The sequence below is a fragment of the Lactobacillus sp. ESL0261 genome (assembly GCF_003693025.1).
GTDB classification, from domain to species: Bacteria; Bacillota; Bacilli; order Lactobacillales; family Lactobacillaceae; genus Lactobacillus; species Lactobacillus kullabergensis.
The window spans coordinates 1-57671 of record NZ_REHN01000006.1; the positions used below are offsets into that span (position 1 = coordinate 1).

Annotated in this window: 63 protein-coding genes, 1 other RNA gene and 1 pseudogene (1 of these 65 running past the window's edge); 47 read left to right on the forward strand and 18 right to left on the reverse strand. The window is 34.0% G+C overall.

The features are described from left to right. Positions 1 to 619 (reverse strand): annotated as a pseudogene (locus tag F5ESL0261_RS03535) (helix-turn-helix domain-containing protein); the annotation flags it as partial. Between the two features lie 618 nt (positions 620 to 1237). On the opposite strand from F5ESL0261_RS03535, the gene F5ESL0261_RS03540 reads away from it, so the two are divergent. The 7 genes from F5ESL0261_RS03540 to F5ESL0261_RS03570 all read left to right on the forward strand — a co-directional run bounded on the left by F5ESL0261_RS03540 (position 1238) and on the right by F5ESL0261_RS03570 (position 7076). Continuing rightward, positions 1238 to 1816 (forward strand): hypothetical protein, encoded by a 579-nt coding sequence (locus tag F5ESL0261_RS03540; protein ID WP_122052184.1) that lies wholly within the window; start codon positions 1238 to 1240, stop codon positions 1814 to 1816. Positions 1817 to 1967: 151 nt separating this feature from the next. Then, complete coding sequence (locus F5ESL0261_RS03545; protein WP_122052185.1) at positions 1968 to 2606, forward strand: hypothetical protein; 639 nt, start codon at positions 1968 to 1970, stop codon at positions 2604 to 2606. Between the two features lie 129 nt (positions 2607 to 2735). After that, a complete protein-coding gene (locus F5ESL0261_RS03550) occupies positions 2736 to 3341 on the forward strand; it encodes a hypothetical protein (RefSeq protein ID WP_122052186.1) in 606 nt (201 codons plus the stop codon). Between the two features lie 65 nt (positions 3342 to 3406). Further along, on the forward strand, positions 3407 to 3976 hold the full coding sequence (locus tag F5ESL0261_RS03555) for a GDSL-type esterase/lipase family protein (RefSeq protein WP_122052187.1): 570 nt from the start codon (positions 3407 to 3409) through the stop codon (positions 3974 to 3976). A gap of 82 nt (positions 3977 to 4058) precedes the next feature. Further along, positions 4059 to 4913: an aldo/keto reductase gene (locus F5ESL0261_RS03560; RefSeq protein ID WP_122052188.1), complete on the forward strand. Its 855-nt coding sequence runs from the start codon at positions 4059 to 4061 to the stop codon at positions 4911 to 4913. A gap of 12 nt (positions 4914 to 4925) precedes the next feature. Continuing rightward, complete coding sequence (locus tag F5ESL0261_RS03565) at positions 4926 to 5321, forward strand: MerR family transcriptional regulator (protein ID WP_122052189.1); 396 nt, start codon at positions 4926 to 4928, stop codon at positions 5319 to 5321. Between the two features lie 186 nt (positions 5322 to 5507). Then, positions 5508 to 7076: an ABC transporter ATP-binding protein gene (locus F5ESL0261_RS03570; protein ID WP_122052190.1), complete on the forward strand. Its 1569-nt coding sequence runs from the start codon at positions 5508 to 5510 to the stop codon at positions 7074 to 7076. Positions 7077 to 7133: 57 nt separating this feature from the next. Here the strand turns inward: F5ESL0261_RS03570 and F5ESL0261_RS10090 are convergent, their stop codons facing one another. Together F5ESL0261_RS10090 and F5ESL0261_RS03575 are read right to left on the reverse strand one after the other, a co-directional pair. After that, positions 7134 to 7655, reverse strand: coding sequence for a hypothetical protein (locus tag F5ESL0261_RS10090; protein WP_147446227.1), 522 nt, complete (start codon positions 7653 to 7655; stop codon positions 7134 to 7136). 10 nt (positions 7656 to 7665) lie between these two features. Next, positions 7666 to 8541, reverse strand: coding sequence for a Cof-type HAD-IIB family hydrolase (locus F5ESL0261_RS03575; protein WP_045928916.1), 876 nt, complete (start codon positions 8539 to 8541; stop codon positions 7666 to 7668). Between the two features lie 196 nt (positions 8542 to 8737). Between F5ESL0261_RS03575 and F5ESL0261_RS03580 the strand changes: the two genes are divergently transcribed. From F5ESL0261_RS03580 to tsaE, 3 genes are read left to right on the forward strand one after another with little or no spacing between them, the layout of a single operon-like run. Continuing rightward, positions 8738 to 9433 (forward strand): uracil-DNA glycosylase, encoded by a 696-nt coding sequence (locus tag F5ESL0261_RS03580; protein WP_045927832.1) that lies wholly within the window; start codon positions 8738 to 8740, stop codon positions 9431 to 9433. A gap of 11 nt (positions 9434 to 9444) precedes the next feature. Further along, a complete protein-coding gene (pta, locus tag F5ESL0261_RS03585; protein WP_122052191.1) occupies positions 9445 to 10443 on the forward strand; it encodes a phosphate acetyltransferase in 999 nt (332 codons plus the stop codon). After that, positions 10433 to 10906, forward strand: coding sequence for a tRNA (adenosine(37)-N6)-threonylcarbamoyltransferase complex ATPase subunit type 1 TsaE (gene tsaE, locus F5ESL0261_RS03590; RefSeq protein ID WP_045927834.1), 474 nt, complete (start codon positions 10433 to 10435; stop codon positions 10904 to 10906). The genes pta and tsaE overlap by 11 nt, the downstream gene beginning before the upstream one ends. A gap of 75 nt (positions 10907 to 10981) precedes the next feature. On the opposite strand, the gene F5ESL0261_RS03595 is transcribed toward tsaE, so the two are convergent. Next, on the reverse strand, positions 10982 to 11515 hold the full coding sequence (locus F5ESL0261_RS03595; RefSeq protein ID WP_122052192.1) for a 3'-5' exonuclease: 534 nt from the start codon (positions 11513 to 11515) through the stop codon (positions 10982 to 10984). Positions 11516 to 11613: 98 nt separating this feature from the next. Here F5ESL0261_RS03595 and murB point away from each other — a divergent pair, with 98 nt between their 5' ends. The 4 genes from murB to glmM are packed head-to-tail and all read left to right on the forward strand — an operon-like array spanning position 11614 to position 15749. After that, complete coding sequence (gene murB / locus F5ESL0261_RS03600; RefSeq protein ID WP_122052193.1) at positions 11614 to 12513, forward strand: UDP-N-acetylmuramate dehydrogenase; 900 nt, start codon at positions 11614 to 11616, stop codon at positions 12511 to 12513. A gap of 43 nt (positions 12514 to 12556) precedes the next feature. Continuing rightward, entirely contained in the window at positions 12557 to 13402 is an 846-nt protein-coding gene (gene cdaA, locus F5ESL0261_RS03605; protein WP_122052194.1) for a diadenylate cyclase CdaA, read from the forward strand. After that, positions 13399 to 14376 (forward strand): YbbR-like domain-containing protein, encoded by a 978-nt coding sequence (locus F5ESL0261_RS03610; protein ID WP_122052195.1) that lies wholly within the window; start codon positions 13399 to 13401, stop codon positions 14374 to 14376. The genes cdaA and F5ESL0261_RS03610 overlap by 4 nt, the downstream gene beginning before the upstream one ends. A 20-nt stretch (positions 14377 to 14396) precedes the next feature. Further along, entirely contained in the window at positions 14397 to 15749 is a 1353-nt protein-coding gene (gene glmM / locus F5ESL0261_RS03615) for a phosphoglucosamine mutase (protein WP_122052196.1), read from the forward strand. Between the two features lie 98 nt (positions 15750 to 15847). Here the strand turns inward: glmM and F5ESL0261_RS03620 are convergent, their stop codons facing one another. Further along, complete coding sequence (locus F5ESL0261_RS03620) at positions 15848 to 16306, reverse strand: hypothetical protein (protein ID WP_122052197.1); 459 nt, start codon at positions 16304 to 16306, stop codon at positions 15848 to 15850. 540 nt (positions 16307 to 16846) lie between these two features. On the opposite strand from F5ESL0261_RS03620, the gene glmS reads away from it, so the two are divergent. The 7 genes from glmS (at position 16847) to F5ESL0261_RS03655 (ending at position 24456) form a co-directional block, all read left to right on the forward strand. After that, positions 16847 to 18658 (forward strand): glutamine--fructose-6-phosphate transaminase (isomerizing), encoded by a 1812-nt coding sequence (glmS, locus tag F5ESL0261_RS03625; protein ID WP_122052198.1) that lies wholly within the window; start codon positions 16847 to 16849, stop codon positions 18656 to 18658. 124 nt (positions 18659 to 18782) lie between these two features. Then, entirely contained in the window at positions 18783 to 19598 is an 816-nt protein-coding gene (locus F5ESL0261_RS03630) for a Cof-type HAD-IIB family hydrolase (RefSeq protein WP_122052199.1), read from the forward strand. A 24-nt stretch (positions 19599 to 19622) separates the two neighbouring features. Beyond that, positions 19623 to 20060, forward strand: a complete 438-nt coding sequence (locus F5ESL0261_RS03635; protein ID WP_045927842.1) for a CopY/TcrY family copper transport repressor — start codon at positions 19623 to 19625, stop codon at positions 20058 to 20060. A 36-nt stretch (positions 20061 to 20096) separates the two neighbouring features. Then, on the forward strand, positions 20097 to 20810 hold the full coding sequence (locus tag F5ESL0261_RS03640; protein WP_045927843.1) for a hypothetical protein: 714 nt from the start codon (positions 20097 to 20099) through the stop codon (positions 20808 to 20810). Positions 20811 to 20964: 154 nt separating this feature from the next. Then, complete coding sequence (locus F5ESL0261_RS03645; protein ID WP_122052200.1) at positions 20965 to 22488, forward strand: glycosyltransferase; 1524 nt, start codon at positions 20965 to 20967, stop codon at positions 22486 to 22488. Between the two features lie 134 nt (positions 22489 to 22622). After that, on the forward strand, positions 22623 to 24020 hold the full coding sequence (locus tag F5ESL0261_RS03650) for a DHA2 family efflux MFS transporter permease subunit (protein WP_122052201.1): 1398 nt from the start codon (positions 22623 to 22625) through the stop codon (positions 24018 to 24020). Positions 24021 to 24030: 10 nt separating this feature from the next. Continuing rightward, on the forward strand, positions 24031 to 24456 hold the full coding sequence (locus F5ESL0261_RS03655) for a MarR family winged helix-turn-helix transcriptional regulator (RefSeq protein ID WP_045927845.1): 426 nt from the start codon (positions 24031 to 24033) through the stop codon (positions 24454 to 24456). A gap of 53 nt (positions 24457 to 24509) precedes the next feature. Here the strand turns inward: F5ESL0261_RS03655 and F5ESL0261_RS03660 are convergent, their stop codons facing one another. Continuing rightward, the gene (locus F5ESL0261_RS03660; protein ID WP_122052202.1) at positions 24510 to 25655 is read right to left on the reverse strand and encodes an IMP dehydrogenase; all 1146 of its coding nucleotides are present in this window, start codon (positions 25653 to 25655) and stop codon (positions 24510 to 24512) included. Between the two features lie 300 nt (positions 25656 to 25955). Here F5ESL0261_RS03660 and add point away from each other — a divergent pair, with 300 nt between their 5' ends. The 7 genes from add (at position 25956) to F5ESL0261_RS03695 (ending at position 32517) form a co-directional block, all read left to right on the forward strand. After that, complete coding sequence (gene add / locus F5ESL0261_RS03665) at positions 25956 to 26981, forward strand: adenosine deaminase (protein ID WP_122052203.1); 1026 nt, start codon at positions 25956 to 25958, stop codon at positions 26979 to 26981. Between the two features lie 242 nt (positions 26982 to 27223). Beyond that, on the forward strand, positions 27224 to 28207 hold the full coding sequence (locus F5ESL0261_RS03670; RefSeq protein WP_122052204.1) for an ATP-binding cassette domain-containing protein: 984 nt from the start codon (positions 27224 to 27226) through the stop codon (positions 28205 to 28207). Then, a complete protein-coding gene (locus F5ESL0261_RS03675; protein ID WP_122052205.1) occupies positions 28204 to 29001 on the forward strand; it encodes an ABC-2 family transporter protein in 798 nt (265 codons plus the stop codon). Before F5ESL0261_RS03670 ends, F5ESL0261_RS03675 begins: the two co-directional genes overlap by 4 nt. Before the next feature lie 2 nt (positions 29002 to 29003). Next, positions 29004 to 29786 (forward strand): ABC transporter permease, encoded by a 783-nt coding sequence (locus tag F5ESL0261_RS03680; protein WP_122052206.1) that lies wholly within the window; start codon positions 29004 to 29006, stop codon positions 29784 to 29786. A gap of 99 nt (positions 29787 to 29885) precedes the next feature. Continuing rightward, on the forward strand, positions 29886 to 30089 hold the full coding sequence (locus F5ESL0261_RS03685; RefSeq protein WP_109586121.1) for a hypothetical protein: 204 nt from the start codon (positions 29886 to 29888) through the stop codon (positions 30087 to 30089). 135 nt (positions 30090 to 30224) lie between these two features. Continuing rightward, positions 30225 to 30596, forward strand: a complete 372-nt coding sequence (locus F5ESL0261_RS03690; protein ID WP_084600327.1) for a cupredoxin domain-containing protein — start codon at positions 30225 to 30227, stop codon at positions 30594 to 30596. A gap of 13 nt (positions 30597 to 30609) precedes the next feature. Then, positions 30610 to 32517 (forward strand): copper-translocating P-type ATPase, encoded by a 1908-nt coding sequence (locus tag F5ESL0261_RS03695; protein ID WP_122052207.1) that lies wholly within the window; start codon positions 30610 to 30612, stop codon positions 32515 to 32517. Positions 32518 to 32569: 52 nt separating this feature from the next. On the opposite strand, the gene F5ESL0261_RS03700 is transcribed toward F5ESL0261_RS03695, so the two are convergent. From F5ESL0261_RS03700 to F5ESL0261_RS03730, 7 genes are all read right to left on the reverse strand, one after another. Further along, a complete protein-coding gene (locus F5ESL0261_RS03700; RefSeq protein WP_122052208.1) occupies positions 32570 to 33289 on the reverse strand; it encodes an antibiotic transporter permease in 720 nt (239 codons plus the stop codon). Next, a complete protein-coding gene (locus F5ESL0261_RS03705) occupies positions 33289 to 34020 on the reverse strand; it encodes a hypothetical protein (RefSeq protein ID WP_034977608.1) in 732 nt (243 codons plus the stop codon). The genes F5ESL0261_RS03700 and F5ESL0261_RS03705 overlap by 1 nt, the downstream gene beginning before the upstream one ends. Positions 34021 to 34022: 2 nt before the next feature. Next, positions 34023 to 34787, reverse strand: coding sequence for an ABC transporter ATP-binding protein (locus tag F5ESL0261_RS03710; protein ID WP_122052209.1), 765 nt, complete (start codon positions 34785 to 34787; stop codon positions 34023 to 34025). Between the two features lie 193 nt (positions 34788 to 34980). Continuing rightward, entirely contained in the window at positions 34981 to 37773 is a 2793-nt protein-coding gene (locus tag F5ESL0261_RS03715) for an FtsX-like permease family protein (RefSeq protein ID WP_122052210.1), read from the reverse strand. Between the two features lie 12 nt (positions 37774 to 37785). After that, entirely contained in the window at positions 37786 to 38487 is a 702-nt protein-coding gene (locus F5ESL0261_RS03720) for an ABC transporter ATP-binding protein (RefSeq protein ID WP_122052211.1), read from the reverse strand. A gap of 46 nt (positions 38488 to 38533) precedes the next feature. Further along, positions 38534 to 39346, reverse strand: coding sequence for a Cof-type HAD-IIB family hydrolase (locus tag F5ESL0261_RS03725; protein WP_045927857.1), 813 nt, complete (start codon positions 39344 to 39346; stop codon positions 38534 to 38536). 140 nt (positions 39347 to 39486) lie between these two features. Further along, complete coding sequence (locus F5ESL0261_RS03730; protein ID WP_370448899.1) at positions 39487 to 41091, reverse strand: APC family permease; 1605 nt, start codon at positions 41089 to 41091, stop codon at positions 39487 to 39489. 263 nt (positions 41092 to 41354) lie between these two features. On the opposite strand from F5ESL0261_RS03730, the gene F5ESL0261_RS03735 reads away from it, so the two are divergent. Next, positions 41355 to 42083, forward strand: a complete 729-nt coding sequence (locus F5ESL0261_RS03735) for a YebC/PmpR family DNA-binding transcriptional regulator (RefSeq protein ID WP_038522068.1) — start codon at positions 41355 to 41357, stop codon at positions 42081 to 42083. Between the two features lie 61 nt (positions 42084 to 42144). Here the strand turns inward: F5ESL0261_RS03735 and F5ESL0261_RS03740 are convergent, their stop codons facing one another. Next, positions 42145 to 42486, reverse strand: a complete 342-nt coding sequence (locus tag F5ESL0261_RS03740; protein WP_122052213.1) for a helix-turn-helix domain-containing protein — start codon at positions 42484 to 42486, stop codon at positions 42145 to 42147. 646 nt (positions 42487 to 43132) lie between these two features. Between F5ESL0261_RS03740 and F5ESL0261_RS03745 the strand changes: the two genes are divergently transcribed. The 15 genes from F5ESL0261_RS03745 to ssrA all read left to right on the forward strand — a co-directional run bounded on the left by F5ESL0261_RS03745 (position 43133) and on the right by ssrA (position 53527). Next, a complete protein-coding gene (locus F5ESL0261_RS03745; protein ID WP_109586130.1) occupies positions 43133 to 43399 on the forward strand; it encodes a hypothetical protein in 267 nt (88 codons plus the stop codon). A 172-nt stretch (positions 43400 to 43571) separates the two neighbouring features. Then, positions 43572 to 43862 carry an LPXTG cell wall anchor domain-containing protein gene (locus F5ESL0261_RS03755; protein WP_109586131.1) on the forward strand — a complete coding sequence of 97 codons (291 nt, stop codon included), beginning with the start codon at positions 43572 to 43574 and terminating at the stop codon, positions 43860 to 43862. 260 nt (positions 43863 to 44122) lie between these two features. Next, positions 44123 to 44503: a VOC family protein gene (locus F5ESL0261_RS03760; protein WP_109586132.1), complete on the forward strand. Its 381-nt coding sequence runs from the start codon at positions 44123 to 44125 to the stop codon at positions 44501 to 44503. A 286-nt stretch (positions 44504 to 44789) separates the two neighbouring features. Beyond that, a complete protein-coding gene (locus tag F5ESL0261_RS03765; RefSeq protein WP_109586133.1) occupies positions 44790 to 45467 on the forward strand; it encodes a flavodoxin in 678 nt (225 codons plus the stop codon). Positions 45468 to 45489: 22 nt separating this feature from the next. Then, positions 45490 to 46023: an NAD(P)H-dependent oxidoreductase gene (locus F5ESL0261_RS03770; RefSeq protein WP_109586134.1), complete on the forward strand. Its 534-nt coding sequence runs from the start codon at positions 45490 to 45492 to the stop codon at positions 46021 to 46023. A gap of 119 nt (positions 46024 to 46142) precedes the next feature. Then, a complete protein-coding gene (gene comGA / locus F5ESL0261_RS03775) occupies positions 46143 to 47117 on the forward strand; it encodes a competence type IV pilus ATPase ComGA (RefSeq protein ID WP_045927861.1) in 975 nt (324 codons plus the stop codon). Continuing rightward, a complete protein-coding gene (locus F5ESL0261_RS03780; protein ID WP_109586135.1) occupies positions 47083 to 48087 on the forward strand; it encodes a type II secretion system F family protein in 1005 nt (334 codons plus the stop codon). The genes comGA and F5ESL0261_RS03780 overlap by 35 nt, the downstream gene beginning before the upstream one ends. 9 nt (positions 48088 to 48096) lie before the next feature. After that, on the forward strand, positions 48097 to 48435 hold the full coding sequence (gene comGC / locus F5ESL0261_RS03785) for a competence type IV pilus major pilin ComGC (protein WP_233560891.1): 339 nt from the start codon (positions 48097 to 48099) through the stop codon (positions 48433 to 48435). Next, positions 48416 to 48847, forward strand: coding sequence for a Tfp pilus assembly protein FimT/FimU (locus F5ESL0261_RS03790; protein WP_122052214.1), 432 nt, complete (start codon positions 48416 to 48418; stop codon positions 48845 to 48847). The genes comGC and F5ESL0261_RS03790 overlap by 20 nt, the downstream gene beginning before the upstream one ends. A 19-nt stretch (positions 48848 to 48866) precedes the next feature. Continuing rightward, the gene (locus F5ESL0261_RS03795; protein WP_045927864.1) at positions 48867 to 49112 is read left to right on the forward strand and encodes a hypothetical protein; all 246 of its coding nucleotides are present in this window, start codon (positions 48867 to 48869) and stop codon (positions 49110 to 49112) included. Positions 49113 to 49122: 10 nt separating this feature from the next. Further along, complete coding sequence (locus tag F5ESL0261_RS03800; protein ID WP_158595194.1) at positions 49123 to 49611, forward strand: ComGF family competence protein; 489 nt, start codon at positions 49123 to 49125, stop codon at positions 49609 to 49611. Between the two features lie 184 nt (positions 49612 to 49795). Further along, positions 49796 to 50797: a class I SAM-dependent methyltransferase gene (locus F5ESL0261_RS03805; RefSeq protein WP_034977650.1), complete on the forward strand. Its 1002-nt coding sequence runs from the start codon at positions 49796 to 49798 to the stop codon at positions 50795 to 50797. 43 nt (positions 50798 to 50840) lie between these two features. Further along, the gene (locus tag F5ESL0261_RS03810) at positions 50841 to 52025 is read left to right on the forward strand and encodes an acetate/propionate family kinase (RefSeq protein ID WP_122052216.1); all 1185 of its coding nucleotides are present in this window, start codon (positions 50841 to 50843) and stop codon (positions 52023 to 52025) included. A gap of 261 nt (positions 52026 to 52286) precedes the next feature. Beyond that, positions 52287 to 53063, forward strand: coding sequence for a Cof-type HAD-IIB family hydrolase (locus F5ESL0261_RS03815; RefSeq protein ID WP_233560892.1), 777 nt, complete (start codon positions 52287 to 52289; stop codon positions 53061 to 53063). A 98-nt stretch (positions 53064 to 53161) separates the two neighbouring features. Then, positions 53162 to 53527, forward strand: a transfer-messenger RNA (tmRNA) gene (ssrA, locus tag F5ESL0261_RS03820). 70 nt (positions 53528 to 53597) lie between these two features. Here ssrA and F5ESL0261_RS03825 read toward each other — a convergent pair. The 4 genes from F5ESL0261_RS03825 to F5ESL0261_RS03840 all read right to left on the reverse strand — a co-directional run bounded on the left by F5ESL0261_RS03825 (position 53598) and on the right by F5ESL0261_RS03840 (position 56424). Beyond that, on the reverse strand, positions 53598 to 54710 hold the full coding sequence (locus F5ESL0261_RS03825; RefSeq protein ID WP_122052217.1) for a site-specific integrase: 1113 nt from the start codon (positions 54708 to 54710) through the stop codon (positions 53598 to 53600). Positions 54711 to 54906: 196 nt separating this feature from the next. Then, entirely contained in the window at positions 54907 to 55617 is a 711-nt protein-coding gene (locus F5ESL0261_RS10195; protein WP_233560893.1) for a hypothetical protein, read from the reverse strand. A gap of 49 nt (positions 55618 to 55666) precedes the next feature. Then, positions 55667 to 56074: a hypothetical protein gene (locus F5ESL0261_RS03835; protein ID WP_122052218.1), complete on the reverse strand. Its 408-nt coding sequence runs from the start codon at positions 56072 to 56074 to the stop codon at positions 55667 to 55669. Next, positions 56074 to 56424 (reverse strand): helix-turn-helix domain-containing protein, encoded by a 351-nt coding sequence (locus F5ESL0261_RS03840; RefSeq protein WP_199699940.1) that lies wholly within the window; start codon positions 56422 to 56424, stop codon positions 56074 to 56076. Before F5ESL0261_RS03840 ends, F5ESL0261_RS03835 begins: the two co-directional genes overlap by 1 nt. 273 nt (positions 56425 to 56697) lie before the next feature. On the opposite strand from F5ESL0261_RS03840, the gene F5ESL0261_RS03845 reads away from it, so the two are divergent. From F5ESL0261_RS03845 to F5ESL0261_RS03855, 3 genes are all read left to right on the forward strand, one after another. Then, the gene (locus tag F5ESL0261_RS03845) at positions 56698 to 56910 is read left to right on the forward strand and encodes a transcriptional regulator (protein WP_147446228.1); all 213 of its coding nucleotides are present in this window, start codon (positions 56698 to 56700) and stop codon (positions 56908 to 56910) included. Between the two features lie 20 nt (positions 56911 to 56930). Next, entirely contained in the window at positions 56931 to 57272 is a 342-nt protein-coding gene (locus F5ESL0261_RS03850; protein WP_122052221.1) for a DUF771 domain-containing protein, read from the forward strand. Positions 57273 to 57491: 219 nt separating this feature from the next. Continuing rightward, on the forward strand, positions 57492 to 57671 hold the 5' portion of the coding sequence (locus F5ESL0261_RS03855; RefSeq protein ID WP_122052222.1) for a hypothetical protein. The gene runs 171 nt beyond the window's last position; 180 of the gene's 351 nt are visible here — the first part of the coding sequence; its start codon is at positions 57492 to 57494; the stop codon falls past the right edge of the window.

Genomic DNA, 57671 nt, shown 5'->3' on the forward strand with positions numbered 1-57671 from the left:
AATTACTGCGGGATAGATGGGGCAGGTCAGGATTGGCATTAATGGCATCAAGAATAAAAGTTACGCTGACTTTAAGCTCGCGCCTTAGTTGGGTAACTGCCTGGGCTATTTCCGCGGCTTGCGGTTCTTGGTCCGCTGGTCGACTAAGGCGCTCAATTTTTTTACGAATTCGTTCTCGATTTTCAGCTTCAAGTTCTGCTGGCGTAAGCGTTCGTTCTCTTGCTTGAGCCGCTGATTTTCCTGTTTGATCAGCTGTTCTCTTTTGGTCATGGGGCGGTCGTCCTCTCTGCTTGTTAACGATATTATACCCATTTTTACGGTATTCGCGCAGCCAGTTGTACAACATGCCACTACTTTTTAAGCCCAAGTCAATAGATACTCGACGGGCAGGCTCATGTTCAACTATGATTCGCCTAAGGGCCTGCTCCTTAAAATTACTTGTATAAGCAGTGAAAGGCTGATCTAAAATAGCTAGACCGTGACGGCCAATTAAAGCTAACAAGTAATTAATATTAGTCTTGCCAACCCGATAACGCTGACTTAGCTCAGCAGGGCTGATTTGATAATCGTGCCAAAGATGATAGATTTCAACTTTATCTTGTTTAGATAATTTAGACATAAAAATAACCCCCAAATTTGTCCTAAATTTGGGGGTCACTTCATTTTCAGAGACTTTTTTTGTTTATATATGTTTAATACCGATAACATTACTAAAAATAAACAAGTTACAAGTTGTTAATTATATAGTCATGTATTAAAATTTAATATATTAATTAAACTATTTCATTTAATTAATGATAATCTCGAAAAGAATAATGAAAAAATAAGTCAATTTTAAGTTTGTTGTTAAACACCTTACTTTTATTCTGTATAAATCTTGGATCAACAACTAGAATTTCTCGTTAGAAAATAATAATACATCTGTTGTTGCAAAAAGTTCACGGTATACGATACGTGCCAAATAAAAAGTTAGCTGCACATGTGCCTACATATGAAATAGTAGCAAAGGGAGCGAGAGTAAGTCTGCTTTTTTACAATTTCAAATGATTGTAGTTTTGATGGAATATCAAGTAGTAAGTTTATTTTGGCTACTAACCTAAAAGGGAAAAAGCGCATGAGAGTATTGACATATGCACTACCGGTCTCAGATTACATAGGTAAAAAGTACTATACTGTAAAATATGAGAAGGTTTGCTAAAAAATCAGCTTTTATTAACTCAGAAGGGGGAAAAGAAAATTGAATAAACAGGTAAAAAATAGCAAAATAAAGATGCTTATTGCTATAACTATGTCTTTAGCACTTGGATTGTTGGCAGGAAAAGCCAGTGATAGTAGCTTGTTAAATACAAATATGGTTGTTCAGGCAGCTCATGTAAAAGGCAATTTAGGGATACTGACCACACCGAAAAAGATGCGTGGCACCTGGTATGGCAAAGCTTTTGATTTAAACTATAAATCTAAAGTACTTAATAAATTAAGGGTAAAAGCTCATAAAATCGATTCTAATGAATTACATAGACAAGACACTAATGCCAAGGGGATCAAAAATACTAGGCAAACTAGAAATTGGGTAAAGGCTTTTTACCCTGTAACTTTTAAAAAAGACAAAAATATAAAGTATATCTTAATGTTTCCTTGGTTTAGTCCTGCTGCATCAGGTTGGAGCTTGGGTATATATCATTACAAAGGACACCGCGTTTTAATTGAAAGAACCACTTCTTCTTATAGAATAACTAATGTTTATTGGCGATCAGCTAAGCTAGCTAGAATGTATGGTGGTAAAAAACCAAAGGAGTTAAAAACATACGCTCAATGATAAAAACATTTTAACGAATTTTGTTATAGTCGATGCAAATGTCTCTGATTTTTCAGAGGCTTTTTTGTTTAATATTTTTACTATCACTTGCTTTTATCATAGTGCGTGTCCATAATAGGATGAAATAATTCCAATATGGGAGGTAAAGACTATGAAATTACGTAAAACAATTACTTGGTCAGTTATTGTGGCTGCCTTAGCTGCAGCAAGTGGAATTAGTGTTAATCAAACAAATTTGGTTCAAGCGGCTACTTCAAAAAAAGCCCAAAATACTGTCAACAAAACCAAATATGGCTTTAAGAGAGACTTTAATTTTTCTAAATCTTGGCAGGGCAAATGGTATAGTAATACTCATGATAAGTTAAGTAAAATGACCATTAAAAAGAATGGTTTCATAACACCTTGGACCGGAGAGTATGTTGAACTGGTTTCAGCAGGTAAAGTAAAAGGCACCAATAAATACTTGTGGCAAATGCCTCAAAGTTGGTTTACCAAGCATGATAAAATTTTCAAACATTTGGGTCGAGTAACAACTAATAAGATTAGCAACAAAAAATGGATTGTCTTTAGCCCAATAGATGAAAATAATATCAAAATCGGATATGCTTTCAGTTTACAAAATAAAAAAATTGACGGTAAAACCCAGAAAGTAATGTTTGAAGCTAATCCTAAGACTGGCGAAATCTATGATCAATTTTACCGTTCACCAAAATTAGCACAGAAATATCAGAATTATCATTTTAAGAATGAGACATATGCTCCTGTTTTTAATCAATATCAGAAAAAGTAAATATATATTTTAGAATTAAAAACTGGTTTTAAATGGAACCAGTTTTTTTCATAAAAAATGTATTTCTTAAATTGAGCAGCCAGTTTATAATTATTACTATATAATAAAAAGTATTTTAGGAGAAAATAAATGTCTAAAAAAATCACTGCGTTAATTGCCATAGCATCTCTCACTCTATCACTTGGTGTACCAATTAAAGCAAACGAGCCGCTAACGGTGAAAGCTGCGCAAAATCAGAAGAGCCAGCTTAGACTGGGACAGCAATTTAAATTTCCCAAGACTTGGCGGGGTAAGTGGTTTAGCAACAATAATCTCACACCGAGCCCCATGTTTATTCACAAAACTGCGTTTAATACTCCTTGGGCAAATGATTATGTTAAAGTTGTGAAAACAAGTTTTGTTAAAGGAACAAGAAAATATCCTTGGCAAATGCCTAATGCCTGGAAACAAAGTAACAAAGATGAACTTGCTAAATACATGCGTGTTACAAGTAAGAAAATAAATGGTAACAAATGGATTATTCTAAGCCCAGTCCAAGAAAAATCCTTAAAAAATGGCTATGCTTTTATAGTTAAAAAAGAATCAATTGCAGGTAAAAATCATAAAGTACTATTTCAAGGTAATCCTGAAAATGGTCTAGTAATAAATCAATATTTTAAATCTAAAACTTTAACTAATAAATATAGTGCATATGAATTTAAAAATATGAAGTATAGTAAAATTAATCCTCGTTAAGATATTAAACTGTAGTCTCAGCTATTTGTGATTACAGTTTTTTTATGAAAAGTTAGGGGGAAATCGTGAAATTACTGCTAACAGGGGATAGCATTATTGCACGCAAAGAAGGCTTAAAAGTGCCTCATATTAACGTAGCAATAAAAGAAAAAATACCAGGAAGCAAATTAGTTAATACGGCAGTTTCTGGTATTAATTCTGGCGCATTTTACGCTTTATTGCCAGATTTAGTGTTAAAAGTTGAACGTTGTGACAAATTGATTTTACTCTTAGGAACAAATGACCTGGCTATGCATAAAAAAGTTCCCGTCACCCAATTTAAGAAAAATATGTCACTCATAATTTCGAGCGTAATTTGTTTATATTATCCGCAAAATGTAATTTTGATTTCACCGCCTGCAGTTGATGAAACCAGACAAAAAAATAGAATCAATCGTGAAATAGCTATTTATACTGCAGAATTAATAAAACTAGCCGAAACTTATAATTTGCATTTTATTAACCTATTTCAAGCTATGATTAAACGTGGTGACTTAAAAACTCTTTGTCAGGGACAATTGAATGATGGCTTGCATTTTGGAACAGAAGGATACAAGTTATTGTCAGATTTACTGGTAAAAGAATTACAAAGTTAAAAAATACTCTTTTATTTTGTTTGCTATAGAGTTAACTCTAAGGTTTACAATTTGTTTGTAATCTTATAAAGGAGCAATAATAATGAAAGAAATCAAACTAAATAATGGTATTACAATGCCTATATTGGGCTTTGGAGTTTTTCAAATAACTGATTTGGGTATTGCTGAACGTGTGGTTGAGGATGCAATTAGATCTGGTTATCGTTTAATTGACACAGCTGCTTCTTATGGCAATGAAGAAGCGGTAGGAAAAGCTGTTAAAAATAGTGGAGTTAATCGACAAGATTTGTTTATTACTACAAAATTGTGGGTATCTGATACTGGATATGAAGCGACCAAACGCGCAATTAAAACTTCATTAAAAAAATTACAGCTTAGTTATTTAGATCTTTATCTTATTCATCAACCATATGGAGATGTATATGGCTCTTGGCGAGCAATGGAAGAAGCTTATAAAGCGGGAACTATCAGAGCAATAGGTGTTTCTAATTTCACTTCTGACCGTGTACTTGATTTAAGTTTGTATAATGATGTTCTTCCTGCTGTTGATCAAATTGAAACTAACCTTTGGATGCAGGAGACAAATGAAGTTTCTTTCCTAAAAAATCATCATATTCAGCCAGAAGCTTGGGCTCCATTTGCAGAAGGTAAACACCAAGTTTTTACTAATCCTTTGTTGTCAAAAATAGCTGCTAAACATCATAAAACTAGCGGACAAGTTATTTTACGCTGGTTAATACAAAGAGGAATAGTAGTGATTCCAAAGTCAGTTCATCATGAACGAATTATTGAAAACAGTAAAATTTTTGATTTCGAGTTAAGTCATGAAGAAATGGATCAAATCAGAACATTAGATAGAAATGAAAGTCAGTTTTTTGACCATCGTGACCCAGTTGCAGTTCAAAATATTCATGATTTAATTAGAAATGTAGATTGAAGGAAAATAACGTTGACAATTAAAGAAATAAGTCAGGAATTTGATTTAACAAAAGATACAATAAGATATTGGGAAAAGGAAAAGTTAATTCCTCCTGTTAAACGAGACGAGAACGGCTATCGTGTCTATGATCAGTATGAAGAGAATTGGGTTTTCTATATTAAGGTTTTGCGTAAAGCGGGCATGTCAGTAAAGCAATTAAAGTATTTTGTAAACATATATCAAGTCGGTTCATCTTCTGATAAGCGAAAAAGTTTGTTAACTGATCAGCGAGACCAGCTGAAAAAACGAATGATAGATATTCAAAAAACAATTAATTATCTTAATTATAAAATCGATCATTTTGATGATCACTTGTTAACTTTTGAAAAAGAAAAATTGGTATATGAAAGGTCAACCGAAATTTAATTCCGTCCAAAGGTCCTCTTAAAATTAGGTTTTAGGAGGTCTTTTTATATTTTACTGATAGAAAAGGTTTGTAACGACAGCTTGTATGACCAAATTTCTTTTGTTAATATTATTAATAAATTATAAATTAATTAAATCAGCTGTAAAAAACTATTTATTATCTTAATGATAGTTTAGGAGGCCAAAATGTACCATTATTTCAAAAAACATGCATTCATAGTTATAATAGCTTGCTTATTACTACTGTTAAATTCAGTATTGCAAGTTTTGGCTGCTACCAAAATGGCTGTACTCGCAAATTATCTTATTGCGGGTAAAATTGCCTCCTTTATTAAAATGTTAGTCATTATATTTATGCTCTGGTTTTTGACATTTATCATTTCCTTTTTTGAAAATTATCTTCAAGAAAACGCCACGCAGGATATTCTAAGTGATATTCGCAGTGACATTGTTACTAGTTTAATTAAACTTCCTCAAAATAAATTTAAAGAAAATCCAGTTGATTATTATGAGTCTTACTTGCAAAATGATGTCAATTTAATTCAAAAAGAAGGCTTAAATACCTTTTTTCTAATTGTACGTTTTAGCGGTAATGCGATTTTTGCATTAGCAGCACTATATCTTTATAGTTATATTCTTTTTCTTGCTGCAATTATTTTAGTTTTGATAATTGTTTTAGTTCCGCGTTTTTGTAAAAAGTTTCTTACTACCGGAGTTGCTAAGATTTCTCAGGCAAATGAAAAATTTTTAAAATATACGAGCAGTGGTTTGCACGGTTATGATACTTTATATGCCTTTAATGTTCTCAGCGAAATAAAGAAATTAGTAGCTTCTGGTTCACAATCACTAAAAGAGGCGAATGTACATAACACAGTTAGACGCTCAGCTGTTGACATTATAACTGGTGTGATTAATATAGGCAGTCAACTGCTTATTTTAGGAATTACCGGAATTCTGCATTTTCAAGGAAAAATCAGTGCTGGGGCTATTTTGGCCACTGCCGAATTAGCTACTAAAGTGTTCGACTCGGCAGGTATTATTAACCGTTATTTTGCCCAACTTCTTTCTACATCAAGTATCTTTGCCAAGTTTAATAATTTGAAAGAAGAAAGTGAAAATAAGGTTGAAAAATTTGCTAAAACAACTTTTCCTCTGGATTTTAGAACTTTGGAATTTCGCAATGTTTCTTTTGCATATCCTCAAGCAAAAGAAGAAATACTGCATAATTTTTCTTTTGTTTTTAAAAAAGGAGATTTTTATAAGCTAAATGGTATTTCGGGACGAGGTAAGTCGACCTTATTAAAGTTAATTACTGGTCAATTAAAACCCAGTCGCGGGAAAATACTGCTTAATGGAGTTGATATTAATACCATACCGCGAAGCATAATTAATTCATTGATTGTTTATATGCCACAAGCAGTTACAATTTTTCCGCGCTCAATTGATTATAATATTTTGCTCGGTCGCAACTATAATAAAAAAATTCTCGACTTAGTAAAGAAAGATTTTAATATTAGCGATGAATGGCAATTCGATTCTCTTTCTGGTGGACAGGAGCAGCGTGTTGCATTGACCAGGCTGATTGATACTAAAGGTAAAATGATTTTACTTGATGAAAGTTTTTCCAGTATTGATTTGCAAACAGCACAAGAACTATTACAAAAAATACTCAAAAGAGTTGAAACAGTAATAGTAGTTTCCCATCGAAATGAAGAAATTGCTCAATTTAATTTTAAAATTTTGTCATTAGATTGAGCTAAAATTAAAATTAAAAAGTTACCAGCAAAATCAGTCTGACTTACTGGTAACTATTTAATTAAAGTTAACATTATATTTACTGCCAATAGGTGGAAAAGTCGGCAATCTTAGCGGAGTTGTATGCCACTGGGTGAAAAGCGTAGCACATAATAAAATAAATGGAACATCTTCAGGTCGTTCAATGTCGCAGATTAAGACTACGCCCTCACTTTGAACAACAGTACGCACTGTTGCGACTTTTTTGATACCAAAGAGGAACTTATAACTTCCCTTTTTTATGCTGCCGGTGACTATATAATTTAACCTGGTAATATAGAAAAGATTAGCTACTTTATTGTTTAGTCTTTTAACCTTTACTAACGAATGGTTAACAACATCAATTGTATATGAAGAAATAATTCCATTGCCGTCAGTATAAAGTCGACCAATTTCTTTACCGGTAAATTTTTTTAGATAAAGGGTATGGTTAGGATTATCTAAATTGCCTTGAATAATATACTGAATTTTATTGTTTTCATTTGCTACAGGTATTTGACCATATTCCTGTTTTTGAGTTAATTCCAATAAGTAGCGCATCTAAGCACCTCTATTCTTTAGCGTTATTTTTAATAAATTTTCTTAATATGTAAGCAACTCCATTATCATTGTTTGATTTAGTTTTGACCTGTGCCAACTTTTTGATTGTCGGTATTGCGTTTGCCATGGCTACGCCGGTTCCAGCGTCTTTAATCATACTGGCGTCATTTAAATTATCGCCGATAGCAGCCACCTCTTCACGTTTAAGACCTTTCATTTGGGCATAATCAAGAAGTGCAGGTCCTTTTTGAGCTTTAATATCATTAATTTCAATGTTAGCAGCGGAACTTGAAGTAACAACGACATTGCCTAAAGCATTGATTTCTTTTTTAGCTTTAGCAAAGGCAGATTGTCCGTGAGCATCAAATGCGATGATCTTCATTATCTCAATTTTATCATTAGCTAATAATTGATCAAGATTCTCAACTAAAGTCATACTTAACATCGCATCACTACCAGCAGCTGTAGCAACAGCCCTTTTAAAAGTAACACCTGGATTAAGTATCATTAATGCTCGAGCAAGATTAACTACACGTTTACTAATATCGCTTGAATATATTTTATCAGTAGTTACTAATTCAAAGTATATATTATTTTCTTTAAGAATCTTTGAAATTGAACTCGCTTTGTCATTAGGCAATTTGTGTTTAACTTTTAAATTATTGTCGGCATCGTAGACTAAGGCGCCATTAATATTGATAAAGCCTGTCTTAAGGCCATATTTTTCAATGGTTCTGCGAGATTGGCGTGGTGTTCGTCCTGTTGCCACTAAAAATTCAATACCGTTTCTTTGTGCTGCACGAATTGCAGCTACATTTTCATCTGAAATAGCCATATCACTATTAAAAAGAGTTCCGTCTAAATCACAAGCTACTAATTTAATCAATGGTAAAATTGCTCCTCTTCCAAGTTTGATAAACATTTTGGTACTTATCATATTAATATATATGAAGAAAACCTTACTTTTTATTTTGTTGAACTTAGCTAAAAAGTAAGAAGAAATTAAAAGTACCAATTTGATTCACTTTGATAATTAATTTCATGATAACATAAAAGTTAGTGAAAGAAAGGCTGTTGAAGTAATGAAAAAGTTTATAGGTAATGACTGGGATAATATTTTGGCTCCTGTTTTCGAAAGTGAAAAGTATCAGCAATTACATGAATTCTTAAAAAAAGAATATGCCACTAAAAAAATTTATCCAGACATGTATCATATTTTTACTGCTTTTAAATTAACTTCGTTTGCAAATACAAAAGTTGTAATATTGGGGCAAGATCCGTATCATAATCCGGGCCAGGCAACAGGGATGAGCTTTTCGGTTAATCCGGGGGTAAAATTGCCTCCTTCTCTTCAAAATATCTATAAGGAACTTTATGATGATGTTGGTTGCAGACCCGTTAATCATGGTTATTTAAAAAAATGGGCAGATCAAGGTGTTTTACTATTAAATGCTGTTTTAACAGTCCCTTATGGTCACGCTAACGGTCATCAGGGTAAAGGCTGGGAAGACGTTACTGATGCTGCTATTAAGGCTCTTAGTGATCGCGGTAAAGTGGTTTTTATACTATGGGGTCGCTATGCTCAAAATAAAATCGTTTTAATTGACCAGAATAAAAATTTTGTGATTAAATCAGCTCATCCAAGTCCATATTCTGCGGATAGAGGATTTTTTGGATCGAGACCTTTTTCACGTTGCAATGAAGCACTGAAAAACTTTAACGAAATTCCAATTGATTGGCAATTGCCCTCAAATATAACAAAAGAAGATTTAGCATAGGTAGGAAGTAAATGAGCGTTTTCGATTTATTAAAAAATAAAGTAAAAAAAGCAGAAAAAAATATTCAAATAGTCTTTCCTGAAGCAAGTGATTCCCGCATTTTAAAAGCTGCTAGTAAATTGTCACTTGAAAAGGTCGTCACACCGGTTTTATTGGGGAACCAGAAAAAAATTATCGACTTAATTCAAAAGGAAAATTTAGATTTTGAAGATTTGAAAATAGCAAATCCCGTTAACTATGAAAATAAAAAAGCTATGGTTCAGAGTTTTATTAAAGCACGAGGAAAAGATATTCCACAGAGTGAAGTGGAAGAATCACTGAAAGACCCAAATTATTTTGGTACTATGCTGGTAGAAATGAATGAAGCTGACGGTATGGTTTCAGGAGCTGCCCATTCAACAGCTGCAACTGTCAGACCTGCTTTACAGTTAATTCATACGTCAAAGGGAATGAAACGAGTTTCTGGCAGTTTTATTATGGAAAAAAAAGATAAAAAGTATGTCTTTGCTGACTGTGCAATTAATTTGGATCCGGATAGTGAAACTTTGGCTGAGATTGCTTACCAGTCAGTTAAAACTGCCCAAATGATTGATATTGATCCTAAAGTAGCATTTCTAAGTTTTTCAACTAAAGGCTCAGCTAAGGGTGAGATGGTTACTAAAGTAAAACAGGCTGCTGAAATTTTTAAAAATAATCATCCTGAAATTTTGGCAGATGGTGAATTGCAATTTGATGCAGCCTTTGTGCCTGATGTAGCTGCAAAAAAAGCTTCTGATTCTCCTTTAAAAGGCCAGGCCAATGTTTTTATATTTCCTGAACTGCAGTCTGGGAATATTTCCTATAAATTAGCTCAAAGACTAGGAAATTTCACCGCTATTGGTCCGATTTTGCAAGGACTTCGTAAGCCTGTTAATGACCTATCGCGCGGAGCAAGTACTCAGGATGTATATAATATTGCCATATTGACTGCTGCACAGGTATTACTAAGGAATGAAGAAAATGAAGCTTAATGTCAATTCAGCGCAACAAATGCAGGACCTAGGTCGGGTTATAGCTCAGACTGCCCAGGCACATGATCTATTGTTATTAAATGGTGATCTTGGAGCTGGAAAAACGACCCTAACTCAAGGAATTGGCAGAGCACTGGGAATTAAGCGACCAGTCAAAAGTCCTACATTTACAATTGTCCGCGAATATCCTGAGGCCAGGTTGCCTTTGTATCATATGGATTTTTATCGCTTGGAAGATGATGATTTATCTTCGATTGATTTGAATGCATATTTGGCTGAACCCGGCATGGTAGTGATTGAATGGCCAGAAGTTGTACAGGAACAATTACCAGAAACTTTTCTAGAAATCACTATTAAGCGTGTTGATGACAGTTGGGATTCGACTAAGCGAATAGTTGAATTTGATGCAAAAGGCGCGAGAAACAAAAAATGGTCTAAAAGTATTTTACAATCATTAAATTAAAAAACAGGGCTGTTATGATGTGATCCCAGTTTATCCTAATTATAGGGTTCATATCACTTCGTCCTGTTTTTTCTATTATATTTGGTAAACCAAGTTTTTTAATGCTTCGTCACCATATTGCTCATCCTGAGCTATTAGTATACCTGCACATGCCTCACTGTCACTTAATGCATTATGGTGGTGCCATAATTCAACGTTAAGTGCTTTTGAAACTGTATCAAGTCTGTGATTTGGCAACTTAGGTTCAAGCAACTTGCTGGTTTGCAACGTATCAATGACAAAATAGTGTGGTTCTTGTATGTCATAACGGGCTAAACTCTGTCGCATTACATTTGTGTCAAAGCGGGCATTGTGAGCAGTTACTAACATTCCAGGCTGATACAAATCTTTTATTTTAGGCCATACCTCTGCCATTGTAGGAGCATCTTTGACATCTTCAGCAGTTATATCGTGAATTTGAATATTACGTGCATCAAAAGGCATTTGGGGATTAATGACGGTATAAAATCGATCTACGATCTGGTTGTTGCGAACCATTACTAAAGCAAGTGAACAAGCACTCTCTGGATGCCGGTTGGCTGTTTCAAAATCCATCGCGACGAAATTCATATTATCTCCTTTAAATTTTAATTTTAGTATAACATATGATGAAGCAATTAACTGAATGCGGTAAAATAGAAAAAGATTAGACAAAGGGGATTTTTGATTTGAAATTATCAGATTTAACCAAAAATGGCATAGAAATAAAAAGGCAGGTTCCGCTTAGTAAATATACATTTACAAAAACTGGCGGACCAGCTGAACTTCTTGCATTTCCACAAAATGAAAGTGAGCTAAAAAACTTGGTAATTGCCGCACATGATAACAATATTCCCTTGACTATAATAGGAAATGCTTCCAATTTAATAATTCGTGATGGTGGCATCTCAGGTATAGTTCTAATTTTAACCAAAATGAATCAAATTAAAGTTGATAAAAATAAAGTAATTGCTCAAGCGGGAGCGACTATTGTTGATACGGCTTTTACTGCTGCTCATCATGGTCTCAGCGGTATGGAATTTGCAGCTGGAATACCTGGCAGTGTTGGGGGTGCTGTGTTCATGAATGCTGGTGCTTATGGAGGAGAAACTTGTAGCGTTATTAAAGGTGTCAGGGTATTGACCCGTTCTGGTAAGTTTAAAAGTTATTCTCAGTCGGAAATGAAGTTTTCCTACCGTCACTCGTTGGTTCAAGAGAATGGCGACATTGTATTAGAAGCAGTTTTTGCATTAAAAAGATCTGCAAAAAACCGCATTCTGGCGGATATGAATTATTTAAATGCTTTGCGTCAATATAAACAACCATTGGAATACCCTTCTTGTGGCAGTGTTTTTAAACGACCAACCGGTCATTATGTTGGTCCTATGATTATTCAAGCCGGTTTACAAGGAAAACAAATTGGTGGTGCTCAAGACTCTACAAAGCATGCGGGTTTTATAGTGAATAAGGGTAATGCCACTGCAACTGACTATCTTGACCTGATTCATTTGATTCAAGAAAAAATCAAAATAAAATTCGGTCTGGATTTACATACTGAAGTTAGAATCATTGGTAAACCTAATGATTAACTCGAAAAATTATTAAGTTTGTCTATGATAGAAGGGAGCATTTATGCAGAGTAGTGGAGCACACATTTTTACATGGGGAAACCTTTCAATAATTCTTGATGTTCTGATTATTTGGTTTGTCGTTTACCACCTGGTAATTTTGATCAGAGGAACCAAGGCTGTTCAGTTAGCCAAAGGAATTGTCTTGATTTTTATTGTTCGTATCCTTGCGGGCATTTTTCAGTTACACACAACGATCTGGCTTATTGATCAAATAGTCTCGTGGTCAGTTGTTGGGATAATTGTAATTTTTCAGCCGGAAATTAGACGAGGTCTCGAACATTTAGGTCGCCTACCCATTTTTGGTGGTCGAGAAGACAGTGCCCGTGCTGAATCAATTCAGTTTATTAATGAACTTGATAAAGCTATTCAATATATGTCGAAAAGAAGAATAGGTGCATTAATTACTATTCAACAAGAAACTGGTCTGGAAGACTATATTGAAACTGGGATCAAGCTTAACGCTGATGTTACTGGAGAACTATTAATTAATATTTTTATACCTAATACTCCATTACATGATGGTGCAGTCATTATTAATAAGGATCACAAAATTGCAGTGGCGGCAGCTTATTTACCCTTGTCTGATAATAGTATGATTCCTAAGAGACTTGGAACTCGTCACCGTGCAGCTGTTGGTATATCAGAGGTGACTGATGCAATTACCATTGTCGTTTCAGAAGAAACTGGTGGGGTAACGATCACACGTAATGGTCGCTTTTTAGTTGACATGACACGAGATGAATACTTAAAGTATCTTAATGCAGAACTGGTCCCCAAGAAAAGTGGTAACGACAAATGGTATCAAAAAATTATTCGTAAGATATGGAAATGGGGTGCCGATCGATGAAAGAGTTTTGGAAAAAATCATGGTTTATTCGGCTAGTTTCCCTTTTAATTGCTGTGTTACTGGTAATTTATGTTAATTCTACCCAAGAAGGATTTTTGTCTCAGGGACAGACGGATAAAACTAAGCAGACTGCAAATAAAACGCAAACTATTAAAGTTCCCTTACAAGTTTCGGTAGATACAGACAAATTTTATGTTGTGGGTTATCCTGAAAAAGTAAGCGTTACCCTTGAAGGATCCACTGCATTGGTTACCTCAACTATCAATACCCAAAATTTCAGAGCATATATCGATTTAACGAAAAAAAGCATTGGTCAACACAATGTTAAAGTACATGTAAATGGTATTAATAAGCAGATTTCCTATTCTGTTAATCCACGCAGCGTTGAAGTTAATATTCAACGGCGAAAGTCCACAACTATGCCCATACAAATAGAGTATAATAAGAGTGCAGTTGGTGAGGGATATCAGTTGGGACACTCCAGTGTATACCCACAACAAGTAGAGGTTACTGGAGCTCGTTCCGAGGTTGATCAAATTGATCAAATAATTGCCAAAGTTGTTCTACCTAATGGAATCGATCATACTTATGAACGTCAAGTCAGTTTAATAGCTGAAGATCGTAAGGGCAGACAACTTAATGTTGTAATTGATCCAGCTACAGCTAAAGTGACAATTCCAATTACTACATCTAAGAAAGCAGTTAAAATAAAGCTCAAACCTGAACATGAAAAAGTAGATAAGGTGTATTCGCTTACTGTAAAAAATAAGTATGTTACGTTATTTGGTAATGAAAAAGATTTAGCAAAAATTAAATATCTAGAGGTTCCTGTTGATTTAGGTTCGGTTACTTCTACTACAACTAAGACTATTACTCTAGATTTACCTGATGGTATTGTTAAGTCTAATCCCACGCAAATTGCTGTAGAAGTAAAAGTAGATAATGCAAACGATTCAAAAAATAAAAATAATTAAGATAGAGAGGTTGTTTACTAATGTTAAAATATTTTGGCACTGATGGAGTTCGTGGAGTGGCTAATCAAGACCTGTCACCAGAATTGGCGTTTAAATTAGGTCGTGACGGTGGATATGTCTTAACCAAAAATAAAGCCAAAGAAGAACAGGCTAAAGTTTTAGTCTCACGTGATACAAGAATCTCTGGCCAAATGTTGGAATATGCTTTGATATCAGGTCTTTTATCTGTTGGAATTGAAGTCTTGGAAGTCGGAGTAATAACTACCCCTGGTTTGTCATATTTAGTGCGTGCTCAAGGAGCTGATGCAGGAGTACAAATTTCTGCTTCCCACAATCCTGTCGAAGATAATGGTATTAAGTTTTTTGGTAGTGATGGCTTGAAGTTATCTGATGAAATGGAAGGAAAAATTGAACAACTAATTGATGCACCTGAGGACAAATTGCCTAGACCTTCTGCTAAAGGTTTGGGATCTGTCACTGATTTTCATGAAGGCAGTGCAAAATATTTACAATTTATCGAAAATACAATTCCGGAAGACCTTAGCGGCATCAAAGTCGTTATTGACGGTGCCAACGGTGCTGCCAGCAGTTTGATTTCCCGGTTATTTGCTGATTGTGGGGTTGATTTCACTACTATTGCTATTAATCCCAATGGCTTGAATATTAATGATCATGTTGGCGCTACGCATACTAAAAAACTACAGGAAGAAGTGGTTAAACAGGGGGCGCAACTTGGTCTCGCTTTTGATGGGGATGCAGACCGTTGTATCGCTGTCGATGAAAATGGTCATGAAGTTGATGGGGATCATATCATGTATATTCTCGGAAGCTACATGGAAGATGGAGGTCGACTAAAAAAGGACACCATTGTCACTACTGTAATGAGTAACCTTGGTTTTACCAAAGCATTACAAAGGCGCGGGATTAAAAATGTTCGTACTCAAGTTGGCGACAGGTATGTTTCAGAAGAAATGCGAGCAAACGGCTATAACTTAGGTGGGGAGCAGTCTGGTCATGTTATTATGAGTGATTATCATAATACTGGTGACGGGATGTTGACTGGCTTGCATCTAATGTTAGTAATGAAAAAAACAGGCAAAACTTTAACAGAATTGTTAACTGACTTTAAAGAATATCCTCAGTGCTTAGTAAATGTTCCGGTTAAAGATAAGAATTCTTGGAAAAATCATGAACCGATTATGAATGTAATAAAAGAAGTTGAAAGTGATATGGGAGATGAAGGAAGAGTATTAGTTCGTCCTTCAGGAACTCAGTCGCTTCTGCGGGTAATGGCTGAAGGTCCTACTCAAGAAGAAACAGATGCTTACGTTAAGAGAATAACTGATGTAGTTGAAGCGGAAATGGGCGTATAAATAAATTAGCCCCACTGTTTTTTTGAGCTAAAAAGCAGGTAAACAAGAATAAGACCCCCCAAATCTACGGCGAATTTGGGGGGTCTTATTCTATTTTTTTAATCTTTTTCTATATTGTCTGTCGTGACATCTGCTGCTGTATTAGTTGGTTTTAAATGCATGCCAAAGAGATATTTAGCAGTTGACGCTTTTACAAAATTATACTCCTCAGATCTTGCTGGTGAATTTAGGACTTTATAAAATAATTCAGCTTTTTTATCTGCTCGTATCCATATATATCTTAGACCTGTAACAGAAGTAATGTCACCTAACCTAAACTTTATTCTATCCGCAAATTCTCCTTTTGTATTATAAAGATCTGCGTCACTTACAAATTTTATATACATGATATTAGTATATGGCAGCAAACTTTGACGAGGCTGAGTTTTAATATCATCTCTTAAAACAAACAAGTTCATACTGTTTTTTATTCGATATACCTCTAAAACTCTATTATCAAGCATAACTATTTTGTTCGTTCCAGCTAGTTCTTCTCTGTCACTACGATGATCAACCACTAGTCTTGTACCTTTTTTGACATACTTATTGGTAAATTCACCTTTATTATTAACAAGATTTGCTTTCCCATTACCATTATCAGCAGATAATGGTATTGAAGCTATACGAACAGTATCGTAGTTAACACATAAAATATATCCATCAATGCTTCTAACATTTACAGCCTTGATAAAACGACCATGACCAATATTGTAGTATTGCTTTCCCTTAAATGTCTATGAAGGCTAAATTTTACGTAAAACAAAAAGTATCAAGAAGCCAGCTACCTTTAGAATATTACTAAATATTATTTTTGCTTTTTATTTGACGGCTTTTGCTTGTTCAAAGAAATAACTGTTTAACTCTTCTCAGTTTAAAATTTTTAACATTTATTTTTGCTCTTTTATTGCGTTAGCAACAGTAGTTTCACGTTAAAGTATAGACCAATTATTAAAATACAGCTTGACCAATTAATTTAAAAAAGCTAGTATTCCATACGTAAGTTGAATTATATAATTAGCCCAAAATGATATTATTGTACTAGACCAAAGGAGAAATATATGTGTGGAATTGTTGGAATTGTTGGAAAATCTGCTAGGGAAATTGTTATAAACGGATTGTCTAAGCTTGAATATCGTGGATATGATTCAGCTGGAATTTATCTTAATAATTTAGCTGGAAAAGAATTTTTAACTAAAACAGTCGGTCGTATTCAGGATTTAAAAAATAAAATGACACCTGATGAACAAGGATTAGTTGGAATTGGGCATACTCGTTGGGCTACTCATGGCAAACCAACTGAAAATAATGCTCATCCCCAATTTGATGAAACCGATCGCTTTTATTTGGTTCACAATGGAGTAATTGAAAACTACCAGGAATTAAAAAAGCAGTATCTTGAAGATGTTTCTTTTAAGTCTGACACCGATACTGAAGTGATAGTTCAATTAATTAGTAAGTTTGCTCGTGAAAAAAATGAAGATGCTTTTACGGCTTTAAAGCAAGCCTTGCAATTAATAAAAGGATCTTATGCCCTTTTATTGGTAGATAATCAAAATCCTGACCATATTTTTATTGCTAAAAATAAATCCCCTTTGATGCTTGGACTTGGTAATGACTTTAATGTTATTGCATCCGACGCACTATCTGTATTAGATCAAACTAAAACTTTTGTCGATTTACAAGATGGAGAAGTCGGAGATATTACTAAAGATGGTTATCAACTTGAAACAATTGAGGGACAAAAAGTTAATCATAAGCCATATGAATTAAAAATTGACGAAAATGCTGCTTCTAAAGGCACTTATGAGTTTTATATGCTTAAAGAAATCTGTGAACAACCTAGTGTTTTACGCCACCTGGATCAATATTATCTTGATCAAAATGGTGATCCTAAAGTAGATGCTAAAATTATCAATGCTTTATCAAAGGCAGACAGACTTTATATCTTTGCTGCCGGTACAAGTTACCATGCGGGTTTAGTTGGCAAACAACTTTTTGAAAAGTTGACTATGATTCCAACTGAAGTTGGATTTGCATCAGAAGCAGGATACCACTTTCCAATGATGTCAAAGCACCCATTCTTTATTTTCTTATCCCAATCCGGCGAAACTGCAGACTCACGAGTTGTGCTGCAACAAGCAATCAAAAGAAGCATACCTAGTTTAACTTTAACGAATGTTCCTAACTCTACTTTGGCGCGCGAAGCTAATTATGCCATGTCGCTTGAAGCAGGCCCCGAAATAGCTGTTGCCTCAACTAAGGCGTATACAGCTCAAGTTGCAGTTCAAGCTATTGTAGCTAAAGCTTTGGGCGAGAAATTAGGAAATAAAGACGCTACGGCGTTTGACTTAAAAGAAAATTTTGCTTTGGCTGCTGAAGGAATTGAACAAGTAATTTCCAGTCAGTCAAAAATTGAACAGCTTGCTCAGAAATATATTATACCAAGTCGCAATGCTTTTTATATCGGCAGGGGAATCGATTATCCAGTTGCTTTAGAGGCGGCCTTAAAGCTTAAAGAAGTTTCTTATATCCAAACTGAAGGTTTTGCGGCAGCTGAACTGAAACATGGGACAATTTCATTGATTGAAAAGGGTACACCTGTCATTGCATTGATTAATGATCCGATTACATCGGACCTTATGCGTGGCAATATTCAAGAGGTAATCGCGCGCGGAGCTAACGTTATCACAATAGTTCGTAAATCATTAGCTAAAGCAAATGATGATCTTGTTTTGCCAGAAGTAAATTATTATTTATCTCCTCTGGTTAGTGTGGTAGCAGCACAATTTTTTGCATATTTTGCAGCAAAAGATAAAGGCTTGGATGTGGACAAACCACGTAATTTAGCTAAAAGTGTAACCGTAGAATAATATTTTAAATCATTTTTTAACAATAATTTTTATTTAAAACAGAATAATTCTTGAAAAAGTCGTAAGTAATTACGACTTTTTGTATAATAAAGAAAATAGCGAAAATGTGCAGGAGGATATTATTTTGGCAATAAAGTTGATTGCGGTTGATCTAGATGGCACTTTGCTTACAACTACAAAGCAGATTTTACCGGAAACTGAACGGATTCTTAAGCAGGCAAATAGCCAGGGAATTAAAATTGTTTTGGCTTCAGGAAGACCTTTATCTGGTGTAAAGGAATTTAATAAGCAATTAGGTTTGGAGGGTAAAAAACAGTATGATATTGTTTTTAATGGTGCTGTAATTCAGGATCTGGCAGGAAACATATTAATGAATCAAGAAATGAATTATCGTGACTTTACTAATATGCGAAAACTGCAAAGATTGGCACATGTTAACCTTCACTTTGAAACCCCTGAGTGTTACTGGACTTGTGATCGTAATATAGGTGTTAATCTGGCGAGGAATGCGACCTTTACAAATAATGTGCTTAAAGTACGTAAAGCTGAAGAAATAACACAAGATTTTACTTTTAATAAAGTGGGTCTTAGCATACTTGATGATGAGAGAGAAGTTGATAAATTGTGGAATAATATTCCTCAGTGGGCTTTTGCAAAATATGATATTGTTCGCAGTTTTTCAAGCATCATTGAAATTAATATTAAAGACGCTTCCAAGGGGAATGCTGTTTTGCAATTGGCAGAAAGATTAAAAATTAAGCCAAGCCAAATTATGGTAATTGGCGATCAAGGCAATGATATTTCCATGTTTACAAATCCTGACTTTATGAAAATTGCCATGGGTAATGCAATTGAAGAAATAAAAGATTATGCAAATTATGTGACAGAAGACAATGATCATGATGGAATTGCGAAAGCAATAAAAAAGTTCGTTCTGTAGTAAAATAAAGTTGAGTTGATTATTATGGTAGAAAAAAATAGAGAACATAATATTTCCGAAGCTGAGTGGGAAGTTATGAGAATAGTGTGGACTTTAGGAGAAATTCACACTGGAGAAGTGATTCAGCAGCTTCAGGCAAAAAAGAATTGGTCTGAATCTACAATCAAAACTTTAATGGGACGTTTGGTCAAAAAGGGTTTGTTAAAAACCCGTAAAGACGGTCACCGTTTTGTTTATTCTGCTACTGTTACTCAAATCGAAATGATGATTGAGGTCACAAAAGAAATGATGAGTCATATGTGTGATATGCATAAAGGTCAGGTAATGATAGCCATTCTTAAAGATATGCCTCTTGCTCAGGGTGACATTGCTAAAATAGAAAAAGAACTTGCTTATAAAAAAGAGAGTGCTCCCGAAATGGTTAATTGCAACTGTTTAGCTTCGGGTCAACATGACTGTTAGATTAAATAGTTAATATTAATGTGGGAGGTTAATTTGATGAAAAAATTTGCTAGTATTTTATTCCGCCTGATTTTTACTGCGACAGTTTGTATTTCTGGCTTTCTGCTACTGGAATCTCCAATAACTGTTAATGTGCAAAATGTTCGTGGCATGGCACAAACTGTAATTAAAAAAAGCGTAAATAATACTGGTGATTCAAGACTAAAAGGTACTCTAAAATTGGCTAAGGATTTTGGTGTTGAAGACAAAATTTTAGAACAGTTACCCAAAAAATATCATAATGATATGTCTTATGTTAGTCTATATAATCTCAGTGTTACTTATCAGGAAAACGGAGAAGTATCTGCTAAGAATTTATCTTTCCCGGAAAATAATGAAGTACAAAAAGCTGTAAGCAATCTGCTGCTAAATAAAATTAACAATGGTTTAAATGAAAACAAGGATAAAGTTAACCAAACTATTAGTATTTTTCATTATTGCCTCTTTGCAACAATATTAGTTTTTATTCTAGCTGCTTTGTTGATGCTATTTGGTAAATATTGGGCTTCAATTATTTTATTGGTTGCAGCCATAGGATCATTTGGAGCACTACAGTTTTTAGCAAATCAATTAGTTCAATGGCTTGAAAGTAACACTGCTCCGGGCATAACGTTAACCACTTCACCAATTTTATGGGTTGGACTTGCTCTCGGTTTTATAGCTGCGCTAATTTGGCCAGTTATACTGAAATTGACTAAAAAAGAAGATTAATTAAAAATATACATAGAAGTTAAAGCATTAACCGCAAAAATTTTGGTTAATGCTTTTTTAATATTGCATTTAATTATTTTAAGTATAATTTTTCTTAAAAATATATGCTAGAATTGATACTGACAGTGTAAATGTAAGAATAAAGGAAAAACTAATGTATTACTTTTTAGATAGCAAGTTAGATGCAAATAGTTCAGGAATAGAACACGCAGAAGTTAAAAGACTAAAGTTGTTTAAACGTAACCATGTCAAAGCGAAAATAACAACGAATGAATTTAACCGTTTTGGTCATAGTAATTTGTCTCTTTATGGGTTGGATGATGATGACTATGTTAATATGTTTGATTTTTTTGCTGGAACCGTAAATTATGCCAGTCGCATTGTTACTCTGAAAGATTTACCCATTCCAGGCTTTAACCAGGTGAAAAAAATTACCAATGGCTATGAAGTATATGAAGACAATCGTAAAACTATGACCATTAATATGTTCCCTAATGGTAGCATCGATACCATTACATATTATAATGGCGATGTTAACCGTATCAAAGAGGAATTTTATGATACACGTGGTTTTAAGAGTCTGACCCAAATTTTTGATACTGCTGATGATCATTTAGTCTACGAATTATTTTTCCGTCCAGACAATACCATTTATTATGAAATTTCGTATGAGAAACGACCTAATTACTATCCAGCAACTAACATTCAGCTGACTGATACTCATGGAGTTGTTCATTCTTTAATGAATAGTGGTCAAGCATTCACCATTATGCTCGATGAATTGAATGAGCAGGATGGGGATGAAAGATCAACGTTTATTTCTGACCGCTCCAATATTACCAACGTACCAATGATTAATATGAAAACACCAGCTAGAAAAATCGAGCATTTTCACAACATTCATTTCAGAGATTACTGGGATCCTAGTTCACCGCTTACTTATAATTCAATTTCTAATAACGAATTACTGAGTAAAACGGATTTGGTAGTCACACCTAGTAAGCATCAGGCAGATGACATGCGTAAAAGATTAAGGACGCAAGTTCCGATAGTTTCAATACCAGTTGGAATAGTTCCTGATGAGCAGCTACAGGCAGAACATGTTCCAATGAGTGAACGTATTAAAGGAAAAATAATAATCATAGCCAGATTATTTCACGAAAAGCGTATAGATGATGCGATCAAAGCTTTTAATCAGGCTTACCAAAAAAATGATTCTTTAACTATGGATATTTATGGTTATGGCGATGGTAACGATAATTTTAAAGAAGAAAAAATGTTAAAGAAACTGGTGCAGGATCTTGGATTAGAAGATGTTATTCATTTTATGGGTTATACACAAGATATGGATTCGGTGTATGACAATGCGCAACTTTCAGTTCTTTCTTCACGATATGAAGGAGCGCCGCTTTCAATAGTTGAAGCCCAATCACACGGTGTACCCGTAATCGCTTATGATATTAACTATGGTCCTGCAGATCTGATTGCTGATGGGCAAAGCGGCTTTGTTGTTCCTAGTGGTCACATTGATGAACTGGCAGCCAAAATTACAGAATTTTTTGTCAGTCCTAAATTACGCAGAAAATTGAATGAGGGAGCGTATGAAAATGCCAAACGCTCATCCAGTGAGAATGTTTGGCGCTACTGGCAGAAATATGTGATTGATACAGATAAATAAGTATTTTAAAAAAATTACTCACCTTGAATTTCAAGGTGAGTTTTTCTTTATTTTAAATTTATTGCATTTCAAAAAAATGTGAGTTACTATGGTTAATTAGTTAGCTTGCTAACTAAATTTTAGGAGGAATATGAATGCAAAGAAAATTAGATGCAAAATTAATTTGTTCAATTTTCGCAGCCGGATTAATGTCTTTTTCAGGTGTGCTAATTGAAACAGCAGGAAACGTTACTTTTCCCGTTTTGATGAATGATTTTCATGTTAATATGGCTACCGTACAGTGGATGACAACTGGTTATCTGTTAGTTGCTTCTATTATTATGCCATTATCTGCATATTTAAAAAGAAATTTTAGTTCAAGAAAACTTTTTGTGACAGCTGCTACTTTATTTATTTGTGGTTTAGTAATTGATGCGGTAGCAAATCAATTTATTTTTCTGGTACTTGGTCGTGTCATCCAAGGAGCAGGTGCAGGAATAGCTATTCCATTAATGTTTAATATTATTTTGGAACGGACACCATTAGATAAAATTGGATTGCTTATGGGAATAGGAACAATGATTACAGCGGTCGCTCCAGCTTTAGGTCCAACTTTTGGTGGATTAGTCGTCAACACTTTAGGTTGGCGCTACATATTTATTTTTATCATTCCTGTGATGATTATTTCTCTGCTAATGGGTATAGCTTCAATTAATGATGAATCCAAAAAAATTTCACATACTCAACTCGATACAGCAGGATTTCTGAGTATTGCTTTAACATTTATCGGTTTTATTTTTGCTTTTAGCAATTTGTCTACCATATTACAAAAACCATTGATGTTCATTTTGCCTCTGGCAGTTGGTGTTATTTGTTTAATTATTTTTATCAAGCATTCATTAAATACAGCTACTCCGTTAATTAATATTAGAGTTTTTAAAAATACTAAATTTACTCAAGGCATAACAGCTTATTTTATTTTTCAAGTAAATACTTTAGGATTGTCGTTTATCTTGCCTAATTATGTTCAAATTGTTAATCATTCTACAGCAATGACTGCAGGTCTCCTGCTTTTAACCGGTGGACTTGTTGGAGCGGTGCTCTCACCAATTAGTGGCAGATTGCTCGACAATTACGGTCCTAGAAAACCAATTATGACTGGTGCTTTTTTTGAAATAATAGGCGGCATTCTTTATTGTTTATTTGCTTCCTCACTATCATCTGGCAAAATTATTTTGTTCTATGCTATTACTATGATGGGTATAGGCCTGGTAATGGGGGACACAATGACTGCTTCCATTGGTCAACTTGATGAAAAAGAAAATACAGATGGAAATGGGCTGTTTAATATGGCGCAGCAATTTGCTGGAGCTGTCGGCACGGCAATTATTTCAGCTATTATGCAATTTGTGGAACAGCTGAGTGGTCAAAGCACTACTACTGGAAAATATATTGAAGCTGCTCAGGTAGGTTTTACTTTTATTCTGATTATTGTTCTTGTTGGTGTATACTTACTTTATCAAGCTACAAAATCGGTAAAAACAAAGGAATAGAGTAAGATTAATGAACAGATTAGGATTAGCCTTACAGCGTATACAAAATACTTTTAATCGTAATGTTGATTACTACGCTAGAAAAATTGGCTTAACCGGAACACAGATGCTAATCATTGAATATTTGGCTTCATTTGCCCAAAACAAATCCATTTATCAAAAGGATATTGAGCATGAATTTAACATTAGGAAGTCTACTGCTACAAATGTATTACGCTTAATGGAAGAAAAAGGTTTGATTACCAAAAAAGTTGATCAACATGATACACGATTAAAGGCAATAATCCTAACTGAGAAAGCTATCAAGCTGGGACCAAAAATAACTTATTATTTTGTTAATTCTGAGAATAGTTATGCTGAAATTTTAGGAGCCGATACGAAGAATGAATTAGTAAAAAATTTACAGAAGCTGAATGAAGCCATATCTGATAAATAGATCAAAAAATAGTTATTGCTTTCATGCAATAACTATTTTTTAATTTACTTTATTTATCTCTCGTAATTAGGGGCCTTTTTAGTAATTTGTACATCGTGGGGATGAGATTCTCTTAAACCGGCATTAGTAATTTTTACAAATTGAGCATTTTCACGTAAATCAGCGATAGTGGCTGCACCTACATAGCCCATGCCTGAACGCAGACCACCAATAATTTGGAAAATAATATCAGAAACATCACCTTTATATTCCACGCGTGCTTCTACACCTTCAGGTACCAATTTATTAGCTTCATTAACACCACCTTGGAAATATCTGTCAGAGGATCCATGGGCTTGAGCCATTGCTCCGACAGATCCCATACCACGATAGGTTTTATATTTTTGACCATCGCTTTCAAACACTTCACCGGGTGCTTCTGTTGTACCTGACAACATACTTCCAAGCATGACGGCATTTCCACCAGCAGCGAGTGCCTTAACAACGTCACCTGAATACTTCATTCCACCATCTGCAATTATTGGCTTGTGGTATTCTCTGGCAGCAGTAGCAGCATCATAAATTGCTGTAATTTGCGGAACTCCAACACCAGCAATGACTCGTGTCGTACAAATAGAGCCGGGTCCAATACCTACTTTAACAATGTCAACTCCAGAATCGAAAAGAGCTCTAGCGGCATCTCCAGTTGCAATGTTTCCGGCGATTAACGTAACATGAGGAAAATGATCCCTAATTTCTTTGATTTTACGCAAAACACCAGCTGAATGACCGTGAGCAGTATCAATGACAATTGCATCAGCACCCTTTTCGATAAGTGCTTCAGCACGTTCAAATGTATCACTTGTGACTCCTATAGCAGCAGCAACAAGCAGGTGATTGTTGTCATCGACAGCTGCTTTGGTAATGTTAGATGGAACAACAACATTTTTGACGTTTGCAACTTCGCCAGCTTGGGCAGTGATGGACATATTTTTATGGATTACGCCTAAACCACCTTGCAAAGCAATTGCTATTGCCATTGCGCCTTCAGTTACGGTATCCATTCCAGCACTAATAATAGGAATATTGAGTTTCAGATTAGGCGCTAATTGAGTATGAAGATCCACTTCATTTGGCAATACATGGCTTTCCGCTGGAATCAATAACACATCGTCAAACGTTAAGCCCTCTTTAACAAATTTTGTTGTCCAATTTGACATTTAATGCACTCTCCTTTTCAAAAATATTAAAGTTAAATTGATTACACTTTACTAGTGATTTTAATCTTGGTCAAGATAAAATTATAGATCGTATTGTTAAAATTATAATATTACTACCGAAGTATTTCAATGTAAAAATCGAACAAAATCACAATATCAATAGATATTGTAAGTGATGAATAAAAATGTTATGATTTTTAATATTGATTTATAGCTATATAAAAACTTAAATGATCAAGAGGATAATTAGACTTATATTAAAATGTTCGTATTTATAATTATTTTGTTAAGGAGACAAAGATGATCCAAAAATTATCTCGTAAGTTTGTTGACGGATTGCCTAAGGCTGAACTGCATGTTCATATAGAGGGAACACTTGAAGCCGAAATGGAATTTGCCATTGCTAAGAGAAATCAGATTGATATTGGTGCTAAGACTCCAGCGGATATTGACAGGAATTATGGAGTAGGATTACCGGAATTTCTAAAGGCCTACTATAAAGGGATGCAGGTCTTGCGTACTAAACAAGATTTCTATGATTTGACTGCAGCTTTTTTGCGCAAAGAAGCTGACAGTAATGTTAAGCACCTTGAATTATTTTTTGATCCTCAAGCGCACACTAGTCGGGGGATACCTTTTGCTACAGTAATTGAAGGCATTCATGAAGCGATTGTTGATGTAGCATCATTAGACATTGATGTACAGTTAATAATGTGCTTTTTAAGAGAGTATTCACAAGAATCAGCAATGCAAACTTTAAAAGAAGCTGAACCATATCATAAAAAAGGTTGGATATTAGGTGTTGGTCTTGATTCAGATGAGCATCATAATCCACCGTTGAAGTTTATGCTGGTTTTTGCTAAAGCCAGGAACCAAGGTTATTATTTAACAATGCATTGTGATCTACACCAAGTTGATTCAGTTGATCATATTAAACAAGCTTTAGAAATTATCACGGTGGATCGTTTGGATCATGGCTTAAATATTGTTGAAAATGCGGATTTAATGACATTTTTAACAGACATAAAAATTGGTATTACAGCATGTCCCATGGCTTATTTTTATACCCGCGAAGTTATGGAACAAAAGGCCATTAATAAGCTTTTTAATAGCGGTGCACTGATTAGTTTTAATTCCGATGATCCAGCTTATAAGGGTAGTAATTATATTAATGATGTTTACTATAAATTTGCCCAAAAGAGTGATTGGAGTGAAAAAGAACTGATCCGAATAGCACAAAATTCATTTAAAACCTCTTGGATCAGTCAGCAGGAAAAAGAAAGCTATCTTGCACAAATAGATGAATACATCTCAAATAAAAGGTGATATTTTCTAGATAGAAAATATATTTTGTGCCAAAAATTAAATTATATTTAAAAACTGTTAAAAATGTGGTAGAATTTATCTAATTGTTGCTGATTTAAAAACTATAAGTAATAAGGTTAAACCAATGACAGTTTCTAAATGTATGATGATAGGTGTTCAAAACTTAAAGCAATTTTGTAAAAAGGATTGTCCTTTTAAAAATTGCTTTTTTGTGCTGGCTAGATAACTAAATGAGGTCAAAAATGAAAGAAAATGCGATTGAAGTTCATAATCTTTCTAAGGATTATTTTATTAGCAGCAGGGGTGAAAACTGGCGTGCAGTTGTTAAAAATATTTTTAAGCCTAAAAAGACGGCAGTGCAAGCAGTAAAAGCGCTCAATTTTACTATCAAGAACGGTGAAAAAGTTGGCTTTATTGGCAAAAATGGAGCAGGTAAGACCACGACCATTAAGATGCTGACTGGAACCTTGTTTCCATCAGCTGGAACTTGCAGGGTAAATGGCTATGATCCTACAAAAAGGATAAATGATTTCAAAAAGTCAATCTCAGTCGTTATGGGAAATAGATCGCAACTTTTTCCTGATTTAACCCCTAGAGATTATTTGAAATTATTGCAGTCAATGTACGATATACCGGAAGAAATTTTTCAAAAAACGGTTAATGACCTGGCTCAGATACTAAATGTAACTTCAAAATTAGATGTACAAACCCGCAAATTATCACTGGGAGAACGAATGAAAGTAGAATTTCTGGCCGGCGTAGCAACCAGACCAAAAATACTCTTTTTAGATGAACCAACTATTGGTTTAGACGTTTTGGCAAAAAGGGATATACGCAAGTTTTTGTTAAGGCTGAACAAGGAAGAAAAATTGACTGTCTTTCTTACCTCTCATGATATGGAAGATATTGCAACTATCTGTGATCACCTGATCATTGTAAATAGCGGTCAGATAATGTGGGATGGACCAAAAACAGATTTATTAGAGAGGTTTAATCAGAATAAATATATTACTTTTATTAAATCGGAGAACTTCAACGAAAGTAAACTGGGCACCAAGATTATTGATCAGGATGATTTGTCCGTGACAATTAAAGTTCCTGTAGAAAAGGTAGATGACCAGATCGCTCAGTTGGCACGGGATAATCAAGGCTCTGACTATCAAATAAATGACCTGAAGCTTGAAGATATTATCTTAGAGCTATTTGCTGAGGAGAAAGAAAAATGATAAAAACCTATTTTTCAGTAAGCAAGATCTCATTGAAGTCTATATTAGCCAATAAGAGCAGCGTCATAATTTTGCTTTTGCAGGCACTTGTACCAAGTTTAGTGATGTTTTATTTATGGTCTTTAATATTGAATCATGGTCAAACTATTGGTGGTTTTAGCAAAAATCAAATGGTAATTTATTATATTGGGGTTAATTTTATTAATTCTTTTGTATGGTATGCAGTTGACTGGGAATTGAATGATGATATCCATTCAGGAGAATTGTCTAATATCATCCATAGACCAATTACAATTGAAAAATATTATTTTGCTAAAATGCTGGGCGATAGACTGGCAAATTTAATTTTGCTTGCTCCGATTTTAATTATTGGATTTGTCTATATAGTTGCGCGTAATTTAATTCATGTTTCTTTACTCGTGCTTCTTGAATTTGCATTTAGTTTAATTATGGCAGCCATATTATGGTTTCTTTTTTCTTATATTATTGGTAGTGTAGCGTACTGGTTTGACAATCTTTTCTTTGTTTTACTGGTAAAAGAAGTTGTAGTCAATCTGCTGGCAGGTTTTTACTTTCCTTTAGAAATTTTGCCGCCTTTTTTGGTAAAAATAATTAAACTACTGCCATTTCAATATTTCAGCTCTTTTCCAATTGATACGCTTGTTAAAGCATTACCATTAAATATATGGCTTAAAAACACAATCATTGAAATTGTATGGATGATAGTTTTTTATTTAATAGTAAAAATAGTTAATAAAGAAGGGCTTCAGAGATACTCTGATGTAATGGGTTGATTATGAAAAGTAAACTTAAAGTAGTCAAATCGTTAATTAAAATTGCCTTATTGCAAACTATTAGTTTCAGGTTAGACACATTGTTTGGGATAATCTCTTCTATATTGTGGTTAGGCATTCCTATAGCTTTTTTTAAGGTAATTTATTTAAATGTTGATACTATCGGTGGTTGGACCTACAAAGAATGTCTGTTGTTGGTTGGCGTTTATACTATGCTTGACGGCTTCTTAATGGCTTTCTTGGTCAAATCAATGCCTAAAATGGAAAAAGACATTAGAGAAGGAACCTTAGATTCAATTTTATTAAAACCAATTAACGCTAAGGTATATTACTTTTTTAGTGCAATTGAATTTACACAATTGATTAATTCGATACTGGGAGTATTTGTAATTATTTATGCATGTCAGGGTATAAGTATTAATATAGATCAGGTGTTGTTCTTTTTTCTTTCTTGCGTTTTTGGCTGCATTTTATACTATTCTCTTTGGTATTTATGGACAATTTCGGCATTTTGGTTCCCCACAAATTTTGGCAGAAATGATTTATTTTTAAGTATGATACAAATGAGTCGCTACCCTGCAAGTATTTATCGGGGACTGGGTAATATTATTTTTAATTTCATCCTGCCTTTTGGATTAATTGCTTGTCCTGCTACAATTATTTTAATAAGGCCACGGCAATGGCAAATAATGTTATTGCAACTTTTGATAGCCTTAGTATTCTTATTTTTAGACCATTGGGTATGGAATTTAGGCTTGAAGAAATATAATGGAGCAGGTAGATAAAAAGAATTATGAATTTGAATTAAATACTTGCATAGCTATAGAGGCTTTTCTAAAATAATCCTGTTAGTTTTATTTAGAATATAGGAAATGGGATAGACTTTGAAAGACGAACTTCTTACAATTAGTTTAGATGATACAGTAGTAAAAGCAGCTAAAGCTAACCTGGAAAATTATGGACTTTCTGTGGCAAAATATCTGCAGTTAATGCTGTTTTTGGCCGCAGATAATAAGGCCGAACTTAAGCAAATAATGGTGGACAAAAATGATCTGACTCAATGGTTAAAGCGATTAGATGCAGATTAATAGGGGGGAAAACTTACTGAAAAATCAGTAAGTTTTTTTGAGCATTTATGTTTACATTTGTAGATATATAATTTATACTAAACTTAGTTTACAAATGTAGACATTAATAATAGGCTTCAAATGGGAGGAATTATCATGAATAAAATTATTATCTTAGGTTTAGGTCTTGCACTAATAGCTTTTATTGCATGGTGGTTCTTTGGTAGCCATCACGTAGAAGAGGAGAAAGCCACTATGAAGTCAAACAAACAGAGTGTTGATATTGAAGTTAAAGGTGGTTATTCACCAGAAAGAGTTGTTCTTAAAAGGGGTGTACCCGCTACTTTAAACTTTAAGAGAACAGACTCATCCAATTGTTTAGATCATGTTGTATTTTCAGATTTTGGCATAAATCAGAAATTACCTGAAGGCAAAGTAGAAAGGGTTAAAATTGATACTTCAAAACCAGGTGAGTATCAATGGGAATGCAGTATGAACATGTTTCATGGTAAGGTAATTGTCAAATAGCTAAGGAAAAACAATGAAAATTACAACACGTTTTTGGACGTCGCTAATATTATCACTGCCAATGCTTCTTGAAATGATTATTCATCCTTTTACAGGATGGATGTTGCCAGGTGGCGAATGGACCATGCTTATTTTTACAACAATAATTATGTTAATTTCAGCAGGTCCATTTATTACTAGTGCCTGGTCTGCTTTTAAAAAGCATCATTCAAATATGGATACCCTCGTTGCTTTAGGAACATCGATAACTTATATTTACAGTATTTATGCGATGTTTACTAAAAGACCTGTTTTCTTTGAAAGTGCTGCTTTTGTTATTACTTTCGTCTTATTAGGGCAAGTTTTAGAAGAAAAAATGCGGGCAACTGCTTCTGACGCTATGGGTAAATTGCTTAATTTAGGCGCAAAAAATGCCTTAGTAAAGCGAGATGATCAATTTGTCAGTATTCCTATCACTGAAGTTGTGAAGGACGACTACATACAAGTAATGCCTGGGCAAAAAGTACCAGTTGATGGCAAAATTGTTTCTGGCAATTCAAACATTGATGAATCTATGGTAACTGGCGAAAGTATGCCGGTTAAAAAAGTGGCAGGCGATCAGGTAATTGGTGCGACGATTAACCAAACTGGATCTTTTGTGATGCAAGCCCAAAAAGTTGGCAATGATACTATGCTGGCGCAAATTATTGAGATTGTTAAAAAGGCACAGAACAGTCATGCACCGATTCAAAAATTAACTGATAAGGTCGCTAATATTTTTGTTCCCACAGTTTTGATTATTGCAATTGTAACATTTTTAGTTTGGTATATTTTCCTTGGTAAAAGCATAGCAACTGCATTAGTTTTTGCCGTTGCGGTTATGGTGATTGCCTGTCCTTGTGCTTTAGGGCTGGCAACACCCACTGCATTAATGGTTGGAACTGGTCGTGGTGCCAAAATGGGAATCCTAATTAAAAATGGAGAAATTTTAGAGGCTGCAAACAGCATTGATACTATAGTTTTTGATAAAACGGGAACGATTACCAAAGGTCAACCACAAGTAACAGATATTGTGGGAGATAAAGAAAATGTCCTACAATATGCTGCCAGTTTAGAGAAATTATCTGAACATCCTCTCGCTCCAGCTATATTAGCTGCAGCTAAAAAGGAAAAGCTGCAGCTAAAAACGGTAGAAAATTTTACTGTAATTGAAGGATGGGGTGTCACTGGTAAAATTTCTGGTACAAATGTTGCAGTCGGCAGCCCCAAAAAGCAAAAAGAAATTAAAATTGCTCCAGAATTAGAAGAGCAAATAGTGGCATTGCAAAATGAGGCAAAAACAGTAGTGTCTGTTGTGCAAGATAATCAAGTGCTGGGTCTAATTGCAATTCAGGATGCTCCTAAAGTGAATGCCAAAAATGCGATAAACGACTTACATCGTTTAGGCTTGAAAACTGTCATGTTAACTGGAGATAATCAACAAGTAGCCCACGCTATTGCAGAACAGGTGGATATCGATCAGGTAATTGCTGAGGTTTTGCCAGTTGATAAAGCAGCTGTTATTAAAAAATTGCAGGAGAAGCACCATGTCGCATTTGTTGGTGATGGGATCAACGATGCGCCAGCTCTAACCCAGGCAGATGTAGGAATTGCCATGGGTTCAGGTACGGATGTTGCCATCGATGCAGGTGGTATCGTGCTTATCAAAAATGACTTGGAAGATGTTGTTCGTGCTTTGAAACTTAGTCGCAAGACTTTTAATAGGATAAAGCTAAATCTGTTTTGGGCTTTCATTTATAATGTACTGGGTATTCCAGTTGCCGCTGGTGTTTTTGCAGGTGTGGGTCTCACACTTAGTCCGGAAATAGCAGGATTAGCAATGGCCTTTAGTTCATTATCGGTTGTAATCAGTTCAGTTTTGTTAGGAAAAACAAAAATATAGATATAAAAATAGCAGTCGCAAATCTTGCGACTGCTATTTTACTGTGTAAGCTTTAATAATGGTGTTTACCTTTAGCCAGAACTGGCTTGATTTGGCTAATATAAGCTAAAATTCCTATAATGAACCAAATAAATGTAATTAATGCACTGTACATCAAATTGGCGCTACCAGTTTTGATGTAAGTAACAGGTTCTGCAAAAGGGAATAATAAAGCAATTTCTTTTAACCATTCAGGATAAGCTAAAATTACAACTAGCACTCCTGATACTAATTGGGCTAAACTGCTAAAAATATTCTCCAAAAAGTAAGGATCATTCATTTGCCATGAGATGGCCCAAGATACAAAACCTAAAACGCAGCCATAAATACATAAAAGCGGTAGCATGAGCAAAGCTCGTTCAATAATGACTATGGGAGCACCGGCTAAGTACAATAGAAATAGGTTAATTAATGCTAAAGTGCAACCTATAATAATGGCAACAATACATTTAGAAAGCCAATACTTGATACTGAAAGGTCTTTTGGCAATTAATTCAAAGTCAATTTTTAAGTCTGCATCATTAATCACTGCAGAACAAAATGTTTCAAGAGCCAGTACTGCAGCATCTATTGCAATTGAACTGATGGCAACATCCCAGTTAAATTGATTAGAATACTGCATATTGATTAATACTAACAGGGCCAGATTTATCATTGGTGTGATAAAGAAATAAGTTAGTTTTGTACGCCAATTATTGAGAAAAGAAAGGCTAGAGAATTGTGTAGCAAACATTAGATAATTTTCAGAGCTCCTTTCTTTCTGACAAGGTCGTTAATTTTTCTCACAATAATAACAATTAACAAAAGCCAAAGAAGTAAACTGCAAAAATAAGCAGTCCAGTTGAGACTTTTATTATGGGACAAAGAAGCAATTGGTCCAGTTATAGGAATAAACCACTGAGAAAACTTGGTTAAGGGATTCAAAATGGTCTCATTGCCAAACAATCCTGCTAATAACAATATAGGAGTACCAATTAAGCCCTCATAAACCATTGCATTAGGTGAAAGAGTAAGAAATGAAGAAATTAAAATTCCCATTACTGAACATCCGATCCACAGTAGAAAAATTAGCAAAATCTGGTACAGAGAAATTTTACCAGTAGCTACTCCTAAAATTTTGGCAAGAATATAAGCAATAGGAAATGAAAATAAACCATAGCTCGAAGCAGGTAAAAGTAAAGTAATTAAAGAAGCTCGCTCGTCATATTGACTGTTTAATAAATATGGCAGCGTTCCTTTGTAACGTTCAAAACCGATACAACCGGCAACGGTTGTACACGAAGTCCACATGCCAAAAATACCACTTTGCAGCCACAATTGTGGATTGTTCAAATCGTGAGAAGCATAGGCCATAATATATTGCATCAAAAAAATGGAAACAGTACTAGTGATTGTTAACCAGACAAAGTACTGATCGGAAAGATAATCTTTTACATGAAAGAGGAAAAGACGAATAAAACGCATATCTAATTCCTCCTTAGTTTAGGCGCTATTGCCAAATAAGCTTCTTCCAAATCTTTAGGTTTTTGGTTAATTTCTTTTTCAGCCAAACCCAAAACAGCAGAAACGGTGCCAGTAAAAAAAACTTTTCCTGCACCTAGAATAACTACATTTTTAGCTAGCTTTTCAACTTCTGACATCGTGTGACTTGTTAATAAAATACTAATGCCGGAATCTGCTAATTTTTTAATAGTCTTATGAACGCTCTGCGCTATTTCAACATCTAAACCACTAGTAGGTTCATCTAAAAGTAATAAACTTGGACTATTTAACAAGGAACGGGCGATATGCAGTCTTTGCGTCATTCCTTTAGAAAATTTCCCTACCTTTTTATTTGCGACATTATCCAGCCCAACAATAGACAGAACTCGCTGTATTTCTATTTTTTGCTTACGAAAGGGTACTTTAGCCAGATCCGCAAAAAATTGTAAATTTTGCTTTGCTGTAGCGTTACGGTAAAACCCTAGATCTCCACCAAAAGAAACACCTATGCTGGGTCTTTTACGAGCAGTAGTAATATCCTGTCCGTTTAAAATTACCTGACCAGAAGTAGGGAGCAAATAGCCACCTATAATTGAGACAGTGGTAGTTTTCCCCGCACCATTGGGTCCTAATAGAGCTAATATTTCTCCTTGATCAATTGTAAAAGAAACATCATCTAGAGCTTGAAACTTTTGGTTTTTATCTTTATATGTTTCTATTAAATGTTTAACTTGTAAAATATTATTCAATTTTATCTCCAAAATTAATTTGTTGGAACTTCATCAATTAAAAAGGAAGGATGATCAAGTTCTTTATACACGTTAATTTGAAGATCTTGTTGTAAGCATTAAATCTAATGAGTAAAGTATAACATATTTTTATTTAGTTTTTAATTTTTGCAGAAATAAATAGAACTGTTCTTATTAGAGCAGTTCTATTTATTTAATCAACTGATTTTAAAGCTTCAAGCATATCAAGGTCTTTTAATTTTTTGTTAACAATAAATCCTAGAACTATTGTAATGATACCGATAACTCCTAATGGCCACAGAAAACTTGAGACAGATAACGCCGGATTAAACATGACATTGTCAGGTGGCACCACGTAAAGAATATAGCGGTAAAGCAAATCTCCTGTTAGATAGCCGACTAAAATGCCAATACCTGTTAAAAGAATAGTTTCGCGATAAATATACATCGTGACTTCATTATCGTAGAAACCTAAAACTTTGATGGTTGAGAGTTCGCGAATTCTTTCAGCAATATTAATATTAGTAAGGTTATATTGAATTACAATTGCTAAAAGTCCAGCAACTACAATCAAAACAACCATAATCAAGTTCAGAGATTTTACCACTACGTCCAATTCTTGGCTAATTGCAGTGTTTTGCACCACTCCTGACACACCATTAAGAGCCATAAATTCTGCAGCAATTTTTCTCGTGTTTTTGCGAGTGGAATTTTTTAAGTTAACAAGGTATGCATTTGACGTGAAGCGTTTGTTAAAAATTTTCTGATATTGCGTTTTGTTCATGAAAATGAAATGACCCATGTACATTTCAGTGATGCCAGCTACCTTCATTTTCCTAGATTGATTATTTTTATCCGTTAGAGATATATAGTCACCTTTATTTACCTTGAGCAATGTTGACAAGCGTTCTGAAATAATAACCCCGTTGTTTGATAAGTGCAACGTCTGCTTAGTTTTACGATCATTTAAATGAACATAGTTCTTCAGCACTTTGCTAGAAGAAGGAGCGATTAAGGTAATATCTTGTGTATCACCAGTTTTACCAGCAGTTTTAGACATTGACTCATAGTAAATTGGTGTTTCTGACTTAATGCTGTCTTCTTTTAATTTGCTATTTAAAGCTTTGTGCTGATTGCTTGAAATACCAGGCTTCTGAGCGACGATCATGTTGTAGTGAATGAGATCATTAAATTGCCTGTTATTCATATTAGTAATCGAATTTTTTACAGCAAAGCCGGCAAAGAGCATAGTAGCGGCACCACAAACACCAAAAATAGTCATCAGCATGCGCTTTTTATAACGAAAAATATTACGGGCAGTAACTTTATGAGTAAAGCTGAGATGGTTCCAAATAAAAGGTATTCTTTCCAGTAAGATTTTAGAACCTGCTGCAGGAGGCTTAGGTAGTAGTAATGCGGCCGGTTTTTCCCTAAATTCATTTTTAGCAGTCAAATAAGCGGGCAAAACGGAACTGATCCAAGATAGTATTAGAGCAATCAGACTGATTTGCCAGTGAAAGTGTAATTCAATTGGCGGTATCGTGATGGATTTGTAATAGGCATGATAAACAATTTGCGGCATCAAAGTGTGTCCCAAATAAATGCCCAAAATAGTGCCGATTGTACCTGAAATAAAGCCATAAGCAATGAATTTATTAATTATGACCTGATCATTATAGCCTAAGGCTTTCATTGTACCGGAATTGATTCTTTCTTCATCAATAAAGCGGTTCATTGTAGTAAAGGTAACTAATGCCGCAACGAAGTAGAGAAAAATAGGGAATACTTTAGCTAAGTCTTCGACGACTTGTGCAACAGTTGTATAAACTAAATTACCTTCACCGCCTGGTAGCTCGCGCCGATTGTATACGCTATAGCTTGGTAGAGCCAATTTCCGCAATTGCTTTTTAGCTTTGCTGATTTCTTCTTTGCCTCTTTTAATTTTATTATTGGCACTAGCAGATTTACGGGCAAAAATCTTTTTTTCTTGCTGCAATTTTTGCTCACCTGCAGCAATTTCTTGTTGAGCTTGTTGTAGTTGTGATCTTGCCGCTTGTGGTGAATTAGCTCCTACATTTTTGGCCTGCGCTATTTGCGCATCTAATTTACTTTTTTGGCGGGCTAGTTGTTTTTCTGCGGAACTAATTTGCTCACTTGCAGTCTCTAATTTCTGCTCTGCTTGGTGAATTTTCTTTTCTTGCGGTGCAATTTTTTTGTTAGCAGCAGACAATATTCTTTTTTGTCTTTGACTGGCGCTGTTTTTCAGAGTATCCTGTAAAACTTTTTTATGGTGCTTAACTCTACTAGTGTAGACTTTGCCATAAGAGTCGAGGCCACGTAAGTCCTTGTATCTTAGGTTGGCCACTGTATAAACCGTATGATTAAAAGCATTAGGACTGACTACTGCATAACCTTTAAGCTCTCCAGTACCACTGTTGCTTTGCCCTAAGTTTACATTTGATAAAATCTGACTGGACCGAACGAAACCTGTAATTTTGAAGTTTTTACGTTTTAGCAGAGTACTTCCTAAAACATTTTTCTTTTCTGTAAAACTGATATTTTGACCAATTTTATATTTATCTGAATAGTAGTCTGCTAAAGCAATTTCATTTGTTTTTACCGGTAAATGACCTTTACGCAGTTCAAATTTGCCCACCGATTTTGGTTTTGAAAAAATACGAAAACTTTCCCGGCTATTTTTAATAACCGTATCTGTCATGTAGCCAAATTCAACGGATTGTAAACCTTTAGTTTGTTTGATTTTTTTTCTATCTTTTTGGTCTAAACCATAATTACAGATAACAGTCAGGTCAGCTGTATTTAGTTTTTGCGCATAGTGATTGCCGGTATCACGCATATCAGGCCCTGTTACCATTAAACCAACTAAGGCAAATGCACCAATCATCATTAATCCCATGATGGAAATAAATTGTCCCTTAGTATGTTTAATTGAGCGCCAAAAATCTTTCAGAATAACTTTATTCATGTTTAGCCTTTTCTACCATTTAACGCTAGCAACATCTGCTGGCTGTGTATTTTCTTCAATTTGCGTAACCTTGCCGTCATGGAAGTGAATCACACGGTTTGCTAGGGGGGCTAAAGCACTGTTATGAGTAACTATGACTACTGTAGTGCCATTGTCACGACTCATATTGATAATGGTTTGCAAAACACTTTTTCCAGTTTGATAATCAAGTGCACCAGTTGGTTCATCACAAAGCAAAATTTTAGGGTTTTTGGCAATTGCCCGAGCAATTGCCACTCTTTGTTGTTCACCCCCTGAAAGTTCTGCAGGAAAATTATTAATGCGGTTTTTAAGACCAACATCTATCAAGGTTTTAACGGGATCAAGTGCATCTGGAACTATTTCCGATGCCAATTCTACGTTTTCTCTTGCTGTTAAGTTTTGAATTAAATTATAAAATTGAAAAACAAAACCAATGTCAGTGCGGCGATAGCCAGTTAATTGTCTTTTATTGTATTTGGCAATATTTTTGCCATCAATAATAACATCCCCGGAACTATTAGTATCCATTCCGCCCAAAATATTTAAAATCGTGGATTTACCTGCTCCTGATGCACCTAAAATAATAGCCAATTCACCTTTTTCCACGGTAAAACTGACATCATTATTGGCTAATATTTCAGTATCTCCAGTTTGATAGCGTTTGTAGTTGTGTCTTACGTCAATATAACTCATGAAAATCTGTCCTTATTGATTTTAAAATAACTGATATAAACTTATTTTAATCTAGAAAACTTTCTAATACTTGTAAAACGCCCATGTCATTATTTGATGGTGCTTCATATTTTGCAATCTTTTTAAGTTTTTCATGACCGTTTTTCATCGCATAACTGTACCCAGCCAATTCAATCATTTCACGGTCATTCATGCCATCTCCAAATGCTATGAGTTCTTCTGGCTTAACATTAAAATACCTCAAAAAATATTTAATGCCTTGCCCTTTATTAACATTGTTGGGCATAACGTCAATATTATCGAAACCACTGGTAGTACAGTGAATATGTTCAGGGTTTGTTTGATTGAACTTTTTTTCTAGTTCGCCAGCGAGCTTGGAAGAACAGTTTAGAGTTAGCTTTGTTAAACTATCGCTTGTAGGGATATCAACTAATTTTGCAATCTCGACTACATTGGGGTAAAAGAAATGCATCATATTTTTGAATTGAGTCGGGGCTTTTTTGTTAATATAAGAATGATCTAACCCACTAGCAGCAATATGTACTTGTGGATAATTATTTTCAATAAAACTGATCAGTTTAATACCCGTTTTATAGGTAAAAACGTGACGAACAATTATTTTATTGTCTTGAGTGAGAATTGAACCATTATCAGCTACAATATCAATTCTGTCCAAGAAATCAAAGAAATCTTGGCGCAAACGTGATAATGGTCTGCCACTGGAAACAATAAAATGAACGTGGTGTTGCCTCAATTTAGTTAAAACTTTTTCAAAGCGTTGATGATCATATTGTTTGTCATCATTTTCAAAAGTACCGTCCATGTCTACTGCTACAGCTTTAAAGGGAATATGTGTCATTTTAATCTCCTTAATATAAGTTCTCAGGTATATTATATAGTAATTATTGTCAGGTTTAACTCCAGATATTCATTAATTTAAAAGCAAAATAAAAGCAAAAGCAGAAATGTTATTAGCAACATTCCTGCTTTTATCTATATTTATTTAGTTGTAATGGGTTTTCTTTTGCCAACTAGCCAGCAGATTAAAATTGCGAATACTGTTTCGATAAGAATCAAAAAGATATTTATACCAATTTTTACCTGACCAAAATTAATGACCGCATTATTAAATAAAGCATTTTTTTCGCCCAAGTAGAGATCAAATATGATTGAACCAATTATGAGGACAAACATTACGCTCCATTGTCTACGACTAAACGCAATGCCATATTCTTCTTCACGGCGTCTGATACTTGGCAAAATTACTCCCAGACCAATTAAGACAATAATAGCAATGATATTGATGATTAATTCATACCACCAATAACCACTGAATTTTTTAATATCTTGTGGTGCAATACCTAAAATAGTGGCTGCGGCAGTAACTATTAATAAGAACAGACCAGCTAAATATGCCAATTTGTCATTCTTGATAAAGACATAATCAGAAGTAAATTTGGCGGAGTTCTTTCTAATTTGCATGAAAGAGAAGAAGATCCAGCAAGTAACTCCCGGTGAAATAATACCATTCAGGTTTAACAGCCAATTGAAGATATCATTCATATCTGGTAAAAAGATTCCTAAAAGCATAATGAAAGCTGAAAGAGAAACGGTTAAAACGTAGCCGTTAATCGGCAGACCGTTTTTGTCTTTTTTCTGTAAGAATTTAGGCATGTACTTGTCGCCAGTATCTGAAATTAACATTCTGGTCATTGCGTCAAGTAATACGGCTAACAATGCGGCGTTATAAAAGACAGAAGTCCACGCCCAAACATAAAGTAAAGTTTTGCCCATACCATATTGGTGTCCTACCATGTCAAAAACGTAATAGGCGCCATTCATCTTTAAGTCGTTTGGAATGTGATAACTATTAAAATAAATTCCCAGTGCAAATGAACCAAAAACTGTCAGAAAAATAGTCATGATCGCTAAAGCAACCATTGCCTTAGGAAAATCAGATTTTGGTTTTTTCATTTTCGTAACGTAAGGCGCTACCAGCTCACAACCATTTAAAGCATAAATAAGCATTGCAATGGTAGTCCAGTAATGCATATCAAACTTGGGAATCAGTGTGCGCCAAGTGAATGGCTGCGTTGCCATATGTCCACCAGACTTTGCCAAACCGACGAAAGCTAAGAAAACAAACATTAACGTCATGATCAACATTAAGCCACCACCAATAGTTGACAATACTTCCATTGAATGTGAAAAGTAATGTTCGATGATGATAAAAATAATGAACATAGCAAATGTCATTAAAGCAAATTTAGTGTTAGAAATTTGACTCTGAAACTTTTCAGAACCGGTTAAAGCCCAGCCAATATCAACTATAATTTCGTTAGCTGAATCAACAGCATAGGGAATGGAAGCGGCCCAATAAGTCCAGGCTGTAAAGTAGCCCAAAAATTCACCGTTAGTTCCACGAACCCAAGATGAAAGACCTCCGCCTTCGCTGTTAAAAACTGAACCAAGTTGGCCTACCATTAATGAATAGGGAATGACATAGAATAAGCACATGATAATCCATGAGGTAACAACCGGCATTCCTTGGTTTTGAAAGTTGTACATGATATCGTCCAAGCCGATCACAGTACAAAAGGCCATGAGTGTTAATATCGGCCAAGAAATATTTTTTTTATTTGAATTTATTTCCTCCACTAAAATTCTCTCCTTTGAAAATTAACTAATGTTTTTATTTTACTAATTAAATAAAAAGTTGACTAGTAGCAAAGTAAACTATTTTAAAGAAAACGAATTCAAAAAATTTTTAAAAATTTGTTGGGAATGATTGCTAGTATTGAAATTTATAGCTTCATGCGGTAAGATAATATCGTTAATACGCTATCAAAAGAAAGAAGGATTCTTAAATGTCAGGACATTCAAAATGGCATAATATTCAAGGCCGCAAGAATGCGCAAGACGCAAAGAGGGGTAAAATTTTCCAAAAATTATCTCGTGAAATTTATATGGCTGCAAAGAATGGTGGTCCTGACCCTTCCGGAAATCCTAATTTGCGTATGGTAATGGATAAGGCCCATGCAAATAACATGCCTAAATCTAATATTGATCGTGCTATTAAAAAGGCTGAAGGAAATTCAGACGAGCATTATGATGAAATTACTTATGAAGGCTATGCTCCAGGTGGTGTAGCAATATTTGTTGAAGCATTAACCGATAACAAAAATCGGACTGCTTCCGCAGTCAGAGTTGCATTTACTCGTAACGGCGGGTCATTAGGAGCAACTGGTTCTGTTGCTTATATGTTTAATCGTCGCGGTTATATCGTGATAGATCGTTCTACCACTGATGCTGATGAAGACCAGATGTTGCTTGATGTAATGGATGCAGGTGGCGATGACTTGCAAACAAGCGATGATGCATACGAAATTTATACTGATCCTAAACAATTTGCACAAGTACGTGATGCGCTTGAAAAGGACGGATATAAGCTGGCTAATGCTGAGCTGACGATGATTCCTGCAAATACAACTCCTGTTCCAGATGATAAAAAAGAACAATTTGATCATTTGGTAGATGCTCTCGAAGATGATGAAGATGTTCAAAATGTGTATACAGCGGCAGCTGACGAAGATTAAGTAAAATCTTATTTGATTAGTTCTCCAGAATTGATTAGTCAATTCTGGAGAATTTTTTTACTTAATTTTTGGAAGTTTTAGTTTTTTCTGCGCGATCTTCTTCCATAATAAAGCGAAGCATTTTGACATATTTTTCAGGTACATGTTGACCTTCATATAATAACTGAGCATTTTTATCAGCTATATCTAAGCAGTCTTTTTTATTACTATTTTCTTCATGACCTAATAAATAATCAGTAGAAACGTGCAATTGTCGAGCTACTTTGGTCAAAGATTGTGTGGAAGGCTTAATAGTTTTCCATCTATAAATACTGTTTTCTCCAATTTTAGCCCTTCTAGCAAGTTCTTTAATGGATAAACCATGTTTTTTAGCGGTTTCGAAAATACGCGAATATACATTCATTCAAATTCTTCCTTAAAAAGTATCACAAATGATTGTATTTGTACTTGACCGCTATCATAAATGGTAATATAATAAAATCATCCACTGAGTGGACAGCACAAAATTCTCATTATTGTGTTAGATAATTAAGTAGCCGTGGTACGAAATCTGACTACTTTTTTAGTTTACCTGAATAGTATCACTTGTGGTAGTGTAAAAAGCAACTTTGTGATTTGCGCAAAAGAAGACAGTAGAGGGGTAATCTCTTAAAATTTAACATTTAGTTTTTTAGAAAAGTCATATATCAATGTTATTTAGGTAAAGAAGAAAACTTGTTTACCAAGGTTTTACTTCTTATGTTAATGATATATACAAAGAAGTAAAACAGCAATAAAAAGCAATTTTTATTGCAATATATTGGTTAGCAATCACAATTAATTGCATTTGTTACATTCTAAAAAAACCTAACATATAAAATCCTTGAAAATACAAAATGAATGTATAACTGTAATTAATTGGTTTAAGTAATAGAAATCTAATATTAATCTATTGCTTAGATTGCTAATCAATATTTTTTTAGAAAAATATTGTTGTTTTACTAAAAAAGTAATTGTTAGTTATTGAACCTATTTTGACTGTTAAAAATTAATATGGGAGGAGAAAAAGAGTGTATAAAAAATACAAAAATAAATTATTAGCAACCGCTATGTCAGTGCCAATTTGTTTACTTAGTTTAGCTTTGCAGACGAACAGGGTTAAAGCCGATGAGACTATCCCAGAAACTCAGAATACATTGTCAAGAAACGAGCAAAATTCACAAACCGCTTCTAACGTAAATGCTGCTTCTATTAACCAAGATGATAGAAAAGGCGCTGAATCGCAGACTAATAAACTAGTGAGAACCAGTTCAAATTCTGTCCGGCAACGTTGGTGATGGCTACATCAGTTCACCACTTGATATTGACGATTATGTTTATGATTCAGTTAATGGCAACCGGATAGGCTACTTTACTAATCTGCCGCAGATCGTAACTTATGTTTACCATAAAAAAGCTCCGACGACGAAACCGGAACAAAGTACTGACAACAATTCAACTAATAAGCCTTTGCCAAATGACAAAGCAAAAAAGCCTGATAACAATAAAAAGCCAAAGCAAACAAACGATGCACAAACATCAGGTAAAAACAAGTCTGCTTTGACACAAGAAAATAAAAATAAAGCACAAACAGCAAGTAATGAAGCTAGCCAACAAAAAACAGAAGCAGCTGATAAAGCCAAATTACCGCAAACTGGTACCGAAAAGAAAAGTCAGTTAGCTTTGCTAATCAGCGGCATTATTGCTCTTTTCGGTTCTCTATTAGGTGTCTTAGATTTCCGTAAAAAGAAAGGAGAGTGAGGCTATTTGGAATGAGCCTTAAATACTAATCCGGCAAACTGCGATTAAATGATTTTTATTATTCTTAGTGTTTATTCATATTAATAAAAAATTTTTCTATCTAAATAAGTATGTTTTTAAAGTCGCAGCAAGAATAAGTATTTAATGGATAAAAGCAACACGCAAGTGTTGCTTTTTGGTTTGAAAAAAACACTCAGAACCAAATCCAAACGTTTTTCTCTAAGGCATTATATAATAATTGCAAAAGAGGTGGGGTAAATATGGCTATAATTGGACTTGACCATTTAGTGCTAACAGTTAAGAATATTAAAACAACTACTGATTTTTATCATAAATATTTTGGTATAGAAACAATTAATTTTCAAAATGGCAGAACAGCCCTAAAAATTGGAAAGCAAAAGATCAATTTACATGAAATCGGACACGAAATTGATCCTAAAGCTGCTTTCCCAACGCCTGGAGCAGGTGATATTTGTTTGATAAGTGATACTCCAATTGATGATTTAATAGTGCACTTTAAAAATGAACATTTAAAAATAATTTTAGGACCAGTGTTACGAACTGGTGCAAATGGAAAAATTCGCTCAATATATGTGCGTGATCCAGATAAAAATTTAATTGAAATTTCGAATTATATCTAAAGTTATACAAAATTAAATAGCAAAACAAAAATCATACAATTATTGTATGATTTTTGTTTTTTATAGGGATATATAACATAAAAAGTATGATTTAACATACCTTTTTAGTATTAGACAATTATTAAATGTGACTTTAAACTTTTATTGTAAAAGGTGGTGAATGGCAATAATGTTAGGCAAACCACAAAATTTCGTATATGAGAAATACTAACTTATATTTTTAACCTCAATAATTTGGTAAACGATTCAGTCGTTAAGTTCATAAATAAACTTTGGGAGAATATCAATGAAAAAATTTTCAAAGCAGAAAACTACAATTATTATGGTCTTACTTTTAATACTAGTAATTCTAAGTTTAGGCCTGTACTGGTTTATAAATAAAAATCAGGCTCAGGAAAAAGCGGATGACAAAAGAAATGAACAGGTTTCAACTAAAAAAGTAAAAAGTGTGAACAGAAGTCACATTTTAATCGTTTATTTTTCAAGATCTGGTCAAAATTATCCTGGAGTTAATTTAACGCGGGGAAATACTGCACGTATTGCTGATGAAATTAAAAAAGTTACTGGTGCCCAAATTTTTGAGATTAAACCCAGAGTGGCTTATCCAAAATCTTATGATCAAACAGTAAGTCAAGCTGAAAGGGAGCAAAAAAATAATGCTGGACCAAAAATAAAGGGTAAGCTACCTAAAGTTTCTAAATATGACACCATCTTTTTGGGTTATCCAATTTGGTGGGATGATATTCCAATGATTGTCAGAACCTTTATGGATCAGGTCGACCTTAATAATAAAACAATAATACCCTTTTCTACAAATGCGAGTTCGGGTTGGGGCAAGTCACTAAATACTATTCATAGTGTTTTTCCTAAAGCAAAATTGAAAAAAGGTTTTGAGATTAAAGGAGAAAATGCTGCCTCTGCCAAAGCCAAAGTAGATTCATGGCTTCATGATTTAGGATACTAAACATAAAAGAAAGGAAACTATATTGAAAACTTTAGTTTTGATTTTTCATCCGCATATAAATAATTCACGAGTAAATAAAGCTTTGAAACAAGAAGTTCTAAAAAATACTTCAAAGGAGGTGATAGTAAGGGATGAATACGAAAAATATCCAGATGAGAAAATAGATGTTGAATTAGAGCAAAGTCTGTTAGAAAAAGCCGGTAGAATAGTTTTACAATTTCCAATGTATTGGTATAGTTGCCCCAGCTTATTAAAAAAATGGGAAGACCAAGTTCTTCTACATGGCTGGGCTTATGGAAGTACAGGAAATGCTCTTAAAGGCAAAGAAATGGTGATTGCTGTTTCTACTGGTGCTCCAGCTAAAAATTATCATATTTATGGTGATTTTCATTATACCATTGATGAAATGCTTATTCCTTTTAAAGCTACAAGTAACTTAATAGGAACAAAATTTCTGAAACCTTTTATCCTCCAAGGAGTAATGCAAAATCTAACAGATGAACAGTTAAAAAAAGAATCTGAGAGATATGTTGACTATATTTTAAGCAACAAATAACTTTCTTTCTCATAGTTATTTTTAGCTAAGCTCACACAATTGTGCGAGCTTTTTTTGTTATGTGAGAAAAATTCTTTTTTTTGCGTAATTAATAATGGTAGCAAGATGAGGAGGTTTTTATGAAAATCAAAGAAGCTGTTAATTCTTTAATTGAAGATGCAATAAATAAGCATTCAAGTGACATTTTCTTTTTAATGCGGGGAGTTAATCTAGTTGTTAGATTTCGCACAATTATTGGTATAGAAAAGCAGGCTGAATATTCAATAAAAGAAGGCAAAGAAATGATCAATTTTTTAAAATTTGCTGCTCAAATGGATATAGCCGAACATCGCAGACCACAAGTAGGAGCATTCGAATATGATTTTAAGGGACAAATATATTACCTGCGGTTATCAAGTATTGGAGATTTCAATGATCATGAATCGTTGGTAATTAGAATTATTTATCAGATAAGTACGGGTAAATATTTTTTTGATGAACAAATTGAGAATCTGAAAACTTTGGCTCAAAGAAGAGGCTTAATAGTTACTAGTGGCCCTACAGGATCGGGCAAAACTACAACTATGTATAACTTGGCAAAAATGATAGGTCAAAATCAGATGGTTATGACAATTGAAGATCCTGTAGAAATACATGAAATAAGTTTTTTACAAACGCAGGTTAACATGACTGCGGAAATCACATATTCCAAGTTGCTTGAAGCAGCTTTACGTCATAGACCAGATATTCTAATAATCGGTGAAATTAGAAATGCAATAACTGCGAGGCTGGCAATAGATGCTGCTCTAAGTGGCCATCTTGTTTTTGCAACTGTTCATGCCAAAAGTACTTTGCAGACTATTTCGAGATTGGAAAGTCTAAATATTAATACGGCTGATCTTTATAACTGTTTGACCGCTGTTAGTTATCAACGCTTACTGCCAACTAATACGGGTTTTGCCTGCTTAATGGATATTGACAGTGGGCATCAATTACAGGCAGACATAAGCAAGCATAAACGATGTGATTATGTTAATTGGCACCAAAATTTGGTCAGACTAAAGGAAAGGAAAAGAATTAGTGAACAGGTCTTTGAACAATTTCAGGCAGGATAAGCTAACAAATAAAGAACGGATTGAATTTCTAGAATATTTACAAAATAGTTTATCAAATGGCTTTTCGTTAAATACCAGCTTAGAAATGATGCCAATAATATGGCCTAAAAGAAAGAACTTGTTTAATAGATTAAGTAAAAGCGTTCAGTCAGGAAAAAAACTAAGTTTCGAAATGCTTAATTTGGGCTTTTCCAAGACTATTGCTACTCAGATTGAGCTGTCAATGGTACAGGGAAACCTAATTGAATGTCTTACCCAAATTGCGACTCTAACTCGTTTGAAACATGAACAAATAAAAAAGTTAAAATCTGAAATGACATACCCTTTTATATTAGTGTTAATGATGATTTTTCTTTTATTGTTTATGCAGACTTTTGTATCTAATCAGTTTGCTGAATCTGGTGAACATACTGGAGACTGCCTGTTATTACTTTTATTAATTTTGAGTTTAGGCTTAGTTTATTTTATGAGCAGAATTCTTCTGTTACTAAGAAAACAAGATTATCACTCTTTGAGTAGACTTAGTCACTTTCCAGTTGTTGGGCCATTGATCAAAATTTATGTGAAATATATTTTGATCTATGATACAGGACTACTACTTGCTAGTGGCTTTTCCTTGCAAAAGATTTGTGACTATTCAGCAATGCAAGTTAAGGGATCTTTACAGCAATATGTGGGCACAAAAGTTGGTAAACAGCTTGCTAAAGGAATGAGTCCGGAGGAGATCATTAAAAATGAACAATTTTTACCCAATGAAATTCTGTTGCTGTTAAAAGCTGGATCAAAAAGGGAAGACTTGAGTAAGAGATTTTTATTATTAGGACGATCTCTTTTTAATGACTTAGCACAAAAAATTGAAAAATTAATAGTAAATGTTCAACCTGTTTGTTTTATTTTAATCGGTTTATGCATTATTGGATTATATTTGAAGCTTTTATTGCCAATGTATGCAATGATGCAGGAAATATAGGAGAAAAAAGTGAAAAACATTTTGACAAAAATTAAATCTCAGAAGCACAAAGTAAAAGGTTTTACTTTAATTGAGATGGTAGTAGTGGTTGCAATCATAGTAATGCTGCTTATAATCATTGCACCAAATTTAACAAAACAAAAAAATACTGCTAATGAAAGGACTAATGATGCTTTTAAAACAACCTTGCAAACTCAAGCTACACTTTATGAGGATGATAAAGACCGTAATGGTAAAGAAATTAACTTTCAAAATATGTTTGATGATGGCTACTTAACGAAGAAGCAATTTTCAAAGTCTAAAAACTATACTGTAAATGATGGTGTAGTTGAAAAAAATGCTAAATAAGTTCAAGTTGCAAGGATTTACTCTGGCTGAAATGGTTGTTACCCTCACTATTATGCTTGGATTAGTGGGTCTAGGCACTATAAAAATAAATGAATATAGGGAAAAGCTGATATTGGAAAACACGGTCAAAGAGATTAAAAGCTCTATTGAACATGCAGCAAGAAGATCAGCTATACAAAACCGTACAAGTATAGTCAGATATTATCCTACGTCAAAAAAATTGATAATTATTGGTGGAAAAAAGCCGCAGATAATAAAAATAAAACCACAAATAAGTATAAGTAACTTAAGATTATTAAAAATTTCAATTAGTGGTTCGTTACCACCTCACACAATTACTGTTACTAACCATCACTATACACGAAGAGTGAAGTTGCAAATGACTTGGGGACGAGCAATTGATGATAAATAGGAAAAAGAGCGGGTTCTTAATGGCAGAAAGCATGATTGGTTTGATGATCGCAACAGTCGGTGTCATAATGTTAGCTTTAACAGTCAGAGAAAGTAGAATAATTGAGCGTAAAGTAGAACAAAAAACTGATCGCACATATGCTTGGAGTGTTTTGAAAAAGCATGGATTAAAAAGAATATTAATCCACGATCATATTTATGAGCTTAATGGTAATAATAGCATTTATGATATGGCAGAAAAAAAGACATACAAAATTAAAAACTAAAGGCTTTATTTTGGCAGAAGCAGTGTTTGCGGTCTTTATAACATTGATCGTAGTACTGATTCTACAGAATTTATTAAAAAGTCTTACTCTAGCAAATAAAGTTCAACATCGCACTGACGACATTGTATTTTCTTACGTGCAGCTAAACCGATTTATTAAAGAGAAACAGAATGTAAAAGCATTTACCTTACCAGAGAGATCTAATTCTGAAAAGGCTGTTTTTAAGAAAATTGATGCGCAAGGAAAAGATACAATATATCGTTTGACTCAATATAAAAATATGTTGCGCGTGACCACTCCCGAAGGCGGACATATGCCACTATTGTTAGATGTAAAAAGGTCTAGCTTTACAACCAATGATAGAATGTTGAAAATAGAAGTTACAGAAACAGACGGCAGAAAATCAGAATTATATTTTAAATTTAACTCAAGACCGACAAAAAATGAGAAAGAGAAGGTATTAAATGATCGAAAACAAAAGACTAAGATTAAAAGCTAATGCTTTTCTTAGCAGTATTTTGGTATTAATCACCTGCTTAGTTTTTATTCAATTTTATCTAGATGTTTATCAAGAAAGCATGGAAAATGATTTTTTATTAATTGAGTACTTAATTAATGATTGATTCTCTTGCTCTAATTACCTTTCTTCTATTAAAATATTTAAGAGATAAGGGGAATAAGCAATGGATAATATTGAAAAACTGTTTAATAATTTCTTGGACTGTGTTAAATGCTTGCAAGAGGCACTAAATGTCTCATTTGGTGAAGCTCTGACAGAAACTTTTGATAATCTCGAAAATAGTCAAATTAAGGTTGAACTGGGAGCTCCCGACAAAAAAACGGTTCAAGAATTGAGTCAAAAATATGAAAAATTAGATTATAGCGGACTTTCTAATAAGCTAAAGCTGCAAATTTTTACTTATTTAACTTTAAAAGCAATTAATGAAGACGGGTTGGATGTTAATCAGATGCCGACACCTCCTGCGATTTCAACAGTAATTGCAATGTTTATGCTAAAACTTTTACCAAAGGAAAGGTTGATAATTGCCGATCCTGCTATTGGAACTGGAAATTTATTGTTTTCTGTAGTCAATCAGTTGAAAAGTGCTAATCACTCAAAGTCTGATTTTGAACTCTATGGTATTGATAATGATGAAGAAATGTTGAGCTTTGCTGATATTGAAGCTCATTTGAGTGATATTGATATTGAAATGTTTTGTCAGGATGCTCTAACTCCCTGGATGTTTAAAAGCCCTGATGTTGTTGTAAGTGACTTACCAGTTGGTTATTATCCAATTGATAAAAACGCTAAAAATTTTGCTACCAAATCTGAGAATGGACATTCGCTTGCTCATCTTTTATTTATTGAACAGATCATTAAAAATCTTAAAGCCGGTGGCTATGCTTTCCTGATTGTGCCACAAAATATTTTGTCTGGCAAAGGTGGTGGTGACTTTATGCCATGGCTAACTGATAAGGTTTTTCTGCGTGCAATAATTGAGTTACCCGACAGTGCTTTTCAGAATAAATTTAATCAAAAATCAATTTTGGCCTTTCAAAATCATGGAAAAAATATCAGAAATAGTGAAGTTTTTCTCACAAAGTTAGATTCATTTAAAAGTGAACAAGACCTAATAAAGCTTAATGTTAAACTAAATGAGTGGTATACTAAAAACATTGATTGATTTGTGAAAATTTCAAAGTCAAGTTTATGGAGGAATTACATTTATGAAAAAAGTTTTAGCAATCAACTCAGGCAGTTCTTCATTTAAATATAAGTTGTTTGCTTTACCTGAAGAAAAGGTTTTAGCAAATGGAATTGCTGACAGAGTTGGTATTGACGGTTCTTCTTTTGAAATTGAACTGGAGAATGGTGAAAAACATTCAGAGAATGTTGCCATTCCAGATCAGGAAACTGCAGTTAATTTACTACTTGAAGCATTAAAGAAATACCATGTGATTAACGATTTGAGTGAAATTGTAGGTGTTGGCCATAGAATAGTTGCAGGTGGAGAAGACTTTACTGATTCTGCTCTAATTGACAAGGAAAAACTTCAAAAGATTTATGATTTGAAAGAATATGCCCCACTTCATAATCCGGCAGAAGGGAAGGGCATTGAAGCCTTTATGAAATTACTGCCTGGTGTTCCTGAAGTAGGCGTTTTCGATACCTCATTCCATCAAACTTTAGATCCTGTGCATTATATGTATTCGATTCCCTATCATTATTATGAAAAATATGGTGTTCGTAAGTATGGTGCTCATGGTACTTCTGTTCGTTATATTGTAGGACGCGCTGCTCAGATGTTGGGTAAAGATGTTAAAGATTTAAGGTTAATTGTCTGTCACCTTGGTTCAGGTGCATCCATCACTGCAGTTAAAGGTGGTAAGTCCTTTGATACATCAATGGGCTTTACTCCATTGGCTGGTATAACTATGGGTACACGCTCAGGTGATGTTGACCCATCTGTTTTGCAATATATCATGAATAAAGACCATATTGATATCAATGAAATGATTGAGATTTTGAATGATAAGTCTGGTCTGCTGGGAATTTCTGAAATTTCTTCTGATATGCGTGATCTAGAGAATAATTCTGATAAAAAAGCTGATCTCGCTAGAGCTATTTTTGTAAATCGTGTTATCCAATATATTGGCTCCTATATGGTGGAAATGAAGGGCGCAGATGCAATTATTTTCACAGCAGGCGTAGGTGAGCATGATTCCGACATTCGTGAAAATGTAATGAAATCTTTTGAATTTATAGGCTTAAAGCCTGACATGGAAGCAAATAAATCTAATGGCGAGAAGTTTATTACTAAACCAGATTCAAAGATTAAAGCTCTAATTATTCCAACTGATGAGGAATTAATGATTGAGCGTGATGTCGTTCGATTAGCACATTTGAATTAATAAAAACAAAAAAATTATGAACCGTTAAGAAACTTTCTTAACGGTTTTCTTTTACTTTGAAAATGAGCTAATATGAGGTTGATTTGCTGATGTTAGAAGTGACTTAGTTATAGAATTTACATATTTTGAATTAACAGTTAACATAAATAAATGTTTAAAACCCTTTAGATATACAATTTTTTATTTTGAAAATTTCTGTATAATGAAAAGTAAGCTTGGAGGCCAGGCTATACAATAACTAACTATTGGAAAGAAACATAAATGATTAAATTAGTAGCTGTTGATGTTTATGATACTTTATTAAATAGTCAAGGTAAGATTCTAGAATCTTCTCGAGAAGCAATTACAAAAGCAATTAGCAAAAATGTTAAAGTAGTCTTATCTTCAGGAAGGCCCTATGCTGGAGTTAAAAAATTCATTGATGAATTGGCGTTGAATAACAATAATCAATATGTAATAACTTTTAATGGTGCCGTAATTGAAACAGGGTTGCACGTAAAATTACTTGAGAAATGTTTGTCTGCAAAAACTTATGAAGCAATTGACAAATTTAGTCAGAAAAACAAAGTTTTTTATAATATTGTGAATGCTGACAGTCAAATTATTACCAGCAATTTGAATGTGAGTAGAATAACAGTAACGCAGGCATGGGAAAACAATGCCGGATTATTGATTAGGAAACCACAAGATTTATCAAGTAATGAAACTGTTATCAAAGCCGTTTTTGGCGATGAAAAAGAAAAACTAGATAAAATTGAAGCTGAAGTTAAGCATGTTTTTGGTCAAGATAATTATGTTGTCAGAGCAGCCGTTAATTTTTTAGAAGTAATGCATGCCAATGTTAATAAAGGTATTGCATTACAGTACTTAGCACAAAAGTTAAATTACAAAACGGAAGAAATAATGGCAATTGGGGATGAACGAAATGACATACCAATGTTTCAAGTAGCTGGAACTTCAGTAGTCATGGATAATGGTTCTGCAGAAGCAAAAAACAAGCTGACTATGAAACTGCATCAAATGATCAAAATGGTATAGCCTTAGCTTTTAACAAATTTGTTTTTGATAAATAAAAAGTGATTTTATAATATTAGGCAAGATTGCTATATTATGCTATAATTATTTTTACCCAAAGTGGGGGTGTTTTGGGATTCGACAGGCGTAGATTCGCATTGACTGCGGTTCGTAGGTCACGTCTACGTAAAAACGTCACAGTTTTATAACTGCAAATAAAGAAAATTCTTACGCATTAGCTGCCTAGTTTAGGCGCATGTGTTGCTTGTTTTCAGATTACTCACGTCTGAATTCAAGTATCAACTTGGTGAGTTACGTTTAACTACCTCATCTGAATAGTTAAAAAGAGTCATTTCAGGTTAGCTAGTCCATACTAGCCCTGTTATATGGCGTTTTGGACTAGTGAAGTTCAAATAATGTAACTATGATCGTAGATGTCAGTGACGGAATGCGTTTGGACAGGGGTTCAATTCCCCTCACCTCCATAAATAAAAGCCTCTAACCGTTGTGGTTAGAGGCTTTTTCTGTATTTATGTTCGCCAAATGTTCGCTGACTTGTTATATTTCATCAAGCACTTTGACAATTTGACTATCAGATTTCTGTTTAAGTTCATCCAGCATGTAAGCATATGTATTAGCTGTAATGCTCATATTTGAATGACCCAATCTTTTAGAAATAGAATAAAGATCTACCCCTTTAAATAAAAGTAATGCAACGTGAGTATGCCTTAAGCTGTGGAAATGGAAACCTTTCTTCTTAATTCCTAATTTATCTAATTGTTTTCGTAAAACTTTATTAACTGCATTTGAAGTAGGAATGGTACCTGCACTATCAATAAACAATCTTTGATGATTATTTACTTTTAATTGTTTTAAAATGTCTAATAGTTTTTGATCAACTTTGATTACTCTAGTTGAAGTTTTATTTTTGGTTTCTTTATTAATCTCATTAGAATCATAATTAATAATTTTATTATTATCATAATCCCAGGACTTGGTAATATGTATTTCAAGATGATTAAAATCTATATCGTCCCAAGTTAAAACTCTTATTTCTCCTGGCCTCATGCCAGTATAGATAATTGTTAATAGCATATATCGACTGACATATGTTGGCTTAATATCTTTAAGTAACAGAGTCTTTAATTGCTGAACTTGTTTAAAATTGAGATATTCTATTTTTCTTGTTTTGTCTTCGTTCCAAGTTAAATTAATTCTATCAGTGAAATTAATTCTAACTAAGCCATCACTTACAGCATCCTTTACGCAGCTTCTAATTGTACCGTTAGTTTTCTGAACTGTATCTTTTGCATGATTTTTACCATAACCATTAAGAAAGTCCTGATATTTATTACGGGACATTTTTGATAACTTAGTTTTGCCAAAGGCTTTTTTTAAAAGCACGTAAATATGAGCATATCGATTTTTAGTATTATTTGATTTTCCAGGTGCTTTATAGCGTTTATACCACTCGTCAAAGTAATCAGCAAAAGTTGGATCTTGATCCGATATTAAATTTTTATCTTTGGCTACTTCAAATTCATTAGCCCATTTTTTTGCTTGCATTTTTGTTGCAAAGCCACTTTTAGTCTTATATTTACGAGTGTTTTGTTCATCGTACCAAGATACCTGAGCTTGCCAAGATTTACCGCGCTTTTTTATATAAGCCATTTTAAATTTTATCTCCTATGCTATAATAGGGTATGCAAAAGGGCATAACCCTGTTGTTTTTTAAGCTATTAAGAACTAGTTTTCCAAGCGTATTCTTAATAGCTTTTTTGTTTTGTATTCGTTTGTAACTATTATTTTTGTCTTCCTTGTAAATCACATTATATTTGTAGCTTGCTTATTGGACAATGTGTTTTCTTTAGAATCTAAATTTTTTACCACAGTTCATGCAAATCATATCTACCTTTTTGGTATTTTTACCTGCAAATCCTGCTATAGCACCAAGTCCTCCAGATAATGCAGTACCAGCAACAGCTTTACCAACAGAAAAACCTTTACGATGTTGACCTACGGCTTGAACATTTGTTGATCTGCATTTTGGACAATGTGGTTGTCGCATGGAGTTTATAACAGATCCTATCATGCTTGTAACTTTTACGGTCTTTTCTAACTTGCTTGCTTTTTCTTCTTGTACTGGTTGTTCGGTAACGTTAGCTGTTTCGCCAGGTTGACTGCTATAAGTATTGTTTTCTGATTTGAGCTCTTGGTTAGCATTATCCACGATTTCAGGCTCAGGTTCAGAAACAGGTTCTACCTCTTTAGGAGCAGAGGTAACGACAGCTTCTTTTTTAACTATCTCGGACTGCTGTCTTAATTGATTTAAAGTTTTCTGGTGTTCAATGGAATCTTTTAGCTTTTGTTGTTCAATTAAATTTTTGGCTTCTTTGAAAGGTAATCTCCCTTTATCAAGTTCAACCTTTACAGTATCTTTTATGCCCAAAGGTAATTTATAGCCTAGTGCTTTGATTAAATAGTTATTGTCATCAGAACATATTTTTTCTTTACCAACGGAATATCCTTGATTATTGAAAGATAGTTTTTGACCACATATTGCACATGTCTTGCTCATAATATTCCTCCTAAATTAAGTTTTATATATTATAACGTTTTCATTGAGATTAGAATACTAGATCATCATTTTCTTTAAACAGTCTGTACACATCGCCTTTAATACGATAAGGGATGCCAAACTGTTCCATAAAAATGCCAGGCTCATCAAATGTTTCAAACTGACTGGATGCATACTTGTATATTAGATTAAGCGAATATAGATCAGCCTTACGTTCCTCAGAATTAACAGGCTTACCACAATAAAAAGCTCCGTTAACATTACCATTCATAATATGACCAATTTCATGGCCTATAATAAAAGGCAATTCAAATTTATTTTTACTGTTTTGGTTTATAACAATCAATTTTTTATCAGGTAAAGCTACTGATTGGTAACTTTGCTCTCTTAGAATTAAAGCGCAGCTAATTCCATGGTCAAAAGCATATTTTAGAAGGTATTTTATTAAATCTTCCATCACTCACCTTTGCCCTTTCTAATATCACTGTCCATTAAGTTGCGTATAACATCAAGATATTCTTTAGGAACCGGTTTGCCACGATATGAATAAATAGTTTCGTCATCCGTGATGTCAACAAAAGGATGGCTTTCTTTATTTACAGTAGGCGAAGGATCATCGGTATTACCTAAAAGATAGTCGGTTGATGTATTTAAAACTTTTGCTACTGTTCTTAGCTTTTCAGCTGTCGGTGCTTGTTTTTTCCAATGATATATAGTTCTAGTTCCTAAACCAGCTTTATCATTTACCTCAATTAATGATAAGCCATGTTTTCGAGCTAATTCTTTTATGCGTTCGAATGTTGTCATATAAGGCTCCAATGGAAAGCAACAAAAATATTTCGCAAAATTCGCAAATTAAACTTGAAAAATTCGCAATAATGCGTAATAATATATTTGTCAAATAAATTACTTATAAATTTAAATAAATAAAAAAGTATTGAACAGTATGGGGATACCTTTCAAACGCTTATTTATTATACTTTTATATTCGCACTTATGCGAATTAAAGTCAATATAAATTCGTAATTTATTGACAAAATTATTTACACTTTTGTTTTAGGAAGAAGGGAGTGAGCTATGTTGCCAGCAGAGCAGGCCTTAGCGGAAGCAAAGTCAAAGATTTTTAGTGACATCAAAATTGAAATGATACGACAAGGGTATACCGTTTCAAGTTTGGCAGAACTATTAAATGTCAATAGACCGACACTTAGCTATGCAATTCATGGTGGAACCACACCACGTGATATATCAGTTAGGAAAAAAGTATATAAGGTTTTGGGGATGAATAGTTAGTTAGAAGGAGGTGAATAAAGATGGCTAAAGTAATAGATTTGCCAATACCAGTTGAAACCTTGACTGGAGTGGTTGATCAAATAATGGAAAAACGGGGTTATGTTCCCGCAGAATCTCTAGTCGGAAAAACTATCAAAATGAAGGAATTTTCCAAAAAGTACTGCGGTAAGAAAGCTCCAAACTGGATCAGATTATTTATTTTTGATGAATTCCCAGAAGTTAACGTGAAAAATGGTGGCTGGGTTGTTAATCCACGAAGAACTGAGGAGGGAAGTAAGACAATTATTTTTGAAAAGCCAGCCGCTGAATGGATGGAGAAACACAGAGGTGAAATAGATTGGAACGCAAAATTGCCACAGTAATGGAAAGGATATTAGAAGAATGGCAACACTTTTTAAATACCTACACAGACATAGAACTGAAAAGCAAAAGCTCATTATTAATCTTATTAATAGTAGCAATTGTTGGACTGGTGTCAACGATTTACATTCTCAGCTTACCCGAATACATCCCAGGAACATAAAAAAGTCCGACTGCAATCGGACCATTAAATATTAATAATACTAAGGAGATTATAACATATGGAAGTAAAAGATGGTAATGAGCTAAAGCAAGCTATCCATGACATTAATGTTCAAGAAGAATTAGCAGAGATTGCTAAAGAAGATCCAGATGCAACATTAATTGGTGATCACGAAAATTCAGTGATTTCAAGTTTAATTAAGGGAAGTAATATTTATAAAAACAATATGGAATTTCTA

What these genes read in the sequence shown, in the direction of transcription:
- pta (WP_122052191.1), top strand. Translation starts at nt 9,445, where the DNA reads ATGAGCGTTTTCGATTTATTAAAAAATAAAGTAAAAAAAGCAGAAAAA.
- F5ESL0261_RS03545 (WP_122052185.1), top strand. Translation starts at nt 1,968, where the DNA reads ATGAAATTACGTAAAACAATTACTTGGTCAGTTATTGTGGCTGCCTTA.
- F5ESL0261_RS03560 (WP_122052188.1), top strand. Translation starts at nt 4,059, where the DNA reads ATGAAAGAAATCAAACTAAATAATGGTATTACAATGCCTATATTGGGC.
- glmM (WP_122052196.1), top strand. Translation starts at nt 14,397, where the DNA reads ATGTTAAAATATTTTGGCACTGATGGAGTTCGTGGAGTGGCTAATCAA.
- F5ESL0261_RS03580 (WP_045927832.1), top strand. Translation starts at nt 8,738, where the DNA reads ATGAAAAAGTTTATAGGTAATGACTGGGATAATATTTTGGCTCCTGTT.
- F5ESL0261_RS03760 (WP_109586132.1), top strand. Translation starts at nt 44,123, where the DNA reads ATGGCTATAATTGGACTTGACCATTTAGTGCTAACAGTTAAGAATATT.
- F5ESL0261_RS03645 (WP_122052200.1), top strand. Translation starts at nt 20,965, where the DNA reads ATGTATTACTTTTTAGATAGCAAGTTAGATGCAAATAGTTCAGGAATA.
- F5ESL0261_RS03795 (WP_045927864.1), top strand. Translation starts at nt 48,867, where the DNA reads ATGGCAGAAAGCATGATTGGTTTGATGATCGCAACAGTCGGTGTCATA.
- F5ESL0261_RS03720 (WP_122052211.1), bottom strand. Translation starts at nt 38,487, where the DNA reads ATGAGTTATATTGACGTAAGACACAACTACAAACGCTATCAAACTGGA.
- F5ESL0261_RS03705 (WP_034977608.1), bottom strand. Translation starts at nt 34,020, where the DNA reads ATGCGTTTTATTCGTCTTTTCCTCTTTCATGTAAAAGATTATCTTTCC.
- F5ESL0261_RS03765 (WP_109586133.1), top strand. Translation starts at nt 44,790, where the DNA reads ATGAAAAAATTTTCAAAGCAGAAAACTACAATTATTATGGTCTTACTT.
- cdaA (WP_122052194.1), top strand. Translation starts at nt 12,557, where the DNA reads ATGCAGAGTAGTGGAGCACACATTTTTACATGGGGAAACCTTTCAATA.
- F5ESL0261_RS03610 (WP_122052195.1), top strand. Translation starts at nt 13,399, where the DNA reads ATGAAAGAGTTTTGGAAAAAATCATGGTTTATTCGGCTAGTTTCCCTT.
- F5ESL0261_RS03675 (WP_122052205.1), top strand. Translation starts at nt 28,204, where the DNA reads ATGATAAAAACCTATTTTTCAGTAAGCAAGATCTCATTGAAGTCTATA.
- F5ESL0261_RS03735 (WP_038522068.1), top strand. Translation starts at nt 41,355, where the DNA reads ATGTCAGGACATTCAAAATGGCATAATATTCAAGGCCGCAAGAATGCG.
- F5ESL0261_RS03660 (WP_122052202.1), bottom strand. Translation starts at nt 25,655, where the DNA reads ATGTCAAATTGGACAACAAAATTTGTTAAAGAGGGCTTAACGTTTGAC.
- F5ESL0261_RS03700 (WP_122052208.1), bottom strand. Translation starts at nt 33,289, where the DNA reads ATGTTTGCTACACAATTCTCTAGCCTTTCTTTTCTCAATAATTGGCGT.
- F5ESL0261_RS03840 (WP_199699940.1), bottom strand. Translation starts at nt 56,424, where the DNA reads ATGACAACATTCGAACGCATAAAAGAATTAGCTCGAAAACATGGCTTA.
- F5ESL0261_RS03695 (WP_122052207.1), top strand. Translation starts at nt 30,610, where the DNA reads ATGAAAATTACAACACGTTTTTGGACGTCGCTAATATTATCACTGCCA.
- F5ESL0261_RS03725 (WP_045927857.1), bottom strand. Translation starts at nt 39,346, where the DNA reads ATGACACATATTCCCTTTAAAGCTGTAGCAGTAGACATGGACGGTACT.
- F5ESL0261_RS03730 (WP_370448899.1), bottom strand. Translation starts at nt 41,091, where the DNA reads ATGGCCTTTTGTACTGTGATCGGCTTGGACGATATCATGTACAACTTT.
- F5ESL0261_RS10195 (WP_233560893.1), bottom strand. Translation starts at nt 55,617, where the DNA reads ATGAGCAAGACATGTGCAATATGTGGTCAAAAACTATCTTTCAATAAT.
- F5ESL0261_RS03595 (WP_122052192.1), bottom strand. Translation starts at nt 11,515, where the DNA reads ATGAATTTCGTCGCGATGGATTTTGAAACAGCCAACCGGCATCCAGAG.
- glmS (WP_122052198.1), top strand. Translation starts at nt 16,847, where the DNA reads ATGTGTGGAATTGTTGGAATTGTTGGAAAATCTGCTAGGGAAATTGTT.
- F5ESL0261_RS03815 (WP_233560892.1), top strand. Translation starts at nt 52,287, where the DNA reads ATGATTAAATTAGTAGCTGTTGATGTTTATGATACTTTATTAAATAGT.
- F5ESL0261_RS03740 (WP_122052213.1), bottom strand. Translation starts at nt 42,486, where the DNA reads ATGAATGTATATTCGCGTATTTTCGAAACCGCTAAAAAACATGGTTTA.
- tsaE (WP_045927834.1), top strand. Translation starts at nt 10,433, where the DNA reads ATGAAGCTTAATGTCAATTCAGCGCAACAAATGCAGGACCTAGGTCGG.
- F5ESL0261_RS03810 (WP_122052216.1), top strand. Translation starts at nt 50,841, where the DNA reads ATGAAAAAAGTTTTAGCAATCAACTCAGGCAGTTCTTCATTTAAATAT.
- add (WP_122052203.1), top strand. Translation starts at nt 25,956, where the DNA reads ATGATCCAAAAATTATCTCGTAAGTTTGTTGACGGATTGCCTAAGGCT.
- F5ESL0261_RS03715 (WP_122052210.1), bottom strand. Translation starts at nt 37,773, where the DNA reads ATGAATAAAGTTATTCTGAAAGATTTTTGGCGCTCAATTAAACATACT.
- F5ESL0261_RS03835 (WP_122052218.1), bottom strand. Translation starts at nt 56,074, where the DNA reads ATGGAAGATTTAATAAAATACCTTCTAAAATATGCTTTTGACCATGGA.
- F5ESL0261_RS03635 (WP_045927842.1), top strand. Translation starts at nt 19,623, where the DNA reads ATGGTAGAAAAAAATAGAGAACATAATATTTCCGAAGCTGAGTGGGAA.
- F5ESL0261_RS03805 (WP_034977650.1), top strand. Translation starts at nt 49,796, where the DNA reads ATGGATAATATTGAAAAACTGTTTAATAATTTCTTGGACTGTGTTAAA.
- F5ESL0261_RS03670 (WP_122052204.1), top strand. Translation starts at nt 27,224, where the DNA reads ATGAAAGAAAATGCGATTGAAGTTCATAATCTTTCTAAGGATTATTTT.
- F5ESL0261_RS03850 (WP_122052221.1), top strand. Translation starts at nt 56,931, where the DNA reads ATGGCTAAAGTAATAGATTTGCCAATACCAGTTGAAACCTTGACTGGA.
- F5ESL0261_RS10090 (WP_147446227.1), bottom strand. Translation starts at nt 7,655, where the DNA reads ATGCGCTACTTATTGGAATTAACTCAAAAACAGGAATATGGTCAAATA.
- F5ESL0261_RS03680 (WP_122052206.1), top strand. Translation starts at nt 29,004, where the DNA reads ATGAAAAGTAAACTTAAAGTAGTCAAATCGTTAATTAAAATTGCCTTA.
- F5ESL0261_RS03825 (WP_122052217.1), bottom strand. Translation starts at nt 54,710, where the DNA reads ATGGCTTATATAAAAAAGCGCGGTAAATCTTGGCAAGCTCAGGTATCT.
- F5ESL0261_RS03640 (WP_045927843.1), top strand. Translation starts at nt 20,097, where the DNA reads ATGAAAAAATTTGCTAGTATTTTATTCCGCCTGATTTTTACTGCGACA.
- F5ESL0261_RS03690 (WP_084600327.1), top strand. Translation starts at nt 30,225, where the DNA reads ATGAATAAAATTATTATCTTAGGTTTAGGTCTTGCACTAATAGCTTTT.
- F5ESL0261_RS03655 (WP_045927845.1), top strand. Translation starts at nt 24,031, where the DNA reads ATGAACAGATTAGGATTAGCCTTACAGCGTATACAAAATACTTTTAAT.
- F5ESL0261_RS03550 (WP_122052186.1), top strand. Translation starts at nt 2,736, where the DNA reads ATGTCTAAAAAAATCACTGCGTTAATTGCCATAGCATCTCTCACTCTA.
- F5ESL0261_RS03570 (WP_122052190.1), top strand. Translation starts at nt 5,508, where the DNA reads ATGTACCATTATTTCAAAAAACATGCATTCATAGTTATAATAGCTTGC.
- F5ESL0261_RS03650 (WP_122052201.1), top strand. Translation starts at nt 22,623, where the DNA reads ATGCAAAGAAAATTAGATGCAAAATTAATTTGTTCAATTTTCGCAGCC.
- comGA (WP_045927861.1), top strand. Translation starts at nt 46,143, where the DNA reads ATGAAAATCAAAGAAGCTGTTAATTCTTTAATTGAAGATGCAATAAAT.